The following is a 56,681-nucleotide window of genomic DNA, read 5'->3' as shown; positions in this document are numbered from 1 at the left end:
GCCCCGATCATGCCGTCCTCAGAGATGTAGGCCAGCGAGTCAGCGCCGATTGCCTGGGAGATCTCGTCGATGGTGGCGCCGTTGGCGATCAGCTCTGCGCGGGACGCGAAGTCGATGCCGTAGAAGCAAGGCCACTGGACTGGAGGCGAAGAGATCTTGACGTGCACCGCGGCGGCACCGGCTTCCCGCAGCATCCGTACGATGGCGCGCTGCGTGTTACCGCGGACGATCGAATCGTCCACTACAACGATGCGCTTGCCGCGGATGACAGATTCCAGGGCGTTGAGCTTGAGCCGGATGCCGAGCTGTCGCAGGGTCTGCGACGGCTGGATGAACGTGCGGCCCACATAGGCATTCTTCACAAAGCCGTGCGCGAACGGGATTCCGGACTGCTCCGCGTAGCCAACGGCAGCCGGGGTGCCGGACTCGGGAACCGGAATGACCAGATCTGCCTCATGCGTGTTTTCGCGGGCCAGTTGCCGGCCCATCTCAACACGGGCTTCGTACACGGAACGGCCGGCGATGGCGGCATCCGGACGGGCCAAGTAGACGTATTCGAAGACACAGCCGGCTGGGGTTGCTTCCGCGAAGCGCTGGGAACGGACGCCGTCCTCATCGATGGCGATGAACTCGCCGGGCTCAATCTCGCGGATGAAGCTCGCACCAACCGTGGCCAAACCGGCCTGCTCGGAGGCAACCACCCAGCCGCGGTCCAAACGGCCCAGACACAGCGGGCGGATGCCGTAAGTGTCGCGGGCGGCGTAGAGGGTTCCTTCGTCCATGAAGACGAAGCAGAAACCGCCCTTGATCTTGGGCAGCAGTTCCAGAGCGGTCTGCTCCAGCGTCTTGCCCTCTTCGCCCTCAAGGAGAGCGGTCACCAGAGCGGTGTCCGAGGTGTTGCCCTGCTTCATTTCACCGGTGAGCTGGCCGTCGTTGCGCTCAAGGATCATTTCCCGGAGCTCAGCGGTGTTGGTCAGGTTGCCGTTGTGGGCCAGTGCCACCGTGCCGGTTGCTGTCGCACCCAGGGTGGGCTGCGCGTTGGCCCAGTGGCTGGCACCGGTGGTTGAGTACCGGCAGTGGCCTACGGCCAAGTGCCCGGTGAGTGTATTGAGGGTCGTCTCATCGAAGACCTGGGACACAAGGCCCATGTCCTTATAGACATTGATGCGCTTGCCGTCACTGGTAGCAATACCAGCCGATTCTTGTCCGCGGTGCTGCAGCGCATACAGCCCGTAATAGGTGAGTTTTGCTACTTCTTCACCGGGAGCCCAAACCCCGAAGACGCCACAAGCGTCCTGGGGGCCTTTTTCGCCGGGGAGAAGATCATGAGAAAGTTTTCCGTCGCCACGTGCCACTGGTCGATTGTCTCATGTTGTGGCCGTGGTAAGTTCCCGCTCCGCCTTTGTGACCCCTTGAACTGGCGTGTTCCGGCGAAAATGCGGCGTGTCTCACATTTTCTTCGGCTGACCCGAGTGCCCGGGCGCTGACCCGAGCGCCCGGGAGGCGGGCTGAACGCCTGCTTAGCGGCCGCCGTCGTTCTCTGGTCCTTCATCCGGAACCGAATCCGGAACGGCCTCCACTACAGCGCGCCGGGAGCGCTTGACGCTGATGCGGTCCAAGACGAGCGCGAGGACCGAGAACAGGATGACTCCGCCGCCCGCGCAGACGATCAGGAAGAAGCCGAATACCGTACTGGCGTCAAAGGCGGGGTCGGCGGGTCGGCCGTAGGCGATGATTGCGGCCACGATTGCGCCTACCACGGCGCCCAAAATCATGAAGGGAACGAACTTGGGTGCCCTGCGAACCGTGATCTCGCGGCGGGCGGAGTTGGGAGTGGTGTCCTCTGAAGCCATGCCTTCCAGCCTACCGTTCCGTGCCTGTTGGCACTTAAACCCCATGTTCTCCGAGAACATGGGGTTTAAGTGCCATCTGGGCTGGGGAGTTAGCTGCCGCGGTAGGTCGAGAACGCGAACGGGCTGAGCAGGAGCGGCACGTGGTAGTGCTCGCCGGCGTCCGAAACTGTGAAGTTCAGGTCCACTTCCGGGAAGAACGTCTCCGTGCCGAGCCCCTCGTAGTAGGCGCCGGTGGCGAAGTTCAAGCGGTAAGCGCCGCCCGGAATCCGTTCCGGGCCGAGGGTTTTGATGCGACCGTCGGCATCAGTCTCGCCCTTGGCGATGAGGCTCCAGTTCTCGCCTTCACGCACGTAAAGTACGACGGCGACCCCCGCCGCCGGGCGGCCGGAACCGGTGTCGAGGATGTGGGTGGTTACCTGCGAAACGGTCATGCGTTGGCTCCTTCGCTGATCACGCCGGAGAGGCGCAGCAGGGCGATCTCCCGCAGCTGGCCAGCCACGATGGTGTCTTCTTGTTCAGGGGTGTGGGTGAGTCGCTCTTGGAGGGCGGCGAGGATTTCCTGGGCGCTGCGTCCTGCTGCGCGGATCAGGAAGACCCTTCCGAACTTCTCCTCGTAGGCAAGGTTTCCCTCTGCGAGTGCTTTTGCCGTTTGGTCATCGCTCGGGTCGACGCCGGACTGTTCGGAGCGCGACATTGCTGCCTCCGTGGTCTGGGCCTTGGGGCGTTCGCCGATTCTGGGGTGGTGCGAAAGGGCCGATTCGACCTCTTCCGGGGTGAACGGCTCGGCTGCTTGGCGGGCCTGCCCCAGCAGTTCGTCCACGCTGGTGAACGGGCGGGCATCCGCGATGTCTTCCACCCAGCGGCTGATGTCCAGGCAGGGATTCAGGAGTCGGATGGCTTCGTCCCGGTCAACACTGTTGAATACTGCAAGCTCCATGCTTGTTCATTCCTTGTGCAAAATGCTGGCATCCATGGTGTGGGCTATGCGGAACTCCTGCCGGCTGGCAGGAGGAAGCTGCTTTCTACTTCTTGCTTCCGCATCATGGAACTGTTATTTCAGCATACGTAATAGTTAAGCCGGGATTTGAGGCTGGTGTCAAGAGGATACCGTCTTGGAGCGTTGCGCACGCACTGTGAGATACAAGCGATGGGCGGTGATGACCAGCGCCAGCCACGCTATGCCGAGCGCCCACGCCGCCAAGACATCCGTAAGCCAGTGATGCCCGAGATAGACCCGGCTCAGCCCCATGGTTGCGGCGAATACCCCTGCCGTCAGCACCGTGATGACACGGGCCTTGTTGGTTTTGAGCCGGAGGATGATCAAGTACGCGACGATGCCCGCAACCACGATCGAATTCAACGAGTGGCCGCTGGGGAAGGATGCTGAGTGTTCGTATGGCGGAATCGCGTCGGCAAGGTCCGGGCGCGTCCGGCCGAAGAGGGGCTTGCCCACCACGGTCATGAGGAGTGATCCTCCGCCGGCAACCACCATCAGGATCACGGGTGTCCAGGAGCGGCGCTTCCAGGCCAGGGCGATCATGATCCCGACCGCAATAATGGGCATGCCGATGCCCCCACCCACATTGGTGTACGCGGTGACGATCACGTCCAAGGCGGGAGAACGGACGGATTTGGCTGCGTCCAGCACCGGGTGGTCCAGCCCCGCGACACCGTCGGCCTCGATGACCGACTCGTACACCTCGTCAAACACCGCGGCCAGCGAAACAGCCACCACCAAGCCGACGGCCAACGTGAAGATCAAGGCACCATACGGCCCGAGCAGTGACGTGATCCGCTGCACCAATGACGCAAGGAACCTGCCGACAGGGGACTTCCACCGTGTGAGATCCTGTCCGCCGACAAAGCGGTCCTGACTGACCTCGCCGCGCACGCCCGTCTCTGGCGACTCTTTTCCTTCGGTCGTCACTGTTGTCCCCTCTCCGTGGCGGCCTCGCGTTGGTGAGTAACGTTAGCAGTCTGACATTTGCGCAGCCTGTGAAGCAGGCAAGCCAAGCTGAGGGTCCCGCCGCAGCTCCAGCCATGCCGCTACTCGCCCAGCTATGCCCACTGGGGCAGAATGACCTCAAGCAGCTGAAGGAGTTCGCACATGCCAGACATTCTGACGTCCAGGTTCCTGTTCGGTCCAGGCCCGAGCAATTGCTACCCCGAAGCCATGGCCGCTCTGGCCTATCCTGTGCTGGGCCACCTCGATCCTGTGTTCATCGAGCGCCTGGACCGCACGTGCGAGGGCCTGCGGACCGTGTGGGGCACCGCTAATGCACGCACGCTCCCGCTGAGTGCCACAGGTTCCGGCGGCATGGAAGCAGCTTTCGTGAACACCGTGTCCGACGGCGACGTGGCAGTCGTTGCTGTTAACGGCCTTTTTGGGGCGCGAATGTGTGAGGTGGCCCGGCGTTGCGGGGCCACAGTGGTACGGGTGGATCACGAATGGGGGGAGCCCGTTGATGCCGAGCGCGTGCTGGCAGCCCATCCTCATCCGAAAGTGATCGCGGCCGTCCACGCTGAAACATCGGTCGGCGTCATATCCGACATCGCCGCGCTCGGCGCAGGCAAAGGCGACGCCCTGCTGATCACCGACGCCGTCACGTCCATCGGCGGACTGGAGCTTTTGGCAGACGACTGGGGCATCGACGTCGGATACGCAGGTACGCAGAAGTGCCTCGGCGTGCCGCCGGGGCTTTCGCCGTTCACTGTGTCCGACCGCGCTTTTGAGCGCCGCGTCAAGGATCCGCGCTCCTGGTACCTGGACATTGGGCTGCTCGGCGGGTACGTCGGCGCGGCCAGCGGCGCCCGGACGTATCACCACACGGCGCCGGTCACCATGATCGCCGGCCTCGAAGCCGCGCTGGACCGCATCCTCGCCGAGGGCCTCGACGTGGTGCAGGCCCGACACCGCGCCGCTGGCGCCGCGTTGCAGACCGGGCTTGAGGACATGGGGCTGGAGCTGTTCGCCGCCGAAGGCGCCCGGTTGCCCAGCCTCACCACCGTAAGGGTGCCCGACGGCGTCAACTCGGCTGCCGTCCGCGCTTACCTTCTGGAGAACTTCAGTATGGAAATCGGCGCGGGCGTGGGGGAGTTCGCGGACACCGTGTGGCGCATCGGCATGATGGGCCCGAACGCGAACAGTGCTTCGGTGACCCTTGTGCTGGGTGCGTTGAAAGAGGCAATCGCGAAGGCGTGAGGCGTGAGGCGTGAGCCGTGAGTTTGGGAGCGTGATGTGAGAGATCGTTCGAACCATTCGGACCTTCTCTCACGTCCCTCCCGTTTTTCGGCAACCTTCTCTCACGTCCCTCCCGAAAGCCGGAAGGGACATGAAAGAGCGTTCGTCGGAAACCCGTGGGATGTGAGAGTGGGTCAGCTTTCCGGCGTCGAGTCCCGGGTCAGGATCCACGTGTTGGTTCCGTCCTGGCGCTCGAAGGTCACGGTGGTCACCAAAGCTTCAATGAGTGCCAGGCCGCGCCCCGATTCGGCGTCGTCATGGGGCAACGATGCCTGCATGTCGTTCGCAAAGGGCTCGCGGGCGTTGTAGGCGCTCACGCGGGCCTGGAGCCGGGCAGGACGGACGCTGATGTCGACGCCGATTTCTACGGGCTTCTCGGCCACCGGCAGCGCGTGCTGGACGATGTTGCCCGCTGCCTCGATCACGGCGGTGGTGAACGTCATCCGGTCCATGTCGGGAACGAACGAGGCATCTGCCCACAGGGCATCGAGCTCGGAGTGAATGGCCTCGATTGCTTCCTCGTTGGAGGGTCCGTGGTAGCCCCTGCGGGCGATGACGTCAGTCATTTCCGAACGCGGCTTCCACTGTGGGGTAGGCGGTGAGCACACGGTCCATGTTGGTCAACTCCAGGACCATCTTGACCTGAGGCTGGACGCCGGCGATCCGGAGATCGCCACCGGCCTGGCGGGCGGCTTTGAGGCAGCCGATGAGGGCGCCCAGACCTGAAGAATCCATGAAGTCGGTTTCTGCGAGGTTGACCACCACACGGCTGGACCCGGCGGCCACTACCTCGGCAACTACTTCGCGCAGCTTGGGGGCAGCCACCATGTTCAGTCGGCCAACGCCCTTCACCTCCGCGTAAGTGTCTTTGACCTCGTAGCTAAACTGCATCAGCATTCCTCTCCTCTGGGTGTTCAGGACCTTCTGAACCTGCAATAACTTCCGGGACGAAGCCCTTGTACAAAACCGCCTTGACCAGCACGCTCAGGACCACCAAATCGAAGGCGACCCAGAAAACGTTCACCAAAGTCCCCAGCGGCTCTGCCATGCCTGCTATGAGCCGTGCAACCCCAACCACCAGCGCAACTCCCAGTAGCACGCCCACAATGATCTGTGGCCGGATCAGGCTCCAACTGGGTCCGCCGCTCTGGCGTGCTTTCGGGGTGACCGCAAACCCGAGGGGACGGCCGAACCAGACGTTGCGTGCCGCCGTCGTACACGCCTTGATCCAGGTGGGGAACAGCGCAAGGCTGTATTGCTGGCCACGCCAGGTGGGTATCCCGTGCCCGGCGACAACGAAAAGCAGCTGGTTCACCACCATGAACGGTATGAACCGGATGAAAAAGTCGAAGCTCAGGCTGCTGACCGGAAGGATGCCGAGCGTCAGGTAGATGATCGGCGCGGCGAAGTAGACCACAGCCGCGAAACCGCTCAGGTAGCTCCACATAGTGGAGAAGTACATGAGTTTCTGGCCCCAGGACAGTCCGCGCTGGACCAGCGGGTTTTCACGGAGCAACACCTGCATGGTGCCCTGCGCCCACCGGAGACGCTGCGTCAGCATGGTTTTCACGTCCTCGGGAGCCAAGCCGTTGGCGAGGATCTCGTGGTGGTAAACGCTCTTCCAGCCGAGCGCGTGCAGGCGCATTGCCGTTGCCATGTCCTCCGTGACGGAGATGGTGGCCAGCGGCATGACGGGCTGCGCTTCGTCGGTGCGTTCCACGGAGATGGCGTCCAGGACTGCGTGGACGGATTCGAGCGCGCCCAGCGGTGACCAGTCGCGGCCGGACATACGGTCGACGGCGTCGCCCGCCACTGTTGGGACACCGGACTCTCCGACGTGGGCCAGTTCCATGGCAGCGATTTCCTCGAGGTCCGCTTGCAGTGCAGAGAAGTCGGCAGCCACCAGGGTCCGCACGGCATCGTCCACTTTGCGGCGCACGCGGTACGTGATCTCGCTCAGGGAAGCTCCGGCGTCGAGTTCCCGCCGGGCGTTGTTGGTTGCTGCCTCAACCTCGTTGAGCATCTGCTCCACCAAGGGGTTTTCGGCTTCCGCGGAATGTCGCGCCTTCTTGATGGCGGACTGGGACGCGGCGAGGGCCCGACGGACGCTCTTCTCTGTGGCCTTGACGTAGCCCACCAGGCCAAGCTGCATGAGGGCTTCCCTGCGCAGGATCGCGTTGGAGCCACAGAAGAATGCCGCGTTCCAGCCGTCCTTGCCCTGCTGGATGGGTCCGTAGAAGAGGGGAGCCTGGCTGCCGAGGGGGTCGTCGGCGGGGACGTTGATGAAGTACTGAGGGGTCTGGACCAGCGCCACACGGTCGTCGTTGAAGTAGCCCAGCGTATGGTCCAGGATTTCCGGCTCGGGAATCTGGTCGGCGTCGAGAATCAACAGGTACTCGCCCGAGGTGACCATGAGGGCGTTGTTCAGGTTGCCCGCCTTGGCATGCCGCGGCATGTCCGGGGTCCAGTCCGCGCCTCGCGTCACGTAACCGATCCCGTTCGACTCGGCGAGTTGTCGCATCTCGGGACGGTCGCCGTCGTCGAGAATCCACGTGCTGTGCGGCCACCGGATGCTCTTCGCGGCCAGCGCCGTGGTCAGGACCAGATCCAACGGTTCGTTGTAGGTGGTGATGAAAACGTCCACGGTAGCGGTCTCAGGCGCTGCCGGCGGTGCCTTCCGGAGCTTCAGGTTCCAAACCGTCAGTCCGAAAAGCATGACGTCAATGAGGCTGTACGTCTCGGCGATCACCAGCGGAACGGCGATCCACCACGCCTCCCAGTTCAGGGACGCAAGCCAGCGCCACGCGACGTAGTTGACGCCAAGAATGACTGTCAGGACTACCAGCAGGCGGGTCCAGAACCGCGTCACAATCCCCCCAATCTTGTGGCTTTACTGCGGAAGAGCTTCGGTCTGTGGAGCTTCGTCTCTGCCGTGGGCGGCAAGTATGGCGTCGGGTCTGCGGCGGACCACGACGGCGGTGACGTCGTCTTCCGCTGTTGTGGCCGGCGCGAGTGCCAGGACGGCCGCGCAGGCAGCCTCCGCTGTGGCCTGTTGGCGAACGGCTTCCTCGACGCTGCGGATGAAATCTTCGAGTGAAGGGTAGACGTCCAGCACTCCGTCACTGACGATCACCAGGGAGTCGCCGGCGTCCAGGTGCATGTCCGCAGCTGGCCACTCTTGGCCATCGAGGACGCCGACAGGCGGGCCCGCAGTGACCAACCTGCGTGTGGCGCCGTGGGCCGGGACATGCAGGGCCAGGCCGTGCCCGGCGTCGATATAGCTGACGTTGCCCGAGGCGCTGTCCAGGCGCGCGTGGAACATGGTCACGAACGAGCCGGACTGGCCCAAGTCTGCGGCGATGGTGGCGCTGGCTGAGTCGAAGGCGTCCCCGATGGCCGGGCTGTCCGCCACCGAGCGCATCACAGCGCGGACTGTGGCAGCGATCAGTGCCGCACCCATTCCCTTGCCCATGGCGTCGGCGACAGTGAGGTGCATGCCGTTGGAGGTCTGGTACCAGTCGTAGAAGTCCCCGCCAACGCTGCGCGACGGACGGAAGGCGCCAGCGACGTCGTAATCCTTCAGCTGCACTTTCTCTTGCGGCAGAAGGCTCTTCTGCACCACTGCCGCGCGGCTCAGTTCATCGGTAACGCGCGGGTCCTCGGTGGGAGCCGCAGTGGTGCGGGCACGGCGGAAAAGGGCGCGGATGCGGGCCTGGAGTTCCTTGGGGCTGAAAGGCTTGGTGAGGTAGTCGTCGGCACCGGTGTCCAGGCCGGTCAGCCTGTCCAGCTCATCGGCGCGGGCCGTCAGCATCAATATGTAGGCGTCAGAGAATTCCCGCAGCCGCCTACAGACTTCCATGCCGTCAATGTCGGGCAGGTTGACGTCCAAGGTCACGAGCTCGGCGCCGGTGGATCGCACTGCCTCGACGCCGGTCAGGCCGTCCGATGCCTCGGCGACCTCGAAGTCAAGCTGCTGGAGCACCACAACGAGCAGCCCGCGGATGTCAGCGTCATCCTCGATGACCACCGCGCGGCGTTTGTTCGGAGTGGAAGACATGGCTCCATTAACTACTGTCTGAGGGCATTTGTCACGTTCAGTCAAGAGACATGTAACGCCCGCTCAAGCAACTGAGCGGGCGTTACAGAAAATGACTGACGTCATGTGGGAGAGCGATCCCTCAAAAGGGCCGGGATGTGAGAGAAGGTTAGACGCCCAGCTCTTCCTTCAGAGCCTGGACGTGGCCCTGGGCGCTGACCTGGTACTGGGTGAGCTTGACCGTGCCTTCGCCGTCGAGCACAACGGTGGAGCGGACCAGGCCTTCGACGATTTCGCCGTCAACGAGCTTCTCGCCCCAAGCGCCGTAGGCCAGGGCAACAGCGTGGTTCTCGTCGGAAAGCAACGGGAAGGTCAGGGCGAACTCGCCGGTGAAGGCGGAGAGCGCCTCCGGGGCATCCGGGGAGATGCCGATAACTTCGTAGCCCTTGCCCTGGAGGCTGGCGAGGTTGTCGCGGAAGTCGCAGGCCTCGGTGGTGCAGCCGGGCGTGGCAGCTTTCGGGTAGAAGTACACAATGACGTTGCGTCCGCGGTAGTCGGACAGCGAGACCTTGGTGCCGTCGGCGTCGAGCAGCGCGAAGTCAGGTGCCTGCGTTCCGACGATGAGTTTCTGGGTCATAGCGATCCTTTACATTCAACCGGCGGTGGCCGGCTCATTCAAACCAGCAAAAAGCCGGCAATGGTCATTCAAAAGCGGAGTGTCTATGGACTGAACAGCAAAATCAGATGCTGTATTCCGCGGGTCCGCGCACGGTGGCATATGGCCCCGGCACGAACTGGTAGCCGCCTCCACGGACGGTGGAGACAGTGTGGCGGGCAGCTCCAAGCTTCCGCCGTACCCTTCCAACATAAACGTCGATCGAGCGAAATGCCGCGCCCGGGAGGTCAAATGACTCCAAGAAACGTTGCAATTCTTCACGACTAATGGCCCTGGAGCAGTTCACCACGAGGTAGCGCAGCAGCTTGTATTCCATGCCAGTAAAGGCAACCGGGACGCCGTCGAGCAGTACTACTTCAGCGGCGAGGTCAATTGCAAGTTGGCTGCGCCGCCCTGCCAACATGACAGGCTCGACGGCGGTACTGCCGCTTCCGATCTGACCCCGGCTAACGGACTCATCACCCTCGCGTGCGGAGGTGACTCGTCCGTTTGACGGGGAATTTCCGTCAGCCAGTGCGTCTGCGAGGGAGAGGGCGGGGTGGGTACCGGCGTCGGCGGTGTCCTGCGGAGTGCCGCCCCAGGAGGAATCGCCGACGCCGGATTGTTCTGCCCCGATGGCGGGCCAGATGCGGACTTCCGCCTCCGGGGCAAGTTTCTTGGCCCGGGCCAGCACAAGGCGTGCTGCCCGTTCCCAGACTGCGGGATCAATCTCGTCGCCCTCGGCCGGGTTGACCCAGAGGGCGAGGCCGCGCGCGCTCAGGCCGTTCCGTTCGCTCAAGCCCTGCCGCCGGGCGGATCCACGCGAGGCAGATCCGCCGGGAAAGCGGGTGGGCGGCGGCCCGTAGGCATTGACTGCCATGGCGGTTGACCTAGACGCCACCGCGGCGGATCAGCTTGCCGCCGGGGTTCTGGCCGTCGATCACGGTGCCGCGCAGGTACGTCTTGCGGACGACGCCGGACAGCGGGCGACCGTCGTAGGGCGTGATCGGGTTCTTGTGCTTGAGCTTGGTGACGTCCACAACGAAGGCTTCATCCGGAGCGAAGATGGAGAAGTCGGCGTCATAGCCCAGGGCGAGCTGTCCCTTGTTGTGCAGGCGGGCCAGGGCGGCGGGCTTCTCAGCCATCCAGGACACGACCTGTTCCAAGGAGATGCCGCGGTGGCGGGCCTCGGTCCAGATCAGGGACAGGCCCAGCTGGAGCGAGGAAACGCCGCCCCAGGCAACCGCGAAGTCGCCGTTTTCCAGGTCCTTCAAGTCCAGCGTTGAGGGGGAGTGGTCCGAGACGATGCAGTCGATGGTGCCGTCCTGGAGGCCCTTCCAGAGGAGCTCGCGGTTGGAGGCTTCACGGATCGGCGGGCAGCACTTGTAGGCCGTGGCGCCGTCGGGGATCTCTTCGGCCATGAGCGTCAGGTAGTGCGGGCACGTCTCAACGGTGAGGTTGACGCCGTCGCGCTTTGCTGAGGCGATCATCGGCAGCGCGTCGGAGGATGAAAGGTGCAGGATGTGGGCGCGGGCGCCGGTCCAGCGGGCGCGTTCGATGACCTCGGCGATTGCCTTGTTCTCGGCGCCACGGGGGCGGGAGGCAAGGAAGGTCTCGTAGTGGTCGCCGCCCGGGTGCGGGGCGCGGTCGATCGCGTGGGAGTCCTCGGCGTGCACGATCATGAGGGAGTCGAAGGACTTGAGCTCAGCCATGTCCTCTTCCATCTCATCCGCGTCCAGGTGCGGGAACTCGTCCACGCCGGAGTGCAGGAGGAAGCACTTGAAGCCGAAAACGCCTTCGTCGTGCAGCGGGCGGAGATCCTTTTTGTTGCCCGGGATGGCACCGCCCCAGAATCCGACGTCCACGAACGCCTGGTCCTTGGCCACAACGCGCTTCTGCTCCAGGCCGTCCACGCTGGTGGTGGGCGGGATGCTGTTCAGCGGCATGTCGATGATGGTGGTGACGCCACCGGCAGCTGCGGCGCGGGTGGCGGAGGCGAAGCCTTCCCACTCGGTGCGGCCGGGCTCGTTGACGTGGACGTGCGTGTCCACCAGGCCGGGGATGAGGGTTTCTTCGTCTGTCAGTTCAATGACCTCGGTGCCGGTGAGGCCGTTGCCGAGCGGTTCGATGGCGACGATGATGCCGTCGCGGATACCAACTTCGCGGGCTGCGAGGCCAGCGGTGGTCAGGATGCGCTGGCCCCGGATAACGAGGTCATAGGCGCCGATTGCTTCAGACATTGAGGTACTCCTTGTTTTCGGTCCGTTCCGCCAGGTACACGCCTATGTGCTTACCCAATTGTTCAAGCAACGGACCTGCTTCAGCGATACATTTTTGGACATCTTTTTCCAGATCGGTCAGAGCGTGGACCGTGTGGAAGCCGGCGTCGTTTAGTTGTTCCCGGCTCAGGGTACTCCGGCCGCAGACTGCGATCACGGGAACCCCGTTCCTCTGTGCCGCGCGGGAGACGCCCATGGGGGTCTTGCCGAGCAGGCTTTGTTCGTCCAGGCTGCCTTCTCCGGTGATCACCAGATCGGCGCCCTTGAGCCTCTGCTCAAGATCAGTGAATTCGAGTACGACGTCGATACCCGGCCGCCGCTCTGCCTTCAGTGCCGCGATGGCAATGTAGCCAACGCCGCCTGCTGCTCCGGCGCCGGGCGCCTTGGCGGCGCTCCTTGCCTGCTGGCCTGCTGTTTTGGCGAGGACGTCCACGAAGTGTTGCAGTGCCGCGTCCAGTTCGGTGACATCGTCCGGCGTCGCGCCCTTCTGCGGACCGAAGATGGCTGGGGCTCCGCTGGCCCCCAAAAGGGGATTGTCGACGTCGGACGCCAACACGAACTCGGTTGCCTCCAACCGGACGTCGAAGTTGGCGAAGTCGATGCTGTCGATCTCCGCCAGTGCCGCACCGCCGCCGGGGAGTTCGTTGCCGTCCTTGTCCAGGAACACGGCGCCGAGGCCCTGCAGGACTCCTGCACCGGCGTCGGTGTTGGCGCTGCCGCCCACACCCAGGATGATCTTGCGGCAGCCGAGGTCCAGCGCGGCGCGGATCAATTCGCCGGTGCCGATGCTGGTGGCTTTACGTGCGGTTTCGCTCGTGGGGCCGTCCGGCAGGAGGGCGAGACCGGAAGCAGCCGCCATTTCGATGACAGCTTCCGTGTTTTTGATCGCAAAATCAGCCTGCACGGGTTCGCCCAGCGGGCCGGTGACGGTGGTGGTCCGGCGGGTGAAGCCGGAGCCGATGGCGGCGTCGATGGTTCCTTCGCCGCCGTCGGCCACCGGAATGCGTGTTGCTTGTATGCCGTGGCCGAACCCCGCCAGCAGGCCTGTTGCCAGGTGCTTGGCGACGTCGGGCGCGGACAGCGAGCCCTTGAATTTGTCCGGGGCGATGACAACACGCATTCCGGTGCCTCCTTCGTGTTTTAGTTCGGCCTTGGTTTCTCTTTAGGCTTTGGCGAGGATCGCGGTGGGTGCGTCCGCAGCGGTCTCTGCCAGCTCTTCGAACTCGTTCACGGCGTTGATCTCCACGCCCATGGAGATGTTGGTGATCTTTTCCAGGATCACTTCAACCACCACGGGAACCTTGAACTCGCCCATGAGTGCCTTGGCCTTGTCGAAAGCTGCCGGCATGTCGTCCGGGTTCTCAACGCGGATGGCCTTGCAGCCCAAGCCTTCGGCAACCTTGATGTGGTCAACGCCGTAGCCGTTGGTCTCCGGGGAGTTGATGTTCTCGAAGGCCAAGGAAACGTTCTGTTCCATGTTGAAACCGCGCTGGCTCTGACGGATCAGGCCCAGGTAGCTGTTGTTCACCACAACGTGGATGTACGGCAGGTTGAACTGTGCGCCCACGGCCAGTTCTTCGATCATGAACTGGAAGTCGTAGTCACCGGACAGGGCAACAACGGTGGCTTCCGGGGTTCCCCTCACCACGCCGAGAGCAGCGGGAGCGGTCCAACCCAGCGGACCGGCCTGGCCGGCGTTGATCCACTTGCGGGCACCGAACACGTGCAGCATCTGTGCGCCGGCGATCTGCGACAGGCCAATGGTGGACACGTAGGTGGTGTCGCGGCCGAAGGCCTTGTTCATCTCCTGGTACACGCGCTGCGGCTTGATGGGCACGTTGTCGAAGTTGGTCTTGCGGTGCAGGGAACCCTTGCGCTCCTGGCACTCGGCAACCCAACCCGAGTAGTCCGGCAGGGTCTTAGCCGACTGGCGCTCGCGTGCCAGCTCGATCAGACCGTCCAGCGCCGCACCGGCGTCGGACGCGATGCCCAAGTCCGGCGAGAAAACGCGACCGATCTGCGTCGGCTCGATGTCGATGTGCACGAACTTACGGCCGGCCGTGTAGGTGTCAAGGCCGCCGGTGTGGCGGTTGGCCCAACGGTTGCCGATGCCGATCACGAAGTCGCTCTGCAGGAACGTCTCGTTGCCGTAGCGGTGCGAGGTCTGCAGGCCAACCATGCCGGCCATCAGCTGGTGGTCGTCCGGGATGGCGCCCCAGCCCATCAGGGTGGGGATAACCGGAACGTTCAGGATTTCGGCCAGCTCAACCAACTGGGCCGAAGCGCCGGCGTTGATGATGCCGCCACCGGCAACGATCAGCGGGTGCTGGGCCGAGGTCAGCATGTCCAGGGCCTTTTCCAGCTGCTTGCGGGAAGCCTTGGGCTTCTCGATGGGCAGGGGCTCGTAGGTCTCGATGTCGAACTCGATCTCGGCCATCTGCACGTCGATGGGCAGGTCCAGCAGGACCGGGCCCGGACGACCCGAGCGCATCAGCTGGAACGCCTTCTGGAAAGCACCGGGAACCTGGCCCGGCTCCAGGATGGTCATGGCCATCTTGGTGACCGGCTTGGCGATGGACTCGATGTCCACAGCCTGGAAGTCTTCCTTGTGCAGCTTGGCAACGGGTGCCTGGCCGGTGATGCAGAGCATGGGGATGGAATCTGCCCAAGCTGCGTACAGGCCGGTGATCATGTCCGTGCCAGCAGGGCCCGACGTGCCGATGCAGATGCCGATGTTGCCATCAGCTGCGCGGCTGTAACCGTCAGCCATGTGGCTGGCGCCTTCAACGTGGCGGGCCAGCGTGTGGCGGATGCCGCCGTGGGCACGCATTGCTGAATAGAAGGGGTTGATCGCTGCGCCTGGCAGGCCGAAAGCCTCGGTGGCGCCTTCCTTTTCCAGGATGGCGACTGCCGCGTCAACGGTGCGCATCTTAGCCATGGTGTACTCCTTGTTTTTTGCCCTTACGGGCGAAGTCTGGGGTGTTTTTGGGTGTGGTGAGGGAGCCGCCGTCGTTTTAGTACGACGGCGGGTTCCCTGCTTTGTTGCTTTTGTTGCCTCTTGGGCGGCTGGGTTAGTTGCGGCCGCTGAGCTGGAGAACCTGCTTGAAGAGACCCGAGTGGTCGAGGCCGCCGTCGCCCTGGTTGACGGTTGCGGCGACGAGCTGGGCTACGACTGCGCCGAGCGGGACAGCGACGTTGGCTTCGCGGGCTGCGGAGGTGACGATGCCGAGGTCCTTGTGGTGGAGAGCCAGACGGAAACCGGGGTCAAAGTTGCGGTCGAGCATCTTCTGGCCCTTCTGGTCCAGGACCTTGGAGCCGGCCAAGCCGCCGCCGAGGACCTTCAGTGCTGCGTCGGTGTCTACGCCGTAGGCCTCAAGGAAGGCGATGGCCTCGCCCAAGACCTGGATGTTGACGGCCACGATCAGCTGGTTGGCTGCCTTGACGGTCTGGCCGGAGCCGGACGGGCCGACGTGGACGATGGTCTTGCCCACTGCGTTGAGGACATCCTGTGCTGCCTCGAAGTCAGCAGCTTCGCCGCCGACCATGATGGACAGGACGGCGTCGATGGCGCCCTGTTCGCCACCGGAGACCGGTGCGTCGAGGGGGCGGATGCCTGCTTCTTTGGCGTCTGCTGCGAGCCGGGCTGCGACGTCCGGGCGGATGCTGGAAGCGTCGATCCAGAGTGCGCCCTTCTTCGCGTTGGCGAAGACGCCGTCCTTGCCGCTGACTACGCCCTCAACATCGGGGGAGTCCGGGACCATGGTGATGACGACGTCGGCGTCCTTGACTGCGTCCGCGATGCTCGTGGCGCCCTGGCCGCCCTCGGAGACGAGCTTGTCGATCTTATCCTGGCTGCGGTTGAAACCGGTGACCGTGTGGCCGGCCTTGACGAGGTTGATGGCCATGGGAAGGCCCATGATTCCGAGGCCGATGACTGCAACGTTGCTCATTTTGGTTCTCTTTCCGGGGAAGTCTGTGTGTCTGAAGTCTGTGTGTGTCTTTTAACTCGAGTGCGCTAACTCAGGTGTGCTTACCCAACTAGGTCGCATTAGTGCGCGTTTTGAGGGTCCTAAACGCGCTCTGCTGCTACTTAGTTGGGCGGGCGGGGCTTAGTTGGCGTTGGCGCGCTGGCGGATGGCCCAGCTGAAAGCCGTCTCCTGCGGTTCCTTGTACTCGAGGCCGATGTAGCCGTCGTAGCCGAGTTCGCGGCTGCGGGCGATCCACTCGCCGAGGGGGAGCGTGCCGGTTCCGGGAGCGCCACGGCCGGGGTTGTCGGCGATCTGGATGTGGCCGAAGTCCTTGGCGTGGTTCTCGATGACGGATTCGACGTCGTCGCCGTTGACTGCCAGGTGGTAGAAGTCGGCGAGGAGTTTGACGTTGGTGGCGCCGGATTCTGCCTTGACGCGGGCGATGACCTTGAGTGCGTCTTCAGCCGTGAGGAGCGGGTACTTGGGTGCGCCGCTCACCGGTTCGAGGAGGACAGTTCCGCCGATACGGGCGACGCCGGCTGCTGCGGTTGCGAGGTTTTCGGCACCGATGGCGTCCTGCTTCTCGGCCGATTCGCCGTCGATGCGGTTGCCGTAGAGGGCGTTGAAGGCCTTGCAGCCGAGGCGCTCACCGATGCCGGCGACGACGTCGATGTTGTCCTGGAATTCCGTGGAGCGTGCCGGCCAGGAGACCAGGCCGCGGTCGCCGCCGGGCATGTTGCCGGCGTTGAAGTTCAGGCCCGTGAGCTGAACGCCGGCGTCCTTGATGGCGGTTTCAAACTCGGTTACTTGTGCGTCGCTGGGGACGGAGGTCTCGAAGGGCCACCAGAACTCGACGGCGTCAAAACCGGCTGTCTTCGCGGCGGCGGGGCGCTCGAGCAAGGGCAGCTCCGTCAGGAGGATGGAGCAGTTCACTGTGTACGTCATCGTAGGTCCTTCCGAGGAGGGGCTTTGATCTATCTTCCGGGTTGCTTGGCTGCCGCCTTGGTGCTTGGCTTCAGTTTCCGCTTTGTGGAATTTAGATTCTGCTTTATGAAAAGTTTAGGGAAGGTGAGGGTGGGAGTCAAGGGGGGTGGGTGGGGAGGTGGGGTTTGGGATACCAAGACGTTTGTCAGGCAGGGCCTGAGGCGGGCTCGTAGCCGGAAGCAGATTTAGTTTGCGGCACGGGGCTCAACTCAATGGGCTGGACAGCGGATTCCGTGTGGCGTGGCATGCAGTCGGGACTGCGGCGTCGAGAGGCACGCATGATTCAGGCCGGCCGTGTATTAGCCGCCGGTAGTCGGCTGAGTCCTACTCGGGAAGCAACGAATTGGGCGTATACGATGCAAGCCATGGCGGACTGCGTCCGGTGGCAGAGGCGTCACTGTGCAGGTGGCGCGTGCTTTTTGGGCTGGCAACAGCGCACGGTGCAGCGGACGAGACGCAGGGCAGGCGGCGCACAACTATTGATGTGCATAAGGGCAACGCTAAGAAGGCCTTTTGAAGCGAGGCGTAGCCAGGCTGCTGTGCTTGCTCTAAGGGACGGGCTGGTCGAGTGATGAACGGCCAAGATCTCCCGACGCAAACGATCCACTATGGGCGATCCGTCGGTGGTCAACCACAGGTCAGACCCATGACGGGCTACTTGCCTCGCGGTTCCTTGGGGTTTGGAGCGGGGGTGGACTTTCCGGCGCTTCCACCGCTTCGGCCGGATACCGACGAAGACGAAGACTTTGCACTGTATCGGCCCGTTACGGCACTACGACGAACAGCGCCTCCAACCCGGAAAACTCCATTGCCGAGACTTTGATATGAGCTTGCGCTGCTGTTAGCTGCCAACAGATTTCCTTTCGCCTAGGTCTAAAGTGTACGCCCCGAGGCTGGGAAGGCTACTGCGCTTAGTTGATCGCCCCAGTCGTCTGCGATCTCCATGAGCTTCTCGCCCCACAAAAATTTTGAGGACTCGAATTTTTCTGCGGCCAGCGGGAGCCCAATGGTAAGAACCGCGGCTGAGAGCGTTGGCATAGTGGGGTGGGGTACGGGTATGGGAAGCGCGAGGACTGATTTCCATTGCCTCGTATTCTCTGTTTCAAGATTCTTGAACAAGAGCGTGTCGGATCCCAATGATTGCCCAGCAATCCACGGGCTGTCATGGCCCGTATCCACAGTTCGGAGCGTCGCTAAGTCACGGTAGAGACGATCCTGAGCGGCCCATCGCGTGAGCTTTCCTACCCCATCAGCTATCCAAAGGGAAACATTCAACCGATCCACGTCGAGTACGTCCCGCAGGTCGGTGGAGTTTTTGTTCAACTCTTCTACATATGTCTCCTGCAGGGTGGCAAAGTTAGTGGCATGCGCTGCCCAGATCTGAGAAGCACGTTCCTGGGGCGCCTCATAGTCTTCGCGATGGACATACCGAAGTTCTTGGATGATTTGTGCCGCATCCGCATGGTCCTGAAGCAGCACAGGTTCAAGACCAACTGCCCGCCATTGGTCACTCAACGCTCGCTGGGTCTTTTGGAATTGGGGCTTGGACAGAGAAAAGGCCTGTCTGGCGAGAAGCACAAGAGCAGCGTGATCCTTCGGCTTGCCCTTTAGGGCCAGGTGCAGCCACTGGCGTACGTCGGGGTCCCGGTAGGACGTCCCCGCGATGATAAGAGCACCTCGAGAAACTGCCTTCTCTAAGTACTCGTACTGCCAGGAATTAGCATTCGCGATCAAATCGGTGAAGTCATTGAGCGTAAGTATGACCCCCACCGACGAAGTCGGGCTAATGACGCCGTGAAGATGGGTGACTACGCGCTGTTGACCGTAGTCGGCACCGTCCACGGCAGAGACTGGCGCGGAGGAAGCCTCTTCCTCGCATATTGCGGATTCAAGCAAAGTGTCAAAATTGAGAGTCACGAGACTTGTGTCGCCGTTACCTGTCAGCAGGTGGCCCACCGCAGCCAAGTGGAGTGGCGAGGGATCGAGTTGTGTTACGCCTTCATAGAGTGCCTTGCGGAGCTTCTGTTCCCACTTGTCCCCAGCCGCTGCGCGTGCTGCCTCTACTACTAATAATGGATCTTGACGGGAGAGCAACAAGTTCGCAGTCTCATCGTCGGGCACTGAGTTGCTTTGCCGCAACAAGCGGGTGGCAAACGTGTCCCAATCCGGCAATCCTGAAGTCGTCGAAGCCCCAGCCCCTAGCAGAATTGTCGAATGGTTCTCAGCCCCAGAGCTTCTAAATTGCTCCATCATTTCGGCTGTCAGGTCAGGTGCACTCACCGATCTATCTTGCCATTACGAGGTCGATGCCATCACTTGGGACGCGGTCGTATGGATTAATTATCCAGAACCAAATATGGCGAGCAGTCCTAATGCGGCCGCACGAACTAGGTCCCGTCTCCGCTTCGATATGTCGCGCCCATATTTAAGGAGACACGCAGACGGTCAGCCACTGGTCGAACCGAAGGACAAAATGCTCGACGACCTCGACGACGGGTTTGGGAATTACGAGTCTGGTTATTCTCAGCTAGGAATGTTAGGCAGATGCTACGACTGGTTAGCGATCGCTCAAGGTCGTGGCAGGTTGCGTGAGAGGTCCAATCCACCAGCAGGACGGTTAGTTGCCGCCAGCTTCCCAAAGTACGTATTCTACTCGTTGGCTGCTTGGCTCCTTAGGGTGGCCCGAAGCCACAAGACATCAGTCGAGAGCGACAGACGTCTTTTATCGTACCTGCACCTTTAGTCGCCGACTTGAGCAAGGTAACGCTTCTCCAATCGATGCTCGACTTGCCGCCGGAGCCATCCCGCGGTGCCCCAAATGCTTCCCCCCAAAAACAACGTCAATCCGCTTGCAACGACGGAGAAGGAAATGGTCCAAGGCGCCGCCGGTTTTGCCCACCCCGGGATTATGCCGTCAGGGAGAACCGTGGCGGCGATCGAGAAGAGGATGATGCCTGCGCATACTCCGATAAAGCATCGATGAATGGTGAGAGCTCGGCGCTGTGCTTTTTTGGTTGCTCGTTGCCGACGGTTTTGATCGGCCGTCTCAAGTTGAGCCAGTCGAGATTCAAGGGATTCCGCATGTTCACCTGCAGCTTGCTTGGCTGCCCGCTCCTCCGCCAACTCACCCTCTCGGGCTTCCAGGGCCTGAGTTGTGCCCTCGAGCTCGTTGCGTATGGTGCTTACGGCGATGACCGCGGCGTCACGTTCCCCTTCAGCGGGTGAAAGGATTTCCGCCTTAACGGTTTCGAGAATGTCGGCCACCGTCGTGGATGTAACTCGGTCGGCATCTCCCATGGTTCTGTCCATGAGGCTTCTCTCGGCCTCGGTCGAGTAACGCAGCAGCATTACATCCGATTCAGAGATTTCACCTGTATGACTTAGACGCTGGATCTCGCCCAAATACCGATCCCAAATACGCCCTCCCGGCTCTAGCGCTGCAAAGCAGTCGGCCAGGATCTGGGCCCGGGGTAGGTTAGGTGCTGCTTGTGGCTTCTTGAGCCAAACGAGTGTCGCCAGATGGTGATCGGTAAGTGCAGGCGGCCACTCGTGGTCGCCTCCACGCATGAAGAAACTACGACCGACGCGCGCCAAACCAGCATTGGTGGTGACCAGTAGCGCTCGGCAGGTCTCCAACCTTGAGCTGCTTCGCCCGCCCCGGAGGCGGTGCACAGCCGTCAGACTGTCTAGGTCGTTGAGGAGGGCATCTCGGCTGGAATAACCCATGGACTCCCCCATCAAGTCTTCCAGCGCCAACTCGTCGATCGTCAGAGCAGGCGAGGGGTCAGGGCGTTCCTGGATCGCCACTCCAAGTGCATTGATATCATCGTCGAGGCGCTGAGACATAAGGAGAATGTCGCTGGCAGTTACGCCCATGCTTGCAAAGTGCGAATCCGTTGCTCGTCGGTTGCTTCCATGGAAAGCCCCTTGGGAGGCCTTTGAAGCCGAGCGCTGGAGTATTCCTCGAACTTCACTAACACTGTGTTCGAAGCAAGCTAGGTTGGCCCCCGCGTCTCGAGACAAAATGATGAGATCCTTTGCTGCTTCCATGGCATCTTGCCCCTCGTAGCCGAGTGCCTTCAAGAGAACCGGAGCATCTAAATAGAATGTGGTGCGATCTATTCGTCGACCAAGTTCGCTACCATTCGGAAGGTAGAGGGAAACCGCCAGCATGCTGCCCTTTACGACAGCTTCCAGATGCTCAAAGGCATCCGGCATGCTACTAACGACATGACCGACGAAGGCATTTACAATGTATTCCGTCGTTTTGTCTGACGACGACGACGGGCGAGCATCGTAGGGTGCGCCGTTGACAACGGACCCCAGCAATGGGACCGAGTGGGCTTCGATGTGGTCCAAGAGGGCGTCCTCGGCTTCCTCGATGCTGAGGGTGCGTTGGAAGCGTTCTTCTGCAAAGTTGATCAGCTGACTGACCAACGCCGTCTGCCTCCGCAAATGATCGGCCTTTTGTCGCCCAAGGTCCCGGATTCCATCAAGCTGGGATCTGTCCGCTACGAAACTTCCATTCTCGCGATGACCGAGCTTCTTCTGCGCAGCTCGTCGGCTTAAGGTAGAGAGGACACCCTCTGGGATGTCGATGCCGAAACGTTCGCGGATATGTGTTTTAGCGGCAAGAGCTGATAGGGGCGCTCCAGCAGCTTCTTTCGCTGCGTCAAGGAAGAACGGCAGGAAGTTATCAACGTAACTCTCCTGAGAAACGTCCCAGTTGGCCTTGATTATTGCGAGACTTGCTAGAAGCGCATTACTCGTCGTCATTGTGGGTGTCACGCATCCACCGTGTCGCGCGTTGCGAGTCTTCCATCTACAGAGTTCATACTGCCCCCAAATAAGGCCCCGGGTAGTCGCGGGACGCCGTCAGAACGAACAAATCCTACGTGAAGTTTTGGCGACGTTGTGGCTTACTCATGATTTTGTCGCCAAGATGGGCAAATCCGCATGGCGATCAGACTTAGTCCCTAACAGGACCCTCTTGTCCTCAACTGTCCACGCCTGGCCGTCTTCGTTGGAGCGAGCCTAAGTCTTTAGGGAGAAGCCCAGTTATCTCTGCCCGGGGAAGGGCCGTAAGCACCCATGCAAACACCTTCAAGCGAGCGGGAAGCACCGGTCACCCAAGTGCCGGCGGGGGTACGGTGCCTAGTAGCAGTTTGTCCGGTCTATGCGGCCGGCATCGGTCTCCAGCGCCAGCAGCCAAGGGTTGACACTCCGATAGCTTGTTTGCGGATGGGCGTACCCATGACGACTACTTGATTTTGATCTGTATGGACCGAGTTATGTCTATTTCTTGCCTAGGTTCGATAATCGTGCGAAGCTGCCGGTCCATGCCGTGTCTTCAAGTCATGTTTTAGTGATATCTCGCATGCAGAGACCACTCAGATGCGGCGGTATCGCCCCCTTCAGGAACAGGAGATCACGGCTAAATTCGAAGCTGGGGCTGTGGCGCCACTGCTCCGGACCGTTGTCAGAGAATCGACCGCTTTCGGCTCTGTCGTCTAGCTCATCCCGTGTACCGACACTTCGAGACTCCCAGGCATCCGACTCCCATTCTCCAGCTATGCTGAGGAACGCCAGTGGGCACGGTGATGACGTGGCGGCTATGACTATGGTGACTGTTCGCGGAAGGAACACGAATGGCTCGGCCGACAGTTCAGGATGTCGCCAGGACGGCGGGTGTGTCTGTGGGGACTGTGTCGCGCGTTCTGAACGGAAGTTCCGCCGTCAGTGCGGCGGCCAAGGAGAAGGTCAACGCCGCAATCCGCGAGCTCAGTTATCGTCCGTTGGCTTCGGCAAGGGATCTTCGAAGAGACCGCACCATGCGCGTCCTGGCACTCGCCAAGAACCATCAGCGAAGTCTTCCCAGGTGTCGGCGACGCGGCAGCTGACTCTGGCTACGTCAGCCTCATCGCAGCCATCGACGGAGACCTGGATCGGGAGCAGCAGCTCGTGGACATGCTGTGCAACGGCTCCGTTGACGGACTGGTGATCTTCTCCCCAACAATGCCGGACGACGACGTGAAAACGGTCGCCGAGCAACTGAGCGTCGTCCAGGTCTGTGAGATCGTCGACGCCGAGGCAGCATTCAGTGTCTCCATCGATGACCGTCAGGCCGCCTACGACATCACCAAACTCCTGATCGAGACCGGCGGCAAAAGGGTGGCAATGCTCGCGCACAGAGGTGCCCGTTCGGGCCGGCTGCGTGAGGAGGGTTTCCGCCAGGCGCTCAGTGAAGCGGGCCGGGGCCAGGATCAGTTCCTGTTCGGCGAAGGCAACTTCGGGTTACTCGGGTCGCACTCCCGCGCGAAAGGCTCACGGAAAAGGAAACCTTCCGGACGCCGTGTTCTGCGGGACGGACATCGTCGCGGCCGGGAGCGTCCGGGAACTCACCGACGCAGGCCTAAAGGTGCCGGGCGACATCGCCGTGGCAGGTTTCGATGACTCCACTCCGGCAGAAATGGGGAAAGTGAGTGCCAATTTGGCGTTCTAGGTGCTCAAAGGGCCAAAAAAGGGTTTTTGTTGCGCACCTTCTAAGTGGTGGAAGTTATCCAGCCTTCGACTCCGTCCAAGCCGAGGACAAACTGCTCGATCCTGCCGAAGACTTCGGTCTGCGCCTCTTGAGATGCCCGCCAATCGTTCGGAATCTGCAAAGAGTGGTCGGCTCCCGGGACCTCGAGGAATGTCCCAGCCGTCTCAGATTTGCGGCCTCCGTCCCATAGCTTGTCCTTTGTCCCGCCGATAAAGAGGTCATTCTTGGAAGTGGTGGCAACGGTGTTCCTGACCCGCGCATCTGTGAGCAGTGGTGTGAGCCAGATGCCAGGCGTTCGGGTTTGCTCAGCCCACGGAATCGACAAGCTGCTGAAGGACTTGGCGACGACGAGGCGTTGACGGCTTTCAGGGGATGCGGCAAAGGCGCTTTCGGCGGCGTTAGCGGCAAATGCATGAGGGTTTTCACTTGGCGAATCGTCGGGTGTCCACCTGACTGCCTGGACATGCCACCCGAGCTCACCCAGCAATTCACCCACCCAAAAGAGGAGCGGGCCTTCCACTGGGTAGCCCGAACCGGGAAGCAAAACGGCCACTTTGGCTGCTTCGGGGTCGTTAGTCGTGGCTGTCGCCCACGTGAAGGATTCCATGGGCACATGCTATCTGCCGGCATCAGCGGCCTCGGTGACGGCCGTCGTCGTGAAGATCGTGGGCGCTCTCCGTCGCCGAGGCGGGCGGCAGAGGACTCTTAGACGCCAGCTTTGGTCAGCAGCGCATCAAGGGTCATGAAGAACAGGGCGCGGTGGTCGGCCGCCGTCGGGTCTGTCATGTATTGAAGAGTTGCTCCGTCGTAGATCATCAGGAAAGACCGCACGAGCGCTGGGATGCCAATAAGGCACTCGTCGCCATTGTTTTGAGCCGCGGAGGAGAAGATGTTTCCCAGCTCCACTTCATATGCGGGATAAATTTTCGCCGCCAGCGGGCTGAGGGGGGCATTGCGAGTTGCCCACAGAATGAGTTCGATCTCGGCAAGGAGGCTGGCCGGCTCTTCTTCAAGTGCTCGCCAGTACCCTTCGGCTACTTGTTCCACCGCTTTGCGAAGACCCAGGTCGACGGGGACTTCGCCGGAAAAGCCGCTGAGGTTCTTCAACCAGGCCTCGGCGGCCGCCTCCATGAGCTCGTCTTTACCACTGAAGCAATAATTGGCGGTAGCCAAGGGGGCATTGGCTTCCTTGGCGATGGCCCGCATGGTCACGGACTGAACACCCTCACGCTTCATGAGTTCCACGGTTGCTGCAATCAGCTGTTCTTTTCGATCTTTTGCGGATACCCGCATTGCTCACTCCCCAGTTTCCCAATGAGGCCCCGCTGGGCCCCGTCTTAAGACTATGGCTTGGAGAGTGCGAAAGTTTGCAGCTCTGTTTTGAACGAGTGACCTGAACGTGTTTTGGACGCGGCAGGCCGCCGCCCTGATAGCCAGGGCGGCGGCCTGCCATAGGGGAAGACCCCAGTCGTATTGCCACGTACGGCTGGTTACATGGCGGTTACGGTCTCGCTGAGGTCGTCAGGTGACAGGTTGTCCAGATCCTGGGATGGGCCGTTCAGGTACCGTTCCATGGAGTCATCCATGGCGTTGAGCCAGCGGGTGTGGTGCTTGGTCGCCATGGTGCCGGTGACGACGGAACGGTGGAGCATGTCGCGGTATCCCAGAATGTCGTCGTGCTTGTGGTGCATCCAGTCCTTGAACAACTGACAGACCGCGTCCAAGTCGAAGGGCGGGTAGTCGGTGGCGGCAATGAGTTCCCGCAGGTAATCCGTTTGGAAATCTGCTTCTGCGTCGTGATCCTGTAGGGCAGCCTGGCGCTGGAGCCAGTGCTGGATGTCAGCCTCGCGCTCAGCGATGGAGGGTAGGTGGATCTTCCCGGTCATGACATCGCGGGCAAACCAGGCCTGCGCGTCGAACATGTTGAACGTGTAGTACTGGTCTTGGGCGCCCAGATAGAACAGGTTGGTATTCTGCTGCCACACCACTCCCTTGTAAAGACCGCCTGGGTACAGCACATTCGGTGACTTCAACGACAGCCCGCTGGGCAGGAACGGGTACTTGTGTTGGTATCCGGTGCAAAGGACGACGGCGTCAAAATCGTCGTGCGTGCCGTCACTGAAGTGGGCGGTACGGCCGTCGAAGTGCGTGACAAGGGGACGCTCAGCCGTGTTCTCCGGCCAGTGATAGCCCATCGGCGCCGAGCGGTAGCTCAGAGTGATGGACGCAGCGCCCATCTTGTGGGCCTGCATGCCGATATCCTCGGCGGAATAGCTACTGCCGATCATGAGCAGCTTCTTGCCGTAAAAACGCTCGGCACCCCGGAAATCGTGGGCGTGCAGTACCTCGCCCGGGAAAGTCTTGATGCCCTTGAATTCGGGGACGGCCGGGACGGAGAAATGGCCTGTGGCAACCACCAGCTTGTCGAACACGTGCGTCTCGGTGAGGTTCGTTTTGAGGTCCTCAACCGTCAGCGTGAATTCCTGCGTGGCCTCGTTGTAGCTGGTGTGGCGGGCAACGCTGTTGAACCTGACGTACTTGCGGACGTCGGACTTTTCCACCCGTCCCTTGATGTAGTCGAAGAGAACCTCGCGCGGCGGGAAGGAGGAAATCGGACGACCGAAGTGCTCGTCAAAGGAGTAATCCGAGAACTCCAGGCACTCCTTGGGCCCATTGGACCAGAGATGGCGATACATGCTGGAGTGCACTGGCTCGCCGCGCTCGTCCAGCCCGATCCGCCAGCTGTTGTTCCACTGCCCGCCCCAGTCGTCCCGTTTCTCGAAACACACTATTTCGGGGATGGCGGCGCCCTTTTGACGTGCTGATTCAAAGGCCCGCAGTTGTGCCAGGCCGCTGGGTCCGGCACCAATGATTCCGACTCTCAATGCCATGGTGTTCTCCTGTTCTCATAGATCTTTTCGGTCGCCGGCGTGCGGCGTAATGAGTGCGCTACGTGTCCTGCCGGCAATCGGAGGCTCTAGGCTGCGAAATCGCGATCGCCAACGAAGAACCCCAGGGCATAGTCGGGGGTCTCGAACTTGACGGTGGTTCCCTTGGGGAAGAACAGCACGTCGCGCTCCTTCGCTTGCGTGGTTTCCCCGGTCGTCTGATCGGTGAGGATGAACTCACCCTTGATGACGACCTTCATCTCGTCGTAGGTGTACGTGTATACCAGCGGCTCCGATGCTTTGAGCTCAAAGAACCCGGCGCTCATGACCGTGCCTGCGGGGTTATGGAGAGAGTCACCGATAGCAGCGATGGTGCCTGGCTCGTTCATCGACGGCAGACCGATATAACCGCCCTCCACTTTATGAATGGATCCGGCTTTGCTGAGCGTTCCTACGAGCATGGTTTCCATGATTTCTCCTTAGAAGTTGGAAAAGATTGATTGTCTGAACTGAGTGATATTCGGCCGGTAAGAATGCACAAAAGATCACGTCGGCACCCTGTAGGGTTCCGCGGAATTGTCGAAATTCGTTAGCTACCAGAAAGACTTATCTGGTGCCGGCTTGAGCTCTCGTGCCGTGATGTCAATCACGCTTGCTCACAACAAAAAGGTGACATGAACAAGCGTGCAAGTCAACCGTTCATGAAAATTTTTCCTACATCAGGTTTCGAGCGTCATGCTTTCCAATTTTTCAGATGAACCATTGACTCGAACGTGTGTTCATGTCAAAGTTGGCAACGCCGTGACCCACGTCACGATGATGCGATCTAACCCGGATTCCACGTAGCATCCCGCAGCAGACGGCGGGCTTAGAAAGGGTGCAAAAACCATGTCAACTGTCTCCAGCTCTCGGCCTGCGACACCTGCAGCAGCGGAAAAGATCGACCTCTGGCCAACAAGGGCCATGAAGCCCATGAAGGCTGAATGGCCACGATTGCACTGCAGGTTTATCAACGCCGATCCCGTCGGCAGCTGGGATGACTTCGTCATGTCGGAATGGGAGCTGACGTCCTGTGGCTGGGAAGACTTCCATCCGCACACCGAGACAAACTTCGTACTGGAGGGTGAGCTCCACGTAGAAAGCGAAGGCAAGACCGTCATTCTGAAGCCAGGCGACTCGGCACGCGTGAACTCCGGACAACTCGGCCGATACTGGGCTCCCGTCTATGCGCGAATGGTCACGGTCTACGGACCCAACCCGGAAGGTGCGGAGTCGCACTCCTTCCGATACTTCGAAATCTGAGCAGGCTACAGCGCTCACCGCGCCCCAGCCCGCCGTCGAACGTTTTGAGCTTGACAGGCTAAGGCCTGCCTTATTCGCCGGGTATCCCCGCAGCTAATCTCCGGGATGCCGTGGATCTTTGAACTCTCAGAGTTGTATACGGTTTTGCCGCTATTCAAGGAGAATTTTATGAGTGAGAACAGTTTGAAATCTGTCAACCATCTAAAACGTTCGATTGACTGGAAGCAGGGCTTGTCCATTTCGCTGGGTGTACCTTTGTTGATACTGCCTTCTTTGGGCTACATCCCGCTGTATTTATCTGCTGCGGCAATACTCATCTGGGGATTGTCAGTCATCCAGGGTTTCATGCAGAACGCTGCGTACGCTGAAATGGCCACCGCTTTTCCCAAGGCTTCGGGCCTTCCCGGCTACGCACAACAGATATTTCGCACCGAAAACTATGCGGGCAAGTATGACAAAGGCAAGCTGATTGGCGGATTCAGCGCCTGGAGCTACTGGTTCGCGTGGAACCCGGTGCTGGCAATCTTCTCCATCTTGGTCGGCGGGTACCTGCACGGGCTGTTCCCGGCGCTGGCCGCGATGTTTACCTCGTATCAGCTTGCGTTGCTTTCCGGCCTGGTGATTTTCGCTGGACTGTTCGTGGTCAACTGGTTTGGCCTGAAGGATGGCGCCATCCTGGGTTACATCCTGGCGGCCGTTTCCTTGATACCGCTCGTTATCCTGACCGCGGCACCTTTTGCCACCGGACACGTTGACTTGGCCAACATCGTAGGCAACTGGTTGCCGGCAGACTGGGCCTGGGACATGCACCACATTCTGATTCTCTTCGGCATCTTCGCAATCGCGCAGTGGAGTGCCTGTGGGTGGGAAACGGCCGCGATCTATGGCCCCGAGTACAAAAACCCGGCCAAGGATGTCCCCAAAGCACTGTTTGCCTGCGGCGTCATCTGCTTCTTCTCATACGTTCTGGTCCAAACCGCAGTGATCGGCGTCCTGGGCGTTGACGGCGTCACGGCCGAACCCATCTCGCCCTTGATCCCAGTTGCCCAAGCTGTCTTCGGCGAAGCCGGCTCTGTCTTCACCATCATCATGCTGATCGCCGCCATGATCCTGATCATCCAAACGGCATACCTTGGTTCCTCCCGCGCCATGCACTCCATGTCGGTGGAAGGCAATCTCCCCAAGGTCTTCGGCAAGACCAACCGCCACGGCACGCCGTTCATCGCCTTGCTCGCCACCGCAGCATTCAACATGGTCCTGATCTCGATGGGATCCCTCGCTGCAATTCTCGCGGCGGCTGCCATTGGGTACACCTGCGCCAACGGCATCAGCCTGTTCGCCTATGTCAAAGCCGCAAAACACTCGACCTTTGCCAACTTGGAGCGGCCCTTCAAAGCACCCAAAGGCTGGCGGCATGTTGCCATGATCTTTGGCCTGTTCAACCTCCCTCTCTGCCTGATCGGCGTCGTCTACCTCAACAGCCTGGAAATCGGCTGGACCTCAACGTGGCTCGGCTTCGTGGTGCTGGCCCTCTACATCCCCATCTGGTTCTACTCCCAAGGCGAATCGAGCCGCTCGAATCGTAAGGCTGCCACTGCCCCTTCTTCAGATCATGATCCGGATAACGATGCCGCGGACCTGGACAAGCTTCCGACCATGACGTGATGCCGGCAAGGACTGCGGGATCGCTTTGCCTCTCCGGCTATGCTGAGGAACGCCGGTGAGGCACGGCAGTGGCGTGGCGGCAAGGACCATCGTCACTGCTCGCGGAAGGACGATCGAATGGCTCGAGCGACAGTTCAGGACGTCGCGAAGACGGCGGGGGTGTCTGTAGGGACTGTGTCCCGCGTTTTGAACGGCAGCCCGGCGGTCAGCGAGGCGAGCAAGGAAAAGGTCAACGCCGCCATCCGTCAGCTCAGCTACCGTCCGCTTGCATCCGCCAGGGACCTTCGCCGGGATAGGACCATGCGTGTTTTGGCCCTCGCCAAGAACCTGGACTCGCTCGTGATCAGTGAGGTCTTCCGAGGTGTCGGCGACGCTGCCGCGGACTCGGGCTACGTCAGCCTCATCGCAGCAACGGCGGGAGACCTGGAACGCGAACAGCAACTCGTGGACATGCTGCGGAACGGCTCCGTCGACGGGTTGGTGCTGTTTTCTCCGACGATGGCAGATAGCGACGTCGATACGGTCGCCGAGCAATTGAGCGTCGTACAGGTTTGCGAGATCGTCGACGCCGATGCCGCCTTTGGTGTGTCGATCGACGACCGTCAGGCCGCCTACGACATCACGCGACACTTGATCGACACCGGCGGCAAGAATCTGGCCATGCTCGCCCATAGAGGAGCCCGTTCCGGCCGACTGCGTGAGGAAGGCTTCCGCCGGGCGTTAGCTGAGTCGGGCTTGTCGCCGGAACGGATCCTGTTCGGTGAAGGAAACTTCGGCTTCCACTCAGGGCGCAGTCTTGCCCGCAAACTGCTGGAGTCAGGGGACCTTCCCGACGCAGTATTTTGCGGTACCGACATCGTCGCGGCGGGCTGCGTCCGTGAACTCACGGACGCAGGGCTGCGGGTGCCTGACGACATTGCTGTAGCGGGTTTCGACGACTCGGCTCAGGCGGAAATGTGCGTCCCGGAACTGACCACGGTCCGGCAGCCGGCCTACGAGATGGGCCGCGTGGCCTTCGCTGAACTCCTGGAACGAATGACCGTGCCGGGCGCCCATCGCCGCGGCCGGACTTTCCTTCCGCACGAGCTTGTAGTGCGGGACTCGACAAAAGCCTAGAGAAAGAGGGTTGACAGCCTCGAGCGGTGACTGTCACACTATTTTGGAATCGATTCCACGGCCATAGGGCCGATTTTTTGGAACACATTTGGAATCGATTCCAAAATGCAAGCGAACCATCGGCAACGACGCCAGGTTCAGGATGCGTGACAGCCAAAACGCATCCCTGAACTCCACCGCCCACAGACCCCCAAAGGAGCCACTTGTGGACTTGATTCGACCTGCTTCTCCGCTCCAGGAGGACGCCGCAACACCCCGAAACGCCAAGACAACAGGTTCAAAGAGGCGCCTCGCAGCAGCAGCGGCTGTGGCCGCGAGCCTCCTGCTCAGTGGTTGCGGCGGGGGAGCCGCGCCCCAAGGTGCGGAACAAGCGGCAGCTGCCGATCCGGCGTCGGGCGCTAATGCCAGCGGCGCCATCAACGTGTGTGGCGGCAAGGACGCTTCCGGAATCTACAAGGGCACGGTGGAAGAGTTCACTAAGTCCAACGGCAAGGTCACGGCCAAGTACACCGAGATTGGTGCCACCACGGATGAAGCCCGCACGCAGACCGTGCAGCGGCTCGAAGGCAAGTCGACCGAGTGCGACATCTTCCTGACCGACGTCATCTGGACCTCCGAGTTCGCCTCCCAAGGCTGGCTGCTGGACCAGACCAAGCTCGTCGAGGCCAGCAAGGACCGGCTCATCCCCTCCACCGTTGAAACCACCAAGTACCAGGACAAGTACTGGGCCTCGCCGTTCTTCACCAACGCCGGATTGGTCTACTACCAGAAGGACAAGGTGGCCAAGCCCGAGACCTGGCAGCAGCTATACGCCGAAGCAGCGAAGGCTCCCGGCAACGGATACGTCTATCAGGGCAAACAGTACGAAGGCCTGACGGTGAACTTCCTCGAAATGCTCTACAGCGCAGGCGGCGAAGTCCTCGACGAAGAAGGCAACGTCAAAATCGACTCCGAAGAGACCCGCGAGGTCCTCAATTTCATGAGCGACGGGCTCAAGAACGGCTCGGCGGACCGCGCCGTCCTCACCTACAACGAGGACCCGGCGCGCCTCGCCTACGAGTCCGGCGACTTCGGTTACCAGCGCAACTGGCCGCACGTCTTCCGCCTGCTCAATGCCACTCCGCTGGCAGGCAGCTTCGGCGTCGCGCCGTTGCCGGCATGGGAAGGCGGCAAGGCCTCCGGCGTGCTGGGCGGCTGGAACCTGGCGATCTCGGCCCACTCCACCAACCAGGCCGCGGCCGTCGCGTTCATCGACTTCGCCACCACGCCGGAGTGGCAAAAGCACGTGGCCATGGACTACTCGCAGGCCCCGGTGAACGAGGCCGCCTACTCCGACCCAGCGGTACTGCAGAAGATGCCGTTCGCAACGGAACTCCTCGCCTCCGTCAAGGGTGCCAAGCCGCGCCCGATCTCCCCGGTATACCCGCAGATTTCGCAGGCGATCTACAAGAACGTCTATGCCGTCCTCTCCGGCACCGCCTCCACCGAGGAAGCCGTGCAGAAGATGGCCGAGGAAATCACGGCGGCAAAGGCGAGCTTCTAGCCATGGCCACCAGAACAATCGCCCCGAAAGCAAGGGCCGTAAGCGGCCGCGACCGGGCCGAGCGCAGGCTGGCGTTCCGCATGACCGCGCCGTCCTTGGTCCTGATGGCGCTGGTTGCGGCGGTCCCCATCGGCTACGCAATCTGGCTCTCCCTGAACCAGTACAGCGTCCGCACCGCCGGCCTGTCCCGTTTCGTCGGACTGGAAAACTACATCAACGCCCTCGCAAGCCAAGAGTGGTGGGCGGCTTTCGGCCAGACGTTCCTCTTCGCAGGACTCTCGGTCTCGCTGGAATTGGTGCTCGGGACGGCAATGGCGTTGCTGCTCAACCTCGCGTTCAAGGGGCGCGCCGTCCTGCGCACCGTGGTTCTGCTGCCGTACGCGATCGTCACCGTGGTCAGCGCCATCACCTGGCAGACGATGTTCCAACCCAACATGGGTCTGGTGACCAACGTCCTCTCCACTCTTGGGCTGCCCGGCGGCGACGTCGTCTGGCTCGGCGAGCACGGATACGCGATGGCCGTCATCGTGTTTGCCGACGTCTGGAAGACGACGCCGTTCGCGGCACTGATCATCCTGGCCGGTCTGCAGGTCATCTCCGCTGAAACGTACGAGGCCGCAGAGCTCGATGGCGCCAGTAAGTGGCAGACCTTCGTACACATCACCTTGCCGCTCCTGCGTCCCGCAATCGTCCTCGCCGCAATCTTCCGCACCATGGATGCCCTGCGCGTCTTCGACCTGCCTTTCGTCCTCACCCGTGGCGCCAACGGCACCGAGTCCATGTCCATGTTGGCCTACACCCAGTTGCGCGAAAACCGGCTGGTGGGGGAAGGATCGGCGCTGTCCATCCTGACCTTCCTGACCGTCATGGTTGTCTCCGTTATCTACATCCGCTTCGCCGGCGGCAACATCCGCGACGTCGCCAAGGAGGAACAATGAGCACGCTGACTGCAGAACGCCCGACGGCGGAACCCGCCACGCGCCCTCAGGCACCGAAGCGTCGCTTGCGGGGCGAAGCGAAACTGCATCCACTGGTGTGGGTTTTCGTTGTGGCCGTCATGGGCTTTTCACTCATCCCGTTCTACTGGCTGGTCAACACCTCGCTCAAGAAGGGAGCGAGCCTGTCCCAAGGCGAGCTCTTCCCGAGCCAGCCGACTTTCGAGAACTACCTGGTGGTCTTCCAGGACCCCGAGTTCCTCCTGGCTTTGCGCAATTCGGTGATTATCGCCGTCGTGACTACTACGGTGGCGTTGGTCTTCGCATCCTTCGCCGCCTATGCGCTGGCGAGGCTGAAGATGCGCCGCAAGGCGATGATCCTCACGCTGATCCTCTCGGTGACCACGTTCCCGGCCATCGCCATTGCGGCTCCGATGTTCTCCATCTGGCGCGAAATCGGCCTGTACGACACGTTGCTCGGCCTCATCATCCCGAAGTTGACGTTCGCGTTGCCGCTGGCGATCTACACGCTGACGTCGTTCTTCAAGGAGATCCCTCGTGAGCTGGAGGAATCCGCGTACATGGATGGCGCCACGCCGTTCACAGCCTTCCGCAAGGTCATCCTGCCTCTGGCGGTCCCAGGCCTCGCCACCACAGCGATCTTGGTCTTCATCTCGGTCTGGAACGAGTTCCTTCTGGCCGTCACCCTGACCACCTCGCCGGAGGCCCGCCCAGTCCCGGTCGCGATTGCGTTCTTCAGCGGAACCAGCGAGTTCGACCAGCCACTGGGCACCATCAGCGCCGCGTCCGTGATCATCACCGTCCCGCTCGTCATCCTGGTGCTCGTGTGCCAGAAGCGCATCGTTTCGGGCATGACGGCCGGTGCCGTCAAAGGCTAAGCCGGGCGGCGACACGGAACGCAAGAACCACCCACTAACTCCTACGAAAACCCAGAAAGAACAGGAACAACGTGAGCATTCAGCAGCAGGCCCCGTCCGCAACCCTCAAGGTGGGAGTTGTGGGCATCGGTTGGGCCGGCCAGCAGCACCTCAAGGCGTACAGCACAATTGACGGCGTCGAAATTGTCGCCGTCGCAGGTATGGAAGCAGAACTCCTTGCCCAGATGAAGGAGGAATACAGCATTCCTCACGCCTTCGCCCGCTGGGAAGACATGATTGAGGTCGAAGGGCTCGACGCCGTCAGCATCGCCGTGCCAACTTTTCTGCACGCGCCGATCGCGATTGCTTCGCTTGAGCGAGGACTGCATGTGCTGAGCGAGAAGCCAATCGCGCGCAACGCCGTCGAAGGTCAAGCCATGGTGGACGCCGCCCGAAAGGCGGGACGTGTCCTTGACGTTGCGTTCAACCACCGCCGCCGCGGCGACATCCAGGCGCTGAAGGAAGTGATCGACGACGGCACACTGGGTCGCCCGTACTACGCCAAGGCGTCCTGGCTCCGCCGCCAAGGCATTCCAATGCTCGGCAGTTGGTTCACCAACCCGGAACTCGCAGGCGGTGGTCCGCTGGCAGACATCGGCGTGCACGTCCTCGACTATGCCCTGCACCTGCTGGGCGAGCCGAAAGTCCTGGCCGTCTCGGCCTCAACCCACTCTGAACTTGGTCCGCGCGGCCTCGGCGGCAACGCCCGCTACACCGCCTCGAACTCCAGCCACAAGTTTGAAGTGGAAGACTTCGCGTCCGCTTTCATCCGCCTGGAAGGCGGCGCCACGCTCATCCTCGAAGCAGGGTGGGCCAGCTACCGCGACGAGCGGGACTTGATGGACTTCACTGTTTACGGGACCGACGGCGGAGCGGACTTGCGCTCTGTCGGCGCCTCTGAGAACCCCGTCGCGGACGTCCACATCTTCACCGAGAAGGACGGCGAAAACGCCGACTTCGAGGTGGTGGCCGAACCCGGCCGAGCCCACCAGGCCGTCGTCGACGATTTCGTCGCCGCCGTGCGCGGTGGCGAGACCGTGTGGGGAAGCCACGACGGGTCGCTTGCCCTGAGCCGTGCCTTGGTACTCGATGCCTGCTACAAATCCGCCCTCGAACAACGTGAAGTGGTGCTCTGAAATGTCTGATTCAAAACTCAAGATTGTTGTCTGGAATGAGGCCGTGCATGAGGCCCGCAACGAGCCTTCTACGATGGCCGAGATGTATCCGGAAGGGATCCACGGCGCCATTGCTGCCGGGCTCCGCGCCTACTACCCGGACTCCGAAATTTCCACGGCAACCCTGGCCGACGCCGAGCACGGGCTCTCCGAGGAAATCCTGGAGCAAACCGACGTGCTGCTGTGGTGGGGGCACATCGCGCACCAGGAAGTCGGCGACGAAGTAGTTGAACGCGTACAGCGACACGTGCTAGGTGGCATGGGACTGGTAGTCCTGCACTCGGGGCACTTCGCCAAGGTCTTCACTCGATTGTTGGGGACCACTTGCTCCCTGAAGTGGCGTAACGAGGGCGAACGCGAGCTCGTGTGGACGGTCAAGCCTTCGCACCCGATCGCGGCTGGCATCGAAAGCCCCATCGTCATCCCCAAGCAGGAAATGTACGGCGAGCTGTTCGACATTCCGGAACCCGATGACCTGATCTTCATCAGCTCGTTTACCGGGGGAGAGGTGTTCCGCTCAGGCGTGACATTCTCCCGGGGCAAGGGCCGGATCTTCTACTTCAGCCCCGGCGACCAGGAATACCCGGTGTACCACCAGCCGCAGATCCAGAAGATCATCGCCAACGGCGTTGGTTGGGTGGCCCAGCCAGGTGTTTTCCGGGAGGCGCCGGAGGTTTCCAACCCCGCCCGGGGATGGTTCGAAGAAGCCTAGGCACCCTCTTCCGTATTCGTTTCAAGGAGCTTGACCATGACCACTTCCTTTCTTCCCGCTGGCCGCACGCTGGGTGTGGCCGCGATCGGCTACGCCTTCATGGGGAAGGCCCACTCGAATGCGTGGCGGAATGTGGCCAGCTTCTTCGACGTCCCGGCCTTCGAGCAGAAGGTGCTCGTTGGCCGGGACGCCGCCTTGGTTGCAGAGGCTGCCGCCAAGTACGGCTGGGCCGAATCCGCCACGGATTGGCGTTCGGTGATTTCGCGGGACGACATCGACATCGTGGATATCTGCGCGCCGGGCTGGATGCACGCCGAAATCGCCATCGCCGCGTTGGAGGCGGGCAAGCACGTGCTCGTGGAAAAGCCGCTCGCCAACACTTTGGGTGAGGCTGAGTTGATGGCTGACGCGGCTGCCTCGGCTCAGGCTCGCGGAGTGAAGTCCATGATCGGGTTCAACTATCGACGCGTGCCTGCACTGGCATTGGCCCGCGAGTTGATTGCCGAGGGACGTCTCGGAACTGTGCGGCACATCCGTGCCGCCTACCTGCAGGACTGGCTTTCCGACGTCGACACCCCCATGAGCTGGCGGCTTCGGAAGGAAACGGCTGGCTCCGGGGCGCTGGGCGACATTGCCTCGCACGCCATCGACCAAGTCCAGCACCTCACGGGCCAGAGCGTCACTGAGGTGACCGGAACGTTGAGGACTTTCGTCACCGAGCGCCCCGGTCCTGGCGGTTTGGAGAAAGTGACAGTAGACGACGCCGCGTGGGCCACTCTTGGCATGACGGGAAACATCAGCGCGTCGGTGGAGGCATCCCGGGTGGCCACGGGCCAAAAGAACTCGCTCAAGATCGAAATTTACGGTTCGCTAGGGTCGCTGACGTTTGATCTGGAGAACCTGAACGAGCTCGGATTCCTGGACGCTACGCTTCCTGTACGGGAGCAGGGATTCCGGCGGATTCTGGTGAATGAGCCCGAGCATCCGTACGTTGGTGCGTGGTGGCCGCAGGGTCACATCATCGGCTGGGAGCACACGTTCACGCACCAGATCCGGGACTTCCTGCTTGCTATTCGCGACGGTGAGGCACCGTCGCCGTCGTTCGACGACGGGCTCCACATCCAGCGAGTGTTGACCGCCGTCGAAGAGTCGGCGAGGAACAGGAGCATGGTGACGGCGGTTCGGGAACGGGTTGGCGTCAGCTAGCCCGAACTACGTTGTCTTCCGCATGGATGATGGCGAGTCCGTCCCGATAGGGCGTCACGGTGAACTCGGGGAAGCGCGAGGCGAACTTTGTGGAGTCGAAGCGATTGTGGTGCTCGTAGCGAGGCAGAAGTTCTCTGAGTTCCCGTACCTGCGGCGAGAATAGGCCAGCTGCATTGAGAACCCATCGGGGAACGACGGTGTAGCCGGGGTCCTGGCCGAACGCTTCGCTGGCCATGATGGCGAACTCCCGGTAGTTCGGCCGTTCTTCGGCGACCGGAAGGTGCCAGGTCTGCCCGAAAGCGTCCAGGGTATTGCCCAAAAGTGCAAGTGCCCGGCTGGCGTCTGGGGTCCAGATCAGCGTCCGCTCCCGGTCATCCCGCACCGGGATGCGGGGCTTCTTGCCGGCCTTCAGGGGGCGGATGATCAGGGCATTTGTGAAGCTCTGCGTCCGGCCCGGCCCGTAGAACTCGGGAGCCCTGCCGATGAGGACGGGAATGTCGCCCCGGGCCATCTCCTCAAGCACCATGGATGCCATGGCTGCACGGACCTTGCCCTTGCGCCCGTTGGGAACGAATGGGGTTTCCTCGGTCTGGATGCGGTCGTCCTGCGGGTACATGTAGGTGTTGTCGAAATAGACGAATTTGGCGCCAGTAGCCCGGGATGCGTCCAACGCGTTGCGGAGCATGGTTGGAAATTGCTGCTCCCATAGTTGTGTGTTCGCCGGAAGTCCGGCGGTGAAATACACGACGTCGCTGCCCTCAACTGCCGCGGTGGTCTGGGAAGGATCGAGCAGGTCCGCTTTCACCAGTGCATCTGACTCGTTGACCTTGCGGGGATTGCGACTCACCAGCCGCAGGTCCCGGGTGTGGTTGCGGTGAAGCTCCCGGGCGAGTTCCATCGCTATCTGGCCGCTTGCGCCCAGTATTGTCTGCATTTTCGACCTTCGCTGAATAGGTGACTTAAGGTTCCCAGTGCGATATGTTTACACTGCTTACATCAGTGTACGAGGGGAAGTTAGCAGTGTCAACATCGGTAAAGCCTTATCACCACGGCGACCTTCGTGCGGCCCTGATCGCCGCCGCCGTCGAGGGCCTTGAAGCGGGTGAGCCATTCTCGTTGCGGGCCGTTGCCCGCCGTGCAGGAGTATCTCCCACCGCTCCCTACCGGCATTTCGCAGACAGGGAAGCGCTCGACACTGCGGTTGCGGTTGAGGGATTCAAGGATCTCCGCGCGGATCTTGAGGCTGCGTTGACGGACGTGGCTGAGACCGCGGCGCCGGAGGAGGTGATCGCGGCACTCGGAGTGGCCTATGTCGGGTTCGCTTTGAAGCGGCCGGCCGTGTTCCGGTTGATGTTCGGCAACGAATGCGACGAGAGGGACAGTGAACGCGTGCAGGCTTCGGAGCAGCTTCACGAGATGTTGAACCAATCAATCGAGCGGCTCTTACCCGGGGCGAACAACTCTCACCTGTCCCTCGCGCTGTGGAGCATGGCGCACGGCCTGGCGTTCCTTCATCTCGACGGCAAGCTGCAGCCGCAGTCCAAGGCCGAGATTGCGACGCGCGTGCAGTCGGCCGTTGCAGCGGTCTTCGCCCTCAACCACAACTAATTGACCGGATAGGAAAACGACCGTGGCCAAACGCATTCTGCACGCCGTCACCAACGTCAGCCACTACGATGACCCGTCCCATCAGACCGGCCTGTGGCTGTCCGAATTGGTTCATGCTTGGGCCGTTTTCGAAGAGCACGGCTATGAGCAAGCGATCGTCAGCCCTCAAGGCGGACTTTCCCCCTTGGAACCTCGCTCACTGAAATTCCCGAGCTACGACAAGGCAGCCAAGTCGTGGCACACCGACCCGTCCCGAATGGCACTTCTCGAAAATACCGCCAGTCCTGAGAGCATTAACCCGGCCGATTTCGATGCCATTTACTTCACCGGGGGCCACGCGGTCATGTACGACTTTCCTGACAGTGAAGGACTGCAGAAGATCACCCGTGACATCTGGGAACAAGGAGGCATCGTATCCTCGGTCTGCCATGGGTACTGCGGCTTGCTCAACGTCAGGCTTTCCGACGGCAGTCTCCTTGTGGAAGGCCGGAAAGTCACTGGCTTCGCGTGGCAGGAAGAAGTGCTGGCGCGTGTCGACAAGCTCGTGCCGTACAACGCAGAGGAGGAGATGAAAGAACGCGGAGCACTCTATGAGAAAGCCCTACTCCCGTTCGTCTCCTACGCCATCGCGGACGGCAACTTGGTCACTGGCCAGAACCCGGGATCGGCCAAGGCGACTGCCCAAAAGGTTGCCGCACTCCTCTAAAGGGCCTCGTGGGATCGACACGAGGCGCGCCCCGCCGGCGCAGTCCTTTATGAAGGCAACGCTCACGTTGTTGTTCCGTATGAATGGCCGACCTATAGATAGCCACTTCCGCCGGTGAATGCTCTGTTCCACACTGGTTTTATCCGGATCCAGTATGAGCCGGATTCAACAGGGATTGCCGAAGCGGGGAAGGCTATGCGGAAAGCGCGTGTGGCGGCCGTGCTGACCTGGATCTACGCTGCAGCGTTCGGGATTCCAGCGATCCCAGTCAGCATCCATCTCCTCCAAAACGGGTACCTGCCTATGTTCATGGACCTGTTCCCGATGTACGCGGGTCCATGGGATGGCCTGCAAAGCTGGGCCTTCGTGACGCTGCTCATGGTGTTCCTCGTCGTAGTCCTGGCAGCGTCGTGGGCGGCTTGGCTGGCATGGAGGGGGCGTAGGTCCGGGCTGGTTCTTGGGTTGGCCCTTCTCCCTGTGGAAGCGGTGTTCTGGTTGGGTTTCGACCTACCGTTTCCTTGGTTGTTCGGAGTGGCCCGCGGCTTGCTGTACGCCCTCGCCTTGGTGTCCCTGCGTCAACGTCCGGAGGAGTGGTTGGCTGGCGGCCTGAGGAGCTAAGAGAGACGCCGCCACGACGAGGCATATGTAACTCCTGGGGCGTCGTTCTATGCAGCCCCGCGCGCACCTGCGTGGTTCAAACTCACAGCCACACACTTGATAAGCAGAATAGATTTCTACATCGATCGCCTGCGCGGGCATGAAGTTCCCTGCAGCGCGGTCTACTCAAGCGATCCGGGCACAGTCCTACTCGACGCGGAATGATCGTTGCTGCTCTGAAGTCATATGGGGAAGAATCCGCCGCCGAATGGGCCCGATCCGCTCCAAGGGACGCACTTCAAATGACTTTGACCGGTGCATCTTGGATTCTGTATTACGGGCCGACCCAACCCAGCGGCGCAAGCATGCTTATCGACAAAGCAATCGCCCTGGCCGGGGTTTGCATACACGAAGAGCATCCCCGCGAACTGGCCAGGAAGCGTCGCGACCTCAAAGTCTGGAGCGAGATCGCAGCGGAAGACTCGCCCACAGCAAATGAAGTGTTGCAAGGTTTGCCCAACTACGACGCGGTCAGTGAAGAAGCAAGGGACTTCTGGGCTGGGAAATCCAGCTAGCGCCATGGTCCCAGTGTTACGTCTGCGGCCGTCCCGGTGAGGGACCGGCGTACGGGCGGGGTCCATTCCGAAAACCTCTGGCCATGGCACCCTTATCATGAGCGTGCGTAACCAGAAGGCACGTGCGAGAAACGACGGATGTGATGAACCAGTATGAGCAATCGAGATTCGAGGCAATTCATGCGCGAGCTGATTGCCGATCATCCGAATCTCCGGCCGAGCTATGAGGAGCATCTGGAGGATAACGACGGGGAGCTTCTGCCGCACTTGCTGATCGCCGATATTTGCAGATGGGTAGTGGCGGAGCAGGCTTCCAACCCCCTTCGGGTTCTGCAACTTTTGTCGTGGTTGGAGGTTCACTTCGCGGGTCTGGGACATGTGATGGACGACGTTGACAACGTCATCGCAGTCTCGTTCATCGAACACCTCCCTTTGCCCTCGGAGCTAGGAGCTGGCGTTGTTCTTCTCCTTGGACCGAAGATGAAAGCGCAGTACGAACAGTTTTTCTCGTAGCCACGGGAAACGATCGGCTTACGGCCGGTCGGATCGAGGCTTTGGCAGCATTGGGCAGGACGTAGAAAGACCGCGCTAGAATCGCAGGTCTTATTCATACACTCTGGCCGCGAGTAGCATCTGGGCGATGAGTCGCCACGAAGGGACGTCGGGAATTGGCTCCCCAAGATTGGCGAAGTAGCCATCCATGTCACGTGTCCAAGCTGACAACGCCTGCAGGAAGCTTTCGAGGTCGCTATTCTCCCAATTTGCAGGATCTTGACTCAGCGACTGCCTGAATTGATCGATGAAGTCAGCCAAGTCATTACGACTCAAATTTGGGTGTAGTTTCATTCCGGATGGCATGTCTAATGCAAGCACACGCCGTCCGCGTTCTCGGAAACAGATGCACGCAAGGATGTCCGGAGGAGGATCCCCTTATGGGTCCAGTGTCGGTGACTTAACGGGCAACAAACCGACCTTGCCCGTGACGCGTTTTGGGATCAATTGGGTAGCCAAGCTCCTCAAGGAAATCAAGTACCTCGTTGGGATGGTAAGTCCAGAATGTCCACCAGGTTCCGTCCGTGCGGAGGAAGCCTAAACCGTAAGATGTATCGAGGCCCCTCATCGTCCGGTATACGAGCCTGACCTCACTCCGTTCCAGCCTCCATGGGCCGAAAAACCTGCCCAATCCACGCCGCGCCCGGAACTCCAGCCGCTCCTTTGTCGGGACGAGAAGGATCCACGGGGTACCGACCCGGAACTTTCCCGGGAGAGCAAGCCCTCCCCTGAATTCCTTCTGCATCCGAGCCCTTCCAATCCCGCTAGGTTGCCTCTATCAACCCACACTAGGGGTGACGGCTGGATTCCGCTCGCGCTCTGATAACCGTGTACGCAAGTGGATCCCCTTACGGGCGCCGCTGTTAACGCAAAGCAACGAAAAATACCGCTACAAGGATCCGGCCGGCACCCCTTCTACCGAAAGAGAATGTAGAAGACGATCGTTAGTCCGGGAAAGAGCGCCTGGCCGATGGCGCTGACCAGAAGGCGCTTCTCCGTTACCCACAGCCAGAAACCAAGGAAGACGTGGCAGGCGCAGCAGAAGATCACTATCGCCGACCCACTGGCCGGAGTGCCAGAGAAGTTCACCAGCCACAGACCTACGGCTATTCCAAACCCAAAGGTGATGTTGTAGGCGCCAACGTTCATCGCCCACATCCGCACTGCACGCACGTCTTCCGGCCTGATCAGGAAGATCCGGTGGAAACGTTGATCGCCATGGAAGAAGATCTCCAGGATGCCAACGCTGATCAGCGCGAGGCCGGTGGATCCCGCGAGTATCTGGCTCAGCAAATTCATGCCGTGCTCCTAGCCAATCCTGCAGTGTCGCTTCTCTGCGTGCAGGTTACGCTTCAGGCGCGAAGACCTTCAAGGGGTGGACTGCAAACGCGGTCAGCTACCCATGCCCGCCCGCACTCAACCCCGCCCCCACGGCCGCAACAAACGCATCCGTTTCCGCTGACCTCCGGCTCTTCAACCACAGTGCCGACGTCCGCCAAGCCAACGGGTCACCAACCAGCGGCCGCCACACAATTCCAGCGGGAAGAGGCGTCCACGGCTCCTCATTGAAGTGCACACCCCGGCCGGCCAGGATCAGTCCGTGTGTGAAGTGCTGGTTCCGTGCGTGGACAATGGCGGCCGGCAGATACCCGGCGTCGCGGCACGTGTGCAGGAACGAGTCGTACAACGTAGGAGCCATGTGGCGCGGGAAGATGATCAACGGATTCCCGGCCAGATCGCCGAGCCGCACAGACGACAAAGCAGCCAGTGGATGCGAAGCATTCAGCACCACACCCAGCGCCCGCGAATACAGGGATCCCGACGCGAAACCCACGCTGCTCAAAGGGTGACGCACCACCGCAACGTCCAGTTCGCCGTCGCGCAATCGCTCAACCTGCTCTACGGTGGTGAGCTCGTGCAGGTTCAACAGAACGTCAGGGGCAAGCGAGCTAAACGAAGACACCATCGTGGACAACGCAACTGGATTCGTGTCCGGCGGCACCGCCACCTGCAGGATGCCCGAAGCGCCCGGGCGGATCCGCCGCATCGACTCCTGCGCCATGGCCACATGATCCAGAACCCCGCGCGCGTGCTCCAGAAGCAGAGCCCCGGCTTCGGACAGCTCGACGCCGGTGCGTCGCCGATGGAACAACTGCACCCCGAGTTCTTTCTCCAGGTCCTTGATTCGCTGGGAAAGTGGCGGCTGGGCCATGTGGAGACGCTGCGCCGCACGACCGAAATGAAGCTCCTCGGAGAGCACCACAAAGTACTTGAGATGGTGGAGGTCCATCTGCGCACCATATCAGTTTGGTATCAAGGCGAGTAGATATTGATGTTAGACGGGTCACATTTGCCGATGGTCTGATGGGAATCAAGAAGCCCCACCAAGCCAAAGGAAACTCCCCAATGTCCCAGGACGTCCTCTTCGAACAGACCGGCCCCACCGCCATCATCACCCTCAACCGCCCGGACAAGCTCAACGCGTGGACCGAGGCCATGCGCAGTGAACTCATCAGCCACTTGGAAGGCCTCAAGGGCAACAACGACGTCCGGACCGTCATCCTCACAGGCAGCGGCCGCGCGTTCTGCGCCGGACAGGACCTGGCCGAGACTGCGTCCATGAATCCTGAGGATCACGAGTCCGCCGAGGCTTGGATTGACGGTTTCGACCGCCTTTACCGCGCCGTCCGCAACCTCGACCAGATCACCATCGCCGCGGTTAACGGTGTCGCCGCCGGCTCCGGATTCCAGTACTCGCTCCTCGCGGACCTCCGCGTCGGCGACTCCAAAGTACGCATGGGCCAGCCCGAAGTCCTCTCCGGCATCCCCAGCATCACCGGCATCTGGGCAATGTGGAGCATCCTCGGCAAGTCCAAAACCTCCCAGTTCGTCCTCACCGGCGAACTGGTGGATGCTGCCGAGGCTCAGAGGCTTGGCCTCCTTAACTACGTAGCGGACGACGGCGGCGTGCTGGCTTACGCCAAGGACCTCGCCGCCCGCTTGAGCCTCCTTCCCCCGGGCGCGGTCCGCCTGACCAAGAACCGCCTGCGCAGCCTGGAAGATGACGACCTCGCGGACGCCATGGCAGAAGCCAAGCGCGTCCACCGCGAGGCCTACGGCACCGGCGAACCACAGCGCGAGATGGCCCGTTTCCTCGCCGGCCGCCGCTGAGCCGCGAAGCAACAGAAGCAGGAGGCAAACCATGACAACCACAGCAACCCAAGACGTCTACACCGAACTACAAAACAACCACCGCTGGGAGGTTCCCGAGCACTACAACATGGCCGTCGACGTCGCCGACCGGCACCCAAGGGACAAACGTGCGCTCATCCTGGAGTCCGCCGTCGAAGGTCAACGGGAGGTGAGCTGGGGCGAAATCCAGGACCGATCCCGGCAGATCGCAGCCACACTGAAGGCCGCCGGCATCAAGAAGGGCGACCGTGTCGCAGTCCTGCTGCCGCAGCGTGCCGACACCCCGGCCGCCTATCTGGGCGTGCTGCGGACCGGCGCAATTCTGGTCACCATGTCGCTACTTTGGGCCGCAGAGCCCATCCGCTTCCGGCTGCAGGACAGCGGCGCGTCGGTGATCATCGCCGAGGATTCCGCGAAGCACCTCTTCGAGGACTACGACGGAACGTTCATCGACATCGACAGCGCGGCCATCGCGGCAGCACCAAAGGAATTCCAGAACGTCGAAACCAAAGCCGACGACCCCGCCCTTATCTTCTACACCTCGGGAACCACCGGCCGGGCCAAGGGAATCGTCCACGCACACCGGACCCTGCTCGGCCACAACGAGTTCGAGTACTGCCACCAGATCGGCGACGGTGATGTGTTCTATGGCGCGGGGGACTGGGCGTGGTCGCTCGCGAAACTCATGGGCCCGCTACGGCTTGGCGCAACGCACTTGGTCTTCCGACCCAGCGGCGGCTTCGATCCCGTAGCCCTGCTGGACAGCATGAGCCGCCATGGGGTCACCAGCGCGCTGGTCAATCCGACGTTCCTGCGCAAGATGCGCGAAGACGTGCCCAACGCCGGTGCGCGCTTCCCGCTGTCGCTGCGGACGGCTTGTTCGTCCAATGAGCCGCTGACGCCGGACCTGATCACGTGGTTCGAGGCGCAGTACGGAGTGACGCTGCTCGATTACTACGGTTCCACGGAGTCGTACCCGCTGCTGGGCAACTACCCGGACGTGCCGGTGAAGCCCGGCTCCATGGGCCGCCCACTTCCTGGTTGGGAAGTCCGACTGCTGAACGAAAACGAGCAGGAAGTCCCCGTCGGGGAGACCGGTGAGATCTGTCTCCGAGCGCGCTCCAACCCGCAATTTCCCTTGGGATACTGGAACATGCCGGAGGCGTCCGCCACCGCATTCGGGGGCGGCTGGTACCACACCAAGGACCAGGCCTACGCGGACGATGACGGCTACTTCTGGTTCCTGGGGAGGACCGACGACGTCATCAAAACGTCAGGTTACCGAGTGGGACCCTATGAGCTGGAGGCCGTGATTCGCGAACTCGATCCCGTGCGGGACGTGTCAGTCACCGGCGTGCCCGACGAGCTCCGGGGCCAGTCCATCAAGGCCTGGATCGAACTGATGCCGGGTCACGCAGGGGGAGCGGACCTGAGCGAAACCATCGTGGCTCACGTGAAGGAGAATTTCTCCCGCTTCGCGTACCCGCGATTCATTGAATATGTCTCCGAGCTGCCGAAGTCAGCCACCGGAAAAGTCCAGCGGGCCCAGCTCCGCGAACTCCCACACGTTGTAGCCTCTCCCCGCCTCGAAGGACAACAATCATGAATACGATGACCGAGAAAGTCGCTGAAACCGAGTCTTCCCCCCGGCGTAGCCTGAAACGCGTCGCCGCGGCAGCCGCCGTCGGAAATTTTGTCGAATGGTTCGACTCCGCGGCTTATGCGGTCATGTCTGTCACCATCGCGAAGCTCTTCTTCCCGGACTACTCCACGACGGCGTCACTCCTGGCCGTGTGGGCGATCTTCGCCGGCGGCTTCATCGCCAGGCCGCTCGGGGCGGCCTTCTTTGGACGCTACGGTGACCGGATTGGCCGGAACAAGATGCTCGGGCTGTGCGTGCTGATCATGAGCGCCGCCACGTTCTGCATCGGTATTCTGCCGACGTTCGCGGTGATCGGAGTTTGGGCGCCCATCCTGTTGTTCGTGTTCCGCGCGGTCCAAGGGTTCACGACAGGCGGCGAGTACACGGGGTCGTCGGCGTTCATCGTTGAGTACGCGCCGGAAGGAAAGCGGGCGACGTACGCGAGCATCATCCCCGCCACCGTTGGTTTGGCCTCGGTTGCGGGTGCCCTGTTGGGTGCGGCGATTACGTCCACGTTGAGCACAGCAGATCTTCAGGCTTGGGGCTGGCGGATTCCTTTCCTGCTGGCCGCGCCCCTCGGTTTGATCGGGCTCTACATCCGTTCCAAGGTGGACGACACTCCCGTATTCCGCGGCCTCGAGAAGAAGGGTGAGGTCGCCAAGAAGCCACTGGGCGACGCCATTCGTCTCTGCGCGCGGCAGATCTTTACTCTCTTTGGTTACAGCATCACCAACGCCATCGCTTACTACTTGATGAGCAGCTACATGATCGCCTACATGACCTCGAGCCTTCACTACTCAAGCACTGAATCGATGATCACGAGCGTAGTCACGATGCTGGTGTACACGGCAGTTTGTCCTGTGGCTGCTCGGGCGAGCGACCGCTTTGGCCGCAAGCGAATGCTGATGGTGGCGTGCATTGGCTTTGTGGTCATGACCATCCCGGCTTTCTCCATCATGCCGCTGGGTCTCGGCTTCGCGATCCTGGGCACCAGCATCCTGGGTGCTTTGGTGGCCGTGATCGGAACGTCCAACGTGCCGGCATTGGTAGAGATGTTCCCTTCATCGGTTCGTGCTTCCGGGTCTGCGATCGGTTACACGTTGGCCTACGTGTTGTTCGGTGGGACGGCTCCGTTCGTGGCGACCGGATTGGTGGCTGGCTTTGGGACGCCGTTGGCTCCGGCGTTCTACCTGATGGGCATGGCCGTGGTCTCCGCGGTAGTGGTGGTCCTGTTCTTCCGTGAGACCAAGGACCTGTCGCTTTCTCGGACGACGGTTCTGTAGGACTCGTTTTCAGGCACGCCCCGGCCGCCCAGTCTGGTGACTGGGCGGCCGGGGCGCCCCCCGCCCAGGACCGGTCCGACGCAGAACGGACGATCCATGAATGAGGACCGCGGCGGTGGTGAACGCGGATTCTTCGATACGCCGTGAAGACAAACATCAGAACTTATCAAATCGATGGATAAATTAGCTGCGAATCCCGTAGGCTCCCTGGATGGGGAAAATTTCACACAGGTCGTTCGTGCTGCTCTCGCTGTCCATCGCTGTTGCCATGGGTGTGGCCAGCTGCGCCATTCCTGGGACGGTCGCAGCAACACCATCAGTAAGTCCAGGTTCCTCGTCGCCCACACCAACCCAGGTATGCCGCTTAGTGGAAGGAATGCCGCAAGTGACGGAGGACTGTGTGGTGGTGGATCCTGAAGCGGCCATGGCTGCGAACGAGCTCTACCGCCAGCGGAGAGTGGTGACCCCGGGAATTCAGGAGCATCTCGAATCCTACGTTGCGCCGGCACGTGAAGCCCTCGAATCCCTGAACGGAGCGGCCACGGCGGAGTCAGTGGTGCAAGCCTTTGGCTCCGTTGGGCTGTTGGACGATGCGGTTCAGACGGACGACAATGGGAACGGCGTGCGTTTCGGAGCTGCATCACCACAAGGTGGATGCCTCTTTGGATACGTGGCCCTCGACGGCACGGTCGAAATTTCCACCGGCGGAAGCATCATGGACGGCGGCTGCTTGGAGATGATCGGCCACTAAAGGTGTGAGCGCCCAATGCCTGGCGTCTTCTGGAACAACCACCTAGACCTGCTCCACATCACCACCTAGATGGCACTCAATTGCCCCTGATTTGGGCTGATTCACCACCTAGATTGCCCTTTTTCGCCCTGTGACACTGCAACGCGCCCATAGTGTTTTTCTCAAGCACGAGTCCCGATCAAACATGGGGCCGCTTCAGAGAAACGGGCACGAGCTGATGAATTTCGCACCTGACAAGTCTGTCGACGCCATTCTGCGGGCCTTGGGCCACATCGATCCACCCGAGGACCTGTTGAAAGTTCCAGGGTCCCGTCTCTACGACCGGATCACAGCCAACGACCTGACTGAACTCCCCGAGATCATGTCTGCGGCGCGCAAGACGAACGGTCCCATCCTCGAATTGGCTGCGGGCTCAGGCCGGATTACGGGTTCGCTCCTTACCCTCGGACGCCCACTGACCGCCGTCGACTCTTCACCGGAAATGCTCGCAAGGCTAAAGGACAGTATCGGCACGAAAGCCTTCAATCCCCGCGCGGTTCCGGTGGAACTGGTCGAGGCCGACCTGCCCCGATTCGAGGTCGACGGCGAGTTCGGTTGCGTCGTGCTCGGCGCCAGTTCCATCACGCTGCTGGACCCCCGGAGCAGGCGGGAGCTGTTCCGTCGCGTGCACAACTGCCTGGCATCGGCTGGCCGTTTCCTTATGTCAGTAGTGAATGCAGACGACCAAGGATCACAAGATGTCGACGGCGGCACAACAGTTTCGGCGCTGGGGGACGACGCGTTCCTGATCACCGTAGAGGGCCGTGATCCCGTCAACGGGGCTCGGCACGTGACCATGACCCACGTGGGCTTCAACGAAGGGGGCACGTTCCGAACTTCCGCCTCCTCGCATGACATCGACTTCGTCAATAGCGGCCTCATCGAGGAAGAGATATTGGGCCAGGGCTTGACGATCCTGGAACGCCAGCCGGTTCGAGTTAACACGCGGACCCCCGGCCTGGGCGGCGTCGAGCTGTGGGTGTGCGGAAAATGACCAGTTCCGGAATCATCATCGTGCCAGCGTCGTTGGTTCTGGTGTGGAGATTCTGCCGGGAACTCAAGACCAACCGCCAAGAGTGAACAATTCGGACGAATTGTGGCGAAAACTCTGGACTACGCGTGCGTACAAAGGTTTTGTCACCATCAACCAGGACACCTACCTGGAAGCTGACGGCTCAGTTTCAACCTGGGACGTCATTGCCAGCCCGGACTCCGCTGCGGTTCTCGCCTTCACGGAGGGCGGAACCGATGTGGTGCTGTTTGAGCAGTTCCGCGTCGGGCCAGGGAAGACATTGCTGGAACTGCCCGGGGGCTACGTGAACGAGAATGAAACTCCGGTAAATGCGGCCCAACGCGAGCTGGCCGAGGAAACCGGCTATGAATCGTCGGCTATCTACTACGCAGGATCCGAATGGTGGTCCGCGAATTCCTCAAGGCGAAAACATGTGGTCATCGCAGCGGAAGCCCGCCCCGGCAGCAACCCCTTGTGGGACGCGTCCGAGGCGGGCTTCGTTCGGCTATTGCCAAGTGACGAGCTGATGGACTTCCTGTTGAGCGGTGAACTGACAGACGCGGGACTCGCATGCCGCGGGCTCATGAAATTCGCGGCCGCCGCCCAAGAAGACCCTGCCTTGGACAAGCTGCAGGCGACAGTCCGAGGCCTGTTTCCTAGCTAATACGTACGTCAATCACGGCCCGCTGCTTGGCTTCACCACCATCGCCGAGCCGCCGCCACGTCTGGTTGGCTCTGCCGCGGCCGTGAGCTTGCCGCCGTCGCCAAACTCAATTGCCGTCGCAGCGCCAATTTCCGCCGCCGACGTAAACGCATCGCCGGCCGGAACCAGATCGTGCCCCAAGGACTCCAGCGCGGGACCGTATGCATCAATGAAGGCAGGCTCTGAGCTGACCGTGGGACCGTTCCTGGGTGCAGCACGCGGCGCGGCAAGAGCCTCGGAAATGGTCATCCCCAGATCTACCCGGTTCAGGATGGTCTGGAGCACTGTGGTGATGATGGTCGATCCGCCGGGGGAGCCAAGCGCCAAGAACGGTTCGCCATCTTCAAGAATGATGGTTGGCGACATTGAGGACCTCGGGCGTTTCCCCGGTTGGATCCTGTTGGGATCGGTGGCGCTGTAGACCGTGGAGAAGTCAGTCAACTCGTTGTTGAGCAGGAAGCCACGGCCCGGGACGACGATTCCAGATCCACCTGTTTGCTCAATGGTCAGTGTGTACTCCACCACGTTGCCCCACTTGTCGGCGACCGTCAGGTTGGTGGTGGAGATATTCTCCGTATCTGTTTCATCGGCGAGCGGTGCAGCGGCGGCCGGGCACGCGCCGTCGTACGTTGTGATGTCCCCGGGGGCGACCGGTTTCGGAGCCGCCACTGCAGGATCGATCGCGCAAGCGCGTTCCTTGCCGAAGACCGGGTCCGTCAGGACCTCCGTGGGAACGTTGACGAACGCGGGATCGCCTACGTACGCACCACGGTCCGCGAAGGCCAAGGAGCTGGCCTCGAAGTAGTGATGCAGGGCGTCCACCGGCTGCATGTCGCCGAGATCGAAGGTTTCCAAGATGTTCAGGGACTCGCCAACTGTGGTGCCGCCGCTGCTGGACGGCGCCATGCCATAGACGTCGTAACCCCGGTACTCCACATGCGTCGGATCCTGGTCGAGTGCCTTGTACCCGGCGAGATCGTCCGTTGTCATGAAGCCGACCGGGACGGGAAGGTCCGTATCGCCCGACTTTGGTGGCGCCTTGACCGTGGCTACGATCTCTTCTGCCAACGGGCCGGTGTAGAAAGCGCTGGTACCCTGCTTCGCGAGCAAGCGGTACGTTTCCGCGAGCTCGGGGTTCTTGAAGACACTTCCGACGGCGGGAGCGTCGCCACCGGGGAGGAACAGGTCCTGCGTGGAGGTGAAGGTGTTGAAGCGAAGCTTGTTATCCAGGGTCTGGTTTCGGAAGGTCGGATCCACAACAAAGCCGCGGGTGGCCACCTTGATGGCGGGCTTGAGCGCATCACCCAAGTCCAGCGTTCCCCAACGCTCAAGTGCGCGTTCCCACGTGGCCGGTGTGCCGGGGACGCCGACGGAGACGCCGCTGGTTGGCAGTTCGGGTCGCTTGGTCGTGAAGAGATAGGGCTTGCCGGTGGCGGGATCGATGAACGCATCGTTCGGCATGGCCGCAGGCGCTGTCTCGCGGCCATCGATGGTGCTGACTTCCTTGGTGTTGGCGTCGTAGAAAACGAAGTAGCCGCCGCCTCCGATGCCGGCGCTATACGGTTCGGTGACGCCGAGGGTGGCGGCCGCAGCGACAGCTGCGTCGGCGGCGTTGCCTCCCTTGCGGAGCACTTCGATCGCAGCCGCTGAAGCCTCCGGATCCACAGTGCTGACGGCTCCGCCGTACCCTGTGGCCGTGGGTGTCTTATCGGTCTCTCGCGGGTCTGCGAAGGCAGGGCTGGCAACGGCCCCGCTGGTCACGCTCATGGCCAGAACTGCCGTGAGGGCAGCCAAATGACGTCTCACACGTGGCATGGTAACTCCCAGATTGAGTGATGTGAGTTGACGGTTCGGTCACCCTACCCCGGGGGTATAAAGAGGTTCAACGGTTGTTTTTGACGCCACGAGCTGCCATGCGGCTCAGCTTCCGGGCGAGTCCGGCCTGTTATGCGCGGGACGATTTGCGAACGATCAGCTCGAAATCGAAGAGTTCGGTCACGGTAGTTCCGTCACCGGTCCCGTCCACCAGGATGTCAACGGCACGGTTCGCAATGAGTTGTGTCGGTTGCCGAATGGAGGATAGGGGAGGCACAGAGAATTCGGAGGCAGCAGTGCCATCAACACCGATCACCGCAAGTTCGTCCGGAACTTTGAGGCCAAGCGTGTAGGCGGCGAACAGGACGCCATGCGCCTGTTCGTCCGTTGTTGCGTATATGGACCGGGGTGCATCGGCGGCGCGGAGCCACTCCAAAGCAACTTCGGCCGCTCCGGCCCTGGATATCGGCGATGCCCGCCTGGAGATTGTCACAGACGTTCCCGAAACGGCTCGTGCGAAACCGGTGGCATGCTGCCTGGTGCCGACGGAGTCGAGGGGCCCGTTCAGCAGACCGATGCTCTGGTAGCCCTCTTCCAACAAATGACGGGTGGCCACGTACGCTGCCTCCTCATAATCGATGGTCAGGGAGGACGCATGCTGCCCGGCGGAGAGCGGGTGGAGCGCCACGACGGGAAGGCCGGCAACATTGATCGGCTTAAGATCGGGCTCGTCCAGGAGCGAGACAAGGATGATGGAGTCCACTTTCCTTTCGATGAAGGATTCCATCAGGCGGCGTTCCTGCTCCTCCACGGTTGCGGAGTCGCCAATCAGCAGTAGATGGCCGCGCTCGGCCGCCGCAATTTCAACGGCCCGGGCAAGTTCGGCGAAGAACGGGTTGGCGATGTCCGGAACGATCAAGCCGATGGACCTCGTCTTACCGGCACTCAGCGCCCGCGCCAAGGCGTTTGGCTTGTAGTCCAGTTCCTTGGCAGCCCTGAGTACGCGTTCCCGCGCATCTGCGGAAACTGCCCGGGGGCCGTTGTTGAACACATAGCTCACAACAGCGTTGGACGTTCCGGCCAGTTTTGCCACGTCTCTGGCTGTCGGCATTGGCTTCTCCTGATGTGTTGGCGGTCTAACCGGGTAGATGCGTTGATCATACCGGCTTGGCCCTGCTGGTTGAACTGTTGGGAAATCTCTTGTCAAAGCCTTTTCCCACGAGTAGTCTAACCGGTTAGATGCTCCTCTCGCATTCGACTCAATCTCCAGAAAGGCTTCCCGTGAAGCGCAAACTCCTTGCAGCGACGTCGCTGTTGGCGGCCGGAGCGATCTTCCTCGCCGGCTGCTCCACGAGCTCACAGAATTCAGTTCCGTCACTGGGAAACGACGGCCCGGGAACCGGGACCGTCAACCTCCTTGGTCCTGAAGATCCGGCAACATTCGGCCCTGTCATTGCCGCCTTCCAGGCCAAAAACCCGGACATCACTGTGAAGTACTCACAAGTGCCCTTCGACCAACTGAACCCAACGCTTCAGCAGCGCCTTGGGGCCAAGGACGACACGATCGATGTCTACACGGTGGATCAGCCCCGGCTGTCCCAATTGGCTGCCCAAGGATTCCTTGAGGACCTGAGCAGCCTGAAGGAGCCGGCCAAAGCCGCCGTTCCGGACGCGCAGTTCAGTGTGAACCTTTACGATGACAAGCTTTGGGCACTGCCCATCTGGAACTCCACCCAAATGCTGTTCTTCAACAAGACAGCCCTGGATGCGGCCGGCGTGAAGCACCCATCGGCTGACCCCTCCCAGCGCATGACGTGGGAACAGATCGTTACGGATGCCAAGAAAGTCCAGGCGGCGGGAACCCAGTACGGCCTGCTCTTGGAACAAGTCGAGGCTTACTACCAGCTGCAGCCGCTGGTTGAGTCTGCAGGTGGTGGATCCGGCATCACAGGCGACAAGATGCTGACCACCGATATCAACAATGCAGGCTGGGAAAAGGCCATGCAGTGGTACGCGGAAACGTTCGCGTCGGGACTCTCTCCTCGGGGCATAGGCGGCTTCCAGACCAGCCCCGTCTTCACCTCCGGAAACGTGGCGTACTTCGTCGGTGGTCCTTGGGATGTTGGCGGATTCGCCAAGACGAACATCGATTGGGGCGTGGCACCCATGCCGTACTTCCAGGGCGGAAGCCAGGTAACGCCAACAGGTTCGTGGTCGTGGGGCATCAATCCCGCATCCAAGAACAAGGCGGCCGCCAAGAAGTTCCTGGAGTTTGCATCCCTGGACCCGGCGGGAAACCTCGCCACCACCGAAGCCACCACCATCATCCCGGCCAACAGCGCAGCAACGGCCCAGTATCTGCCCAAGCTCGAAGCCTTGGGCGGAGACCACAGCAAGGGACTGGCCGAGCTGATCGCCCACGAAAACACCCAGACAGCAAAACCGCGCCCGGTCAGCGTTGGCTATATCCAGTTCGAAGAAATCATGGGCAAGGCCTTCGCTGATATCCGAAACGGGACTCCGGTTAACGAGCGGCTGAAGCAGGCATCCCAGCAGATCACCGATGCTTGGAAGCAGCTCTAGCCATGTCTCCCTCGCAAACAACCAATCGTCCACCTGCAACGGACCATCGAGCCGTGGCTGTGCCTCCGGTCCGTCGCAGGAGGCGTGCATCGTTGGTGGCAGTGGCGACCGCGTTCCTGGCTCCCGCTTTGATCAGCCTGATAGTGCTTCGTCTTGCACCCGCGGGTGTGGCCCTGTGGGAGAGCCTGTTCCGGGAAAGCTTCCTGCGCGGCGGAACAGTGTTTGTGGGCTTTGAGAACTATGCAGACCTCTTTGGCAATGCAGACTTCAACAACGCCCTCTTGGTGACGCTCGTCTTTTCGGCAATCGTGAACCCTCTCCAGATTGCAGTGTCGTTCTTGCTTGCTGTTCTCTATACCCGTAAGGCTGCCGGCGCGAAGGTTTGGCGCTCCCTGGTGGTCCTTCCCATAGCAGTCCCGCCCGCAGTTTCGGCGGTTGTGTGGAGCGTTATCTACCGGCCGGACGGCCTGGGTAATTCATTCCTTGACCTTCTGGGACTTCCGGCGCAGCCGTTCCTGACCTCGCCACAGCAGTCGCTCGCTTCCATCATGGTGCTCTTGAGCTGGATCGGCGTCGGCTATTGGATGCTGTTCCTGATCGCCGGTATCAACGATGTTCCCAACGAACTCTACGAGGCCGCATCCATTGATGGAGCCTCGGCATGGCGGAAGCTCTGGTCCGTCACGTTCCCCTTGGTCCGTCGACCTCTTGCCTTCGTCCTGGTTGCCGACACCGTTTCCAACTTCCTGATTTTCGCGCCCGTCCAAATACTCACAAAAGGCGGCCCGTCAGGTTCCAGCAACCTGCTCATGTATGACATCTACACCCGGGCTTACACCCTCGGAGACCTTAGTAAAGCCCAAGCGGAAGTGATCATTCTCGTGTTACTGACCCTCGCCGTCGTCGCCGTGCAATTCCGGCTGCTTCGGAGCTCTGATGCGGCATGAGTGCGGCAGCCGCGACCAAAGCTCCGGGGCGCCGGACCCTTGGCTACATCGCGCTGAGTGTCCTGGGCGCCTGCGTTGGGCTGCTCTTCCTCATCCCGCTCTGGTGGACGTTCGTTAATTCGCTCAGGCCCGGCGGCGATACGTTCCGTTACCTCAACCCCTTGCAATGGGAGACGTTCTTCACCCTGACGCCGAACCTGGACAACTATGCCGAGCTGCTGCGCAGCAACCTGGGGCTGGCCATGCTGAACTCGGTTTTCGTCAGTGCAGCCACCGTGGTGATCGGCCTCGTGATTTGTTCCATGGCAGCGTTCGCCCTGGCTGCGATCCCGTTCCGTGGAAGCGGTGCCGTCTTTGTGGTGGTTGTGGTGAGCTTCCTGATCCCGTTCGACGCGATCGCCATTCCCTTGGCGGACCTCTTCCGTGACTGGAACCTGCAGAATACGTATGCCGGGCTCATCCTTCCCGGTCTGGGCAACGGCATGGCGATCTTCCTGTTGCGGACGTTCTTCCTGGCCATCCCCAAGGATCTCGTGGAGGCCGGCCGCTTGGACGGGTTGGGCTGGTGGGGCATCTTCCGGCGGATCTATCTGCCGCTATCAGTTCCGTCCCTCATTGGTGCTGGTCTGACGCTCTTCCTCTTCCAATGGCAGTCCTACGTTTGGCCGTTGCTCAATGGCACGGACGAGCAGCACATCCTGGGTCCTATCGCCCTGTCCAATCTCCAAGGCCAGTTCAACGTGGACTACGGCGTGATGTTCGCTGGATCGATAGTCCTGACGGTGATTCCGCTCGCCATCATCATTGGGTTCCAGCGCTACTTCATCCAGTCCGTCACCACCACCGGGCTCAAGTAACTCCCTATCAACCTCCTCGGCATGGCACAGCCCTGCCCGAAGCAAACTAAAGAAGGAACAACCATGGGTGCTCAGCACCGCATCATTCTTGACACTGACATTGGATCCGACGTCGACGACGCACTGGCTTTGGCCCTGATCCTTGGCTCGCCCGAGGCTGAACTCCTTGGCGTCACCACCGTGTACGGCGACACCCTGCTGCGGGCGCGGCTCGCAAAGCGGTTCGGCAAACTGTCAGGCCGGGACATCGCCGTACATCAAGGAATTGCCAGCCCCAAGTCAGGCCGCGAAGTGTGGTGGCCCGGCCACGAGGGTTCCCTGCATGAAGGACTTCCGCAGGAAATCATCGAGTCCGAGGACGCTGTCGCGTATCTCGTGCGGGAAGTCGCCAGCCATCCCGGGGAGATCGACGTGATGGCAATCGGACCCCTGACGAACATCGCAGCGGCTCTTGAAGCTGATCCAACATTCGAGCGCAATGTGCGGCATCTGTGGATCATGGGCGGAGCGTTCGGCACGGGCGAGACCGAGCACAATTTCCGCAGTGATGACCAAGCCGCGCGGACCGTTTTCGCTTCCGCCCTCAACATCACCGTCACCGGCCTCGAAGTGACCCGCCAAGTGGAGATGCGCCGAGACCAGCTGGAACTGATCGCTGCGGCCGGCCCGCTGGGAGAAGCGCTCGACGCCGATATCCGGCAATGGTGGGCGTTCTGGAACGAGGAATGGAATGTCCCGCACGACCCCATCACAGTCCTGACGCTGCTTCGCCCCGGTCTCTT

At 61.3% G+C, this 56,681-nt stretch carries 54 protein-coding genes and 2 pseudogenes (2 of these 56 only partly in view); 28 read left to right on the top strand and 28 right to left on the bottom strand.

Translation table 11 applies throughout. The annotated features are described in order from the left end of the window. The 5 genes from purF to ACIQC5_RS13245 form a co-directional block, all read right to left on the bottom strand. Positions 1-1,355 carry the 5' portion of an amidophosphoribosyltransferase gene (purF, locus tag ACIQC5_RS13265; protein WP_400282864.1) on the bottom strand. The gene continues 277 nt to the left of window position 1, outside the view, so 1,355 of the gene's 1,632 nt are visible here — the first part of the coding sequence; it begins with the start codon at positions 1,353-1,355; its stop codon lies beyond the left edge, outside the window. A gap of 165 nt (positions 1,356-1,520) precedes the next feature. Continuing rightward, complete coding sequence (locus ACIQC5_RS13260; protein ID WP_400282861.1) at positions 1,521-1,853, bottom strand: hypothetical protein; 333 nt, start codon at positions 1,851-1,853, stop codon at positions 1,521-1,523. 89 nt (positions 1,854-1,942) lie between these two features. After that, positions 1,943-2,284, bottom strand: a complete 342-nt coding sequence (uraH, locus tag ACIQC5_RS13255) for a hydroxyisourate hydrolase (RefSeq protein ID WP_400282858.1) — start codon at positions 2,282-2,284, stop codon at positions 1,943-1,945. Further along, positions 2,281-2,790 (bottom strand): 2-oxo-4-hydroxy-4-carboxy-5-ureidoimidazoline decarboxylase, encoded by a 510-nt coding sequence (uraD, locus tag ACIQC5_RS13250; RefSeq protein WP_400282855.1) that lies wholly within the window; start codon positions 2,788-2,790, stop codon positions 2,281-2,283. Before uraD ends, uraH begins: the two co-directional genes overlap by 4 nt. A 159-nt stretch (positions 2,791-2,949) precedes the next feature. After that, complete coding sequence (locus ACIQC5_RS13245) at positions 2,950-3,780, bottom strand: phosphatase PAP2 family protein (RefSeq protein ID WP_400282853.1); 831 nt, start codon at positions 3,778-3,780, stop codon at positions 2,950-2,952. 180 nt (positions 3,781-3,960) lie between these two features. Between ACIQC5_RS13245 and ACIQC5_RS13240 the strand changes: the two genes are divergently transcribed. Then, positions 3,961-5,055, top strand: a complete 1,095-nt coding sequence (locus ACIQC5_RS13240) for a pyridoxal-phosphate-dependent aminotransferase family protein (protein ID WP_400282850.1) — start codon at positions 3,961-3,963, stop codon at positions 5,053-5,055. Between the two features lie 173 nt (positions 5,056-5,228). On the opposite strand, the gene ACIQC5_RS13235 is transcribed toward ACIQC5_RS13240, so the two are convergent. From ACIQC5_RS13235 to ACIQC5_RS13175, 13 genes and pseudogenes are all read right to left on the bottom strand, one after another. Further along, positions 5,229-5,660 carry an ATP-binding protein gene (locus ACIQC5_RS13235; RefSeq protein WP_400282847.1) on the bottom strand — a complete coding sequence of 144 codons (432 nt, stop codon included), beginning with the start codon at positions 5,658-5,660 and terminating at the stop codon, positions 5,229-5,231. After that, positions 5,653-5,985, bottom strand: coding sequence for an STAS domain-containing protein (locus ACIQC5_RS13230; protein WP_400283220.1), 333 nt, complete (start codon positions 5,983-5,985; stop codon positions 5,653-5,655). Before ACIQC5_RS13230 ends, ACIQC5_RS13235 begins: the two co-directional genes overlap by 8 nt. Next, positions 5,975-7,963, bottom strand: coding sequence for a glycosyltransferase family 2 protein (locus ACIQC5_RS13225; RefSeq protein ID WP_400282844.1), 1,989 nt, complete (start codon positions 7,961-7,963; stop codon positions 5,975-5,977). The genes ACIQC5_RS13230 and ACIQC5_RS13225 overlap by 11 nt, the downstream gene beginning before the upstream one ends. 21 nt (positions 7,964-7,984) lie before the next feature. Continuing rightward, positions 7,985-9,151, bottom strand: a complete 1,167-nt coding sequence (locus ACIQC5_RS13220; protein ID WP_400282842.1) for a PP2C family protein-serine/threonine phosphatase — start codon at positions 9,149-9,151, stop codon at positions 7,985-7,987. A gap of 148 nt (positions 9,152-9,299) precedes the next feature. Continuing rightward, on the bottom strand, positions 9,300-9,767 hold the full coding sequence (gene bcp / locus ACIQC5_RS13215; protein ID WP_400282839.1) for a thioredoxin-dependent thiol peroxidase: 468 nt from the start codon (positions 9,765-9,767) through the stop codon (positions 9,300-9,302). Positions 9,768-9,870: 103 nt separating this feature from the next. Further along, complete coding sequence (locus ACIQC5_RS13210; RefSeq protein WP_400282836.1) at positions 9,871-10,665, bottom strand: winged helix-turn-helix domain-containing protein; 795 nt, start codon at positions 10,663-10,665, stop codon at positions 9,871-9,873. Between the two features lie 10 nt (positions 10,666-10,675). Beyond that, complete coding sequence (gene allB / locus ACIQC5_RS13205; protein ID WP_400282833.1) at positions 10,676-12,025, bottom strand: allantoinase AllB; 1,350 nt, start codon at positions 12,023-12,025, stop codon at positions 10,676-10,678. After that, positions 12,018-13,184, bottom strand: coding sequence for a glycerate kinase (locus ACIQC5_RS13200; RefSeq protein WP_400282830.1), 1,167 nt, complete (start codon positions 13,182-13,184; stop codon positions 12,018-12,020). Before ACIQC5_RS13200 ends, allB begins: the two co-directional genes overlap by 8 nt. A 42-nt stretch (positions 13,185-13,226) precedes the next feature. Then, positions 13,227-15,002 (bottom strand): glyoxylate carboligase, encoded by a 1,776-nt coding sequence (gene gcl / locus ACIQC5_RS13195; RefSeq protein WP_400282826.1) that lies wholly within the window; start codon positions 15,000-15,002, stop codon positions 13,227-13,229. A 133-nt stretch (positions 15,003-15,135) separates the two neighbouring features. Further along, positions 15,136-16,035, bottom strand: a pseudogene (locus ACIQC5_RS13190) (2-hydroxy-3-oxopropionate reductase); the annotation flags it as partial. 138 nt (positions 16,036-16,173) lie between these two features. Beyond that, positions 16,174-16,977: a hydroxypyruvate isomerase family protein gene (locus ACIQC5_RS13185; protein ID WP_400282823.1), complete on the bottom strand. Its 804-nt coding sequence runs from the start codon at positions 16,975-16,977 to the stop codon at positions 16,174-16,176. A 912-nt stretch (positions 16,978-17,889) separates the two neighbouring features. Further along, positions 17,890-19,296: an SIR2 family protein gene (locus ACIQC5_RS13180; RefSeq protein WP_400282820.1), complete on the bottom strand. Its 1,407-nt coding sequence runs from the start codon at positions 19,294-19,296 to the stop codon at positions 17,890-17,892. 459 nt (positions 19,297-19,755) lie between these two features. Continuing rightward, positions 19,756-21,804, bottom strand: a complete 2,049-nt coding sequence (locus ACIQC5_RS13175) for a hypothetical protein (RefSeq protein ID WP_400282817.1) — start codon at positions 21,802-21,804, stop codon at positions 19,756-19,758. A gap of 860 nt (positions 21,805-22,664) precedes the next feature. Here ACIQC5_RS13175 and ACIQC5_RS13170 point away from each other — a divergent pair. From ACIQC5_RS13170 to ACIQC5_RS13160, 3 genes and pseudogenes are all read left to right on the top strand, one after another. After that, positions 22,665-22,916 (top strand): LacI family DNA-binding transcriptional regulator, encoded by a 252-nt coding sequence (locus ACIQC5_RS13170; protein WP_400282814.1) that lies wholly within the window; start codon positions 22,665-22,667, stop codon positions 22,914-22,916. Next, positions 22,804-23,217 (top strand): annotated as a pseudogene (locus tag ACIQC5_RS13165) (hypothetical protein); the annotation flags it as partial. The gene ACIQC5_RS13170 and the pseudogene ACIQC5_RS13165, both read left to right, overlap by 113 nt. Next, complete coding sequence (locus ACIQC5_RS13160) at positions 23,210-23,518, top strand: substrate-binding domain-containing protein (protein WP_400282812.1); 309 nt, start codon at positions 23,210-23,212, stop codon at positions 23,516-23,518. The pseudogene ACIQC5_RS13165 and the gene ACIQC5_RS13160, both read left to right, overlap by 8 nt. Before the next feature lie 40 nt (positions 23,519-23,558). Here the strand turns inward: ACIQC5_RS13160 and ACIQC5_RS13155 are convergent, their stop codons facing one another. The 4 genes from ACIQC5_RS13155 to ACIQC5_RS13140 form a co-directional block, all read right to left on the bottom strand. Then, the gene (locus tag ACIQC5_RS13155) at positions 23,559-24,164 is read right to left on the bottom strand and encodes a hypothetical protein (RefSeq protein ID WP_400282809.1); all 606 of its coding nucleotides are present in this window, start codon (positions 24,162-24,164) and stop codon (positions 23,559-23,561) included. 98 nt (positions 24,165-24,262) lie between these two features. After that, positions 24,263-24,850: a TetR/AcrR family transcriptional regulator gene (locus tag ACIQC5_RS13150; protein ID WP_400282806.1), complete on the bottom strand. Its 588-nt coding sequence runs from the start codon at positions 24,848-24,850 to the stop codon at positions 24,263-24,265. A 197-nt stretch (positions 24,851-25,047) separates the two neighbouring features. Then, complete coding sequence (locus ACIQC5_RS13145) at positions 25,048-26,448, bottom strand: NAD(P)-binding domain-containing protein (protein ID WP_400282803.1); 1,401 nt, start codon at positions 26,446-26,448, stop codon at positions 25,048-25,050. An 86-nt stretch (positions 26,449-26,534) separates the two neighbouring features. Next, a complete protein-coding gene (locus tag ACIQC5_RS13140) occupies positions 26,535-26,915 on the bottom strand; it encodes a cupin domain-containing protein (RefSeq protein ID WP_400282801.1) in 381 nt (126 codons plus the stop codon). Positions 26,916-27,333: 418 nt separating this feature from the next. Here ACIQC5_RS13140 and ACIQC5_RS13135 point away from each other — a divergent pair, with 418 nt between their 5' ends. The 9 genes from ACIQC5_RS13135 (at position 27,334) to ACIQC5_RS13095 (ending at position 37,037) form a co-directional block, all read left to right on the top strand. Beyond that, a complete protein-coding gene (locus ACIQC5_RS13135) occupies positions 27,334-27,747 on the top strand; it encodes a cupin domain-containing protein (RefSeq protein WP_400282799.1) in 414 nt (137 codons plus the stop codon). Positions 27,748-27,915: 168 nt separating this feature from the next. Further along, the gene (locus ACIQC5_RS13130) at positions 27,916-29,412 is read left to right on the top strand and encodes an APC family permease (protein WP_400282796.1); all 1,497 of its coding nucleotides are present in this window, start codon (positions 27,916-27,918) and stop codon (positions 29,410-29,412) included. 117 nt (positions 29,413-29,529) lie between these two features. After that, entirely contained in the window at positions 29,530-30,528 is a 999-nt protein-coding gene (locus ACIQC5_RS13125; protein WP_400282794.1) for a LacI family DNA-binding transcriptional regulator, read from the top strand. 205 nt (positions 30,529-30,733) lie between these two features. Then, positions 30,734-32,071: an ABC transporter substrate-binding protein gene (locus tag ACIQC5_RS13120; RefSeq protein WP_400282791.1), complete on the top strand. Its 1,338-nt coding sequence runs from the start codon at positions 30,734-30,736 to the stop codon at positions 32,069-32,071. A gap of 2 nt (positions 32,072-32,073) precedes the next feature. Then, on the top strand, positions 32,074-33,009 hold the full coding sequence (locus tag ACIQC5_RS13115; protein WP_400282787.1) for a carbohydrate ABC transporter permease: 936 nt from the start codon (positions 32,074-32,076) through the stop codon (positions 33,007-33,009). Continuing rightward, the gene (locus ACIQC5_RS13110; RefSeq protein WP_400282784.1) at positions 33,006-33,905 is read left to right on the top strand and encodes a carbohydrate ABC transporter permease; all 900 of its coding nucleotides are present in this window, start codon (positions 33,006-33,008) and stop codon (positions 33,903-33,905) included. The genes ACIQC5_RS13115 and ACIQC5_RS13110 overlap by 4 nt, the downstream gene beginning before the upstream one ends. Positions 33,906-33,976: 71 nt before the next feature. After that, on the top strand, positions 33,977-35,080 hold the full coding sequence (locus ACIQC5_RS13105; RefSeq protein WP_400282781.1) for a Gfo/Idh/MocA family protein: 1,104 nt from the start codon (positions 33,977-33,979) through the stop codon (positions 35,078-35,080). A 1-nt stretch (position 35,081) separates the two neighbouring features. Continuing rightward, complete coding sequence (locus ACIQC5_RS13100) at positions 35,082-35,831, top strand: ThuA domain-containing protein (protein WP_400282778.1); 750 nt, start codon at positions 35,082-35,084, stop codon at positions 35,829-35,831. Positions 35,832-35,867: 36 nt separating this feature from the next. Beyond that, on the top strand, positions 35,868-37,037 hold the full coding sequence (locus ACIQC5_RS13095; protein WP_400282775.1) for a Gfo/Idh/MocA family protein: 1,170 nt from the start codon (positions 35,868-35,870) through the stop codon (positions 37,035-37,037). On the opposite strand, the gene ACIQC5_RS13090 is transcribed toward ACIQC5_RS13095, so the two are convergent. After that, positions 37,030-37,971, bottom strand: coding sequence for an NAD-dependent epimerase/dehydratase family protein (locus ACIQC5_RS13090; RefSeq protein WP_400282772.1), 942 nt, complete (start codon positions 37,969-37,971; stop codon positions 37,030-37,032). The genes ACIQC5_RS13095 and ACIQC5_RS13090 overlap by 8 nt on opposite strands. Positions 37,972-38,057: 86 nt before the next feature. Here ACIQC5_RS13090 and ACIQC5_RS13085 point away from each other — a divergent pair, with 86 nt between their 5' ends. The 5 genes from ACIQC5_RS13085 to ACIQC5_RS13065 all read left to right on the top strand — a co-directional run bounded on the left by ACIQC5_RS13085 (position 38,058) and on the right by ACIQC5_RS13065 (position 41,036). Continuing rightward, positions 38,058-38,645, top strand: a complete 588-nt coding sequence (locus ACIQC5_RS13085; protein ID WP_400282769.1) for a TetR/AcrR family transcriptional regulator — start codon at positions 38,058-38,060, stop codon at positions 38,643-38,645. Positions 38,646-38,667: 22 nt separating this feature from the next. Then, positions 38,668-39,351 (top strand): type 1 glutamine amidotransferase domain-containing protein, encoded by a 684-nt coding sequence (locus ACIQC5_RS13080; protein WP_400282767.1) that lies wholly within the window; start codon positions 38,668-38,670, stop codon positions 39,349-39,351. A 195-nt stretch (positions 39,352-39,546) separates the two neighbouring features. Then, positions 39,547-39,969 (top strand): hypothetical protein, encoded by a 423-nt coding sequence (locus ACIQC5_RS13075; RefSeq protein ID WP_400282764.1) that lies wholly within the window; start codon positions 39,547-39,549, stop codon positions 39,967-39,969. 281 nt (positions 39,970-40,250) lie between these two features. Continuing rightward, positions 40,251-40,523: a hypothetical protein gene (locus tag ACIQC5_RS13070; protein WP_400282761.1), complete on the top strand. Its 273-nt coding sequence runs from the start codon at positions 40,251-40,253 to the stop codon at positions 40,521-40,523. A gap of 180 nt (positions 40,524-40,703) precedes the next feature. Continuing rightward, a complete protein-coding gene (locus ACIQC5_RS13065; protein WP_400282758.1) occupies positions 40,704-41,036 on the top strand; it encodes a hypothetical protein in 333 nt (110 codons plus the stop codon). A 439-nt stretch (positions 41,037-41,475) separates the two neighbouring features. Here ACIQC5_RS13065 and ACIQC5_RS13060 read toward each other — a convergent pair whose 3' ends face one another. From ACIQC5_RS13060 to ACIQC5_RS13050, 3 genes are all read right to left on the bottom strand, one after another. Next, entirely contained in the window at positions 41,476-41,820 is a 345-nt protein-coding gene (locus tag ACIQC5_RS13060) for a hypothetical protein (protein WP_400282756.1), read from the bottom strand. A 170-nt stretch (positions 41,821-41,990) separates the two neighbouring features. Further along, positions 41,991-42,374, bottom strand: a complete 384-nt coding sequence (locus tag ACIQC5_RS13055; RefSeq protein ID WP_400282753.1) for a DUF1304 family protein — start codon at positions 42,372-42,374, stop codon at positions 41,991-41,993. Positions 42,375-42,471: 97 nt separating this feature from the next. Continuing rightward, positions 42,472-43,365, bottom strand: coding sequence for a LysR substrate-binding domain-containing protein (locus ACIQC5_RS13050; protein WP_400282750.1), 894 nt, complete (start codon positions 43,363-43,365; stop codon positions 42,472-42,474). 116 nt (positions 43,366-43,481) lie between these two features. On the opposite strand from ACIQC5_RS13050, the gene ACIQC5_RS13045 reads away from it, so the two are divergent. The 6 genes from ACIQC5_RS13045 to ACIQC5_RS13020 all read left to right on the top strand — a co-directional run bounded on the left by ACIQC5_RS13045 (position 43,482) and on the right by ACIQC5_RS13020 (position 49,658). Next, positions 43,482-44,246 (top strand): enoyl-CoA hydratase/isomerase family protein, encoded by a 765-nt coding sequence (locus tag ACIQC5_RS13045; RefSeq protein WP_400282747.1) that lies wholly within the window; start codon positions 43,482-43,484, stop codon positions 44,244-44,246. A gap of 31 nt (positions 44,247-44,277) precedes the next feature. Continuing rightward, on the top strand, positions 44,278-45,873 hold the full coding sequence (locus tag ACIQC5_RS13040) for an acyl-CoA synthetase (RefSeq protein ID WP_400282745.1): 1,596 nt from the start codon (positions 44,278-44,280) through the stop codon (positions 45,871-45,873). Next, on the top strand, positions 45,870-47,192 hold the full coding sequence (locus ACIQC5_RS13035) for an MFS transporter (RefSeq protein ID WP_400282742.1): 1,323 nt from the start codon (positions 45,870-45,872) through the stop codon (positions 47,190-47,192). The genes ACIQC5_RS13040 and ACIQC5_RS13035 overlap by 4 nt, the downstream gene beginning before the upstream one ends. A 211-nt stretch (positions 47,193-47,403) precedes the next feature. After that, on the top strand, positions 47,404-47,943 hold the full coding sequence (locus ACIQC5_RS13030; protein WP_400282739.1) for a hypothetical protein: 540 nt from the start codon (positions 47,404-47,406) through the stop codon (positions 47,941-47,943). Between the two features lie 217 nt (positions 47,944-48,160). Then, positions 48,161-48,976 carry a daptide-type RiPP biosynthesis methyltransferase gene (gene mpaM, locus ACIQC5_RS13025; protein WP_400282736.1) on the top strand — a complete coding sequence of 272 codons (816 nt, stop codon included), beginning with the start codon at positions 48,161-48,163 and terminating at the stop codon, positions 48,974-48,976. Between the two features lie 82 nt (positions 48,977-49,058). Next, positions 49,059-49,658, top strand: a complete 600-nt coding sequence (locus tag ACIQC5_RS13020) for an NUDIX hydrolase (RefSeq protein WP_400282733.1) — start codon at positions 49,059-49,061, stop codon at positions 49,656-49,658. A gap of 12 nt (positions 49,659-49,670) precedes the next feature. Here the strand turns inward: ACIQC5_RS13020 and ggt are convergent, their stop codons facing one another. Both ggt and ACIQC5_RS13010 read right to left on the bottom strand, forming a co-directional pair. Further along, on the bottom strand, positions 49,671-51,512 hold the full coding sequence (gene ggt / locus ACIQC5_RS13015) for a gamma-glutamyltransferase (RefSeq protein ID WP_400282730.1): 1,842 nt from the start codon (positions 51,510-51,512) through the stop codon (positions 49,671-49,673). Between the two features lie 130 nt (positions 51,513-51,642). Further along, positions 51,643-52,623 carry a LacI family DNA-binding transcriptional regulator gene (locus ACIQC5_RS13010; protein WP_400282727.1) on the bottom strand — a complete coding sequence of 327 codons (981 nt, stop codon included), beginning with the start codon at positions 52,621-52,623 and terminating at the stop codon, positions 51,643-51,645. Positions 52,624-52,793: 170 nt separating this feature from the next. Here ACIQC5_RS13010 and ACIQC5_RS13005 point away from each other — a divergent pair, with 170 nt between their 5' ends. From ACIQC5_RS13005 to ACIQC5_RS12990, 4 genes are all read left to right on the top strand, one after another. Further along, the gene (locus ACIQC5_RS13005; protein ID WP_400282724.1) at positions 52,794-54,095 is read left to right on the top strand and encodes an extracellular solute-binding protein; all 1,302 of its coding nucleotides are present in this window, start codon (positions 52,794-52,796) and stop codon (positions 54,093-54,095) included. A gap of 53 nt (positions 54,096-54,148) precedes the next feature. Continuing rightward, the gene (locus ACIQC5_RS13000) at positions 54,149-55,042 is read left to right on the top strand and encodes a carbohydrate ABC transporter permease (protein WP_400282721.1); all 894 of its coding nucleotides are present in this window, start codon (positions 54,149-54,151) and stop codon (positions 55,040-55,042) included. Next, a complete protein-coding gene (locus ACIQC5_RS12995) occupies positions 55,039-55,899 on the top strand; it encodes a carbohydrate ABC transporter permease (RefSeq protein ID WP_400282718.1) in 861 nt (286 codons plus the stop codon). The genes ACIQC5_RS13000 and ACIQC5_RS12995 overlap by 4 nt, the downstream gene beginning before the upstream one ends. A gap of 63 nt (positions 55,900-55,962) precedes the next feature. Next, positions 55,963-56,681 carry the 5' portion of a nucleoside hydrolase gene (locus ACIQC5_RS12990; protein ID WP_400282715.1) on the top strand. Its footprint extends 190 nt past the window's final position, so only the first 719 of its 909 coding nucleotides appear in the window; its start codon is at positions 55,963-55,965; its stop codon lies off the right edge, out of view.

Source organism: Paenarthrobacter sp. NPDC092416 (genome assembly GCF_044755025.1).
Classification (GTDB): Bacteria; Actinomycetota; Actinomycetes; order Actinomycetales; family Micrococcaceae; genus Arthrobacter.
This window is presented reverse-complemented; position numbering and strand designations above follow the sequence as displayed.

Excerpts from the sequence above, each read along its gene's own strand:
- ACIQC5_RS13260 (WP_400282861.1), bottom strand. The coding sequence starts at position 1,853 with ATGGCTTCAGAGGACACCACTCCCAACTCCGCCCGCCGCGAGATCACG.
- uraH (WP_400282858.1), bottom strand. The coding sequence starts at position 2,284 with ATGACCGTTTCGCAGGTAACCACCCACATCCTCGACACCGGTTCCGGC.
- uraD (WP_400282855.1), bottom strand. The coding sequence starts at position 2,790 with ATGGAGCTTGCAGTATTCAACAGTGTTGACCGGGACGAAGCCATCCGA.
- ACIQC5_RS13240 (WP_400282850.1), top strand. The coding sequence starts at position 3,961 with ATGCCAGACATTCTGACGTCCAGGTTCCTGTTCGGTCCAGGCCCGAGC.
- ACIQC5_RS13235 (WP_400282847.1), bottom strand. The coding sequence starts at position 5,660 with ATGACTGACGTCATCGCCCGCAGGGGCTACCACGGACCCTCCAACGAG.
- ACIQC5_RS13230 (WP_400283220.1), bottom strand. The coding sequence starts at position 5,985 with ATGCAGTTTAGCTACGAGGTCAAAGACACTTACGCGGAGGTGAAGGGC.
- ACIQC5_RS13220 (WP_400282842.1), bottom strand. The coding sequence starts at position 9,151 with ATGTCTTCCACTCCGAACAAACGCCGCGCGGTGGTCATCGAGGATGAC.
- bcp (WP_400282839.1), bottom strand. The coding sequence starts at position 9,767 with ATGACCCAGAAACTCATCGTCGGAACGCAGGCACCTGACTTCGCGCTG.
- ACIQC5_RS13210 (WP_400282836.1), bottom strand. The coding sequence starts at position 10,665 with ATGGCAGTCAATGCCTACGGGCCGCCGCCCACCCGCTTTCCCGGCGGA.
- allB (WP_400282833.1), bottom strand. The coding sequence starts at position 12,025 with ATGTCTGAAGCAATCGGCGCCTATGACCTCGTTATCCGGGGCCAGCGC.
- ACIQC5_RS13200 (WP_400282830.1), bottom strand. The coding sequence starts at position 13,184 with ATGCGTGTTGTCATCGCCCCGGACAAATTCAAGGGCTCGCTGTCCGCG.
- gcl (WP_400282826.1), bottom strand. The coding sequence starts at position 15,002 with ATGGCTAAGATGCGCACCGTTGACGCGGCAGTCGCCATCCTGGAAAAG.
- ACIQC5_RS13185 (WP_400282823.1), bottom strand. The coding sequence starts at position 16,977 with ATGACGTACACAGTGAACTGCTCCATCCTCCTGACGGAGCTGCCCTTG.
- ACIQC5_RS13170 (WP_400282814.1), top strand. The coding sequence starts at position 22,665 with ATGGCTCGGCCGACAGTTCAGGATGTCGCCAGGACGGCGGGTGTGTCT.
- ACIQC5_RS13155 (WP_400282809.1), bottom strand. The coding sequence starts at position 24,164 with ATGGAATCCTTCACGTGGGCGACAGCCACGACTAACGACCCCGAAGCA.
- ACIQC5_RS13150 (WP_400282806.1), bottom strand. The coding sequence starts at position 24,850 with ATGCGGGTATCCGCAAAAGATCGAAAAGAACAGCTGATTGCAGCAACC.
- ACIQC5_RS13145 (WP_400282803.1), bottom strand. The coding sequence starts at position 26,448 with ATGGCATTGAGAGTCGGAATCATTGGTGCCGGACCCAGCGGCCTGGCA.
- ACIQC5_RS13140 (WP_400282801.1), bottom strand. The coding sequence starts at position 26,915 with ATGGAAACCATGCTCGTAGGAACGCTCAGCAAAGCCGGATCCATTCAT.
- ACIQC5_RS13135 (WP_400282799.1), top strand. The coding sequence starts at position 27,334 with ATGTCAACTGTCTCCAGCTCTCGGCCTGCGACACCTGCAGCAGCGGAA.
- ACIQC5_RS13130 (WP_400282796.1), top strand. The coding sequence starts at position 27,916 with ATGAGTGAGAACAGTTTGAAATCTGTCAACCATCTAAAACGTTCGATT.
- ACIQC5_RS13125 (WP_400282794.1), top strand. The coding sequence starts at position 29,530 with ATGGCTCGAGCGACAGTTCAGGACGTCGCGAAGACGGCGGGGGTGTCT.
- ACIQC5_RS13115 (WP_400282787.1), top strand. The coding sequence starts at position 32,074 with ATGGCCACCAGAACAATCGCCCCGAAAGCAAGGGCCGTAAGCGGCCGC.
- ACIQC5_RS13110 (WP_400282784.1), top strand. The coding sequence starts at position 33,006 with ATGAGCACGCTGACTGCAGAACGCCCGACGGCGGAACCCGCCACGCGC.
- ACIQC5_RS13100 (WP_400282778.1), top strand. The coding sequence starts at position 35,082 with ATGTCTGATTCAAAACTCAAGATTGTTGTCTGGAATGAGGCCGTGCAT.
- ACIQC5_RS13095 (WP_400282775.1), top strand. The coding sequence starts at position 35,868 with ATGACCACTTCCTTTCTTCCCGCTGGCCGCACGCTGGGTGTGGCCGCG.
- ACIQC5_RS13090 (WP_400282772.1), bottom strand. The coding sequence starts at position 37,971 with ATGCAGACAATACTGGGCGCAAGCGGCCAGATAGCGATGGAACTCGCC.
- ACIQC5_RS13075 (WP_400282764.1), top strand. The coding sequence starts at position 39,547 with ATGCGGAAAGCGCGTGTGGCGGCCGTGCTGACCTGGATCTACGCTGCA.
- ACIQC5_RS13070 (WP_400282761.1), top strand. The coding sequence starts at position 40,251 with ATGACTTTGACCGGTGCATCTTGGATTCTGTATTACGGGCCGACCCAA.
- ACIQC5_RS13065 (WP_400282758.1), top strand. The coding sequence starts at position 40,704 with ATGCGCGAGCTGATTGCCGATCATCCGAATCTCCGGCCGAGCTATGAG.
- ACIQC5_RS13060 (WP_400282756.1), bottom strand. The coding sequence starts at position 41,820 with ATGCAGAAGGAATTCAGGGGAGGGCTTGCTCTCCCGGGAAAGTTCCGG.
- ACIQC5_RS13055 (WP_400282753.1), bottom strand. The coding sequence starts at position 42,374 with ATGAATTTGCTGAGCCAGATACTCGCGGGATCCACCGGCCTCGCGCTG.
- ACIQC5_RS13050 (WP_400282750.1), bottom strand. The coding sequence starts at position 43,365 with ATGGACCTCCACCATCTCAAGTACTTTGTGGTGCTCTCCGAGGAGCTT.
- ACIQC5_RS13045 (WP_400282747.1), top strand. The coding sequence starts at position 43,482 with ATGTCCCAGGACGTCCTCTTCGAACAGACCGGCCCCACCGCCATCATC.
- ACIQC5_RS13040 (WP_400282745.1), top strand. The coding sequence starts at position 44,278 with ATGACAACCACAGCAACCCAAGACGTCTACACCGAACTACAAAACAAC.
- ACIQC5_RS13035 (WP_400282742.1), top strand. The coding sequence starts at position 45,870 with ATGAATACGATGACCGAGAAAGTCGCTGAAACCGAGTCTTCCCCCCGG.
- ACIQC5_RS13030 (WP_400282739.1), top strand. The coding sequence starts at position 47,404 with ATGGGGAAAATTTCACACAGGTCGTTCGTGCTGCTCTCGCTGTCCATC.
- mpaM (WP_400282736.1), top strand. The coding sequence starts at position 48,161 with ATGAATTTCGCACCTGACAAGTCTGTCGACGCCATTCTGCGGGCCTTG.
- ggt (WP_400282730.1), bottom strand. The coding sequence starts at position 51,512 with ATGCCACGTGTGAGACGTCATTTGGCTGCCCTCACGGCAGTTCTGGCC.
- ACIQC5_RS13010 (WP_400282727.1), bottom strand. The coding sequence starts at position 52,623 with ATGCCGACAGCCAGAGACGTGGCAAAACTGGCCGGAACGTCCAACGCT.
- ACIQC5_RS12995 (WP_400282718.1), top strand. The coding sequence starts at position 55,039 with ATGAGTGCGGCAGCCGCGACCAAAGCTCCGGGGCGCCGGACCCTTGGC.